We start from the raw sequence: 53,430 nt of genomic DNA, 5'->3' as shown, positions 1-53,430 counted from the left end.
CGACGGGGCACTGCAGGTTGGGCTCGGTGGCGTGCAGGGCGAACAGCCGCGCCGGCTCCACCGCCGCGTACACGTCGAGCATCGTGATGCCGGACGGCGGCCGGGCCAGGCGCCATAATGCAACAGCTTTGGTTACAGCCGCGTCCGCGTCAAGGCGCGACGGCCCGCGAGCGGGTCAGAAGCCGACGAGGACGGTCTTGCCGATCGCCGAGCCGGATTCCTGCAAGGCGTGCGCCTCGCGCAGCGTGGCGGCGTTGATGCCGTCGATGCGCCTCGTCAGCGTGGTGTGCAGGACGCCCTTGTCGACCAGGCCGGCGACCCGGTCGAGGATCTCGTGCTGGGCGGTGCTCTCCGGGTCGTACAGGGCCCGGGTGAACATCAGCTCCCAGTGCCAGGCGATGCTCTTGGACTTGAGGGCGACCAGGTCGAGGCCCTCCGGCTCGTCGATGGCGACGACGGCGCCGTACGGGCGCAGGATGCGGGCGAACGTGGCGACCATGCCGGCCGAGTGCGGGCTGAAGACGTAGTCGACGCCGTCGGGCAGCGCGTCGTGGGCCACGACCTCGTGGGCGCCGCGGTCCAGCACGTACTGCCGGGACTCGGGCCGTGAGGCGGTGCCGACGATCTCGAGCCCGGTGAGCTGCCGGGCCATCTGCACGAGGATCGAGCCGACGCCGCCCGCGGCGCCGAGCACGAGCAGGCGGCCGGTGCTGCCGGCGGTCAGGCGCAGGCGGTCGAACAGCGACTCCCACGCGGTCAGCGCGGTCAGCGGCAGCGCGGCGGCCGCGGCGAAGTCGAGCGACGCCGGCTTGCGGGCGACGATCCGCTCGTCGACCAGGTGCAGCTCGGCGTTGGTGCCGGGGCGATCGATCGACCCGGCGTACCAGACCTCGTCGCCCGGCCGGAACAGCGTCACGGCGGCGCCGACCCGCTCGACGACGCCCGCCGCGTCGTAGCCCAGGATCCGCGAGGCGCCACTGGCGCGGACCTTGACGTCGACCGGGTTGACCGAGACCGCGCGCACCCGCACGAGCAGGTCGTGCTCGCCGGGCTCGGGCACCGGCACCTCGATGTCGACCAGGGTGTTGTCGCGGGCGGTGATCGCGTGCATCAGGTTGCTCATGGCCGCGACGGTATTTCGGTGACCCTAGTTACCGTCAACGGCCATTGGTTCCCTTCGGGTACTACGGTGGCCGCGTGACATGCGACCGCAAGCACGACGTGTACGACGCCTCCTGCCCGTGCCGCCAGGTGCTGGATCTGCTGGCCAACAAGTGGAGCGCGCTCGCGCTGGGCGCGCTGGAGGACGGCCCGCGGCGCTTCGGCGCGCTGCGCGAGCGCCTCGACGGGGTCAGCCCCAAGGTGCTCACCGCCACACTGCGCCGCCTCGAGGATCAAGGGCTGGTCGACCGTACGGTCTATCCGAGCGTCCCGCTGCACGTCGAGTACGCGCTGACCGCGCTCGGCAAGGACGCCTGCGGCCCGCTCGCCGCCCTCCGCCACTGGGTCGTGGCGAACATCGACCGGTTCCCGGCGGAGGGCGGCGCGCGGTCGGCGCCGTAGCGACAGGCCCGCTGGTCGGCGGCCGCTGTCAGGCGAAGCGGGCCGCGATCCAGTTCGCCACCGTGGTGGTGCTCTGGAAGACCGCGCCGTCGTGGGTGGCGCCGTCCAGCTCGACGAACTCCACCGGCTGGCTGTACGCGCCGAGCTGGGTCAGCAGCGGGCCGGCGGTGATGACGTACGGCACCGCCTCGTCCGCGGTGCCCTGCACCAGCAGGATCGGCGCGGTCGACGGCTTCTGCGCCGGGTTCGCGTAGCGGGACAGCTTCGTGATCACCGACTGCGGCAGGGCGCCGCCGACCAGCAGCTGCTGGGCGGTCAGCGACTCGTACGCCTCGAGGATCTGGTAGAGGCAGCCGGTCTGCAGCACGCCCGTGCGCTGCCGGGCCGGCGGGGCGAGCAGCGTGACCGGGTTGACGGTCGGGTCCACGGCCTGCAGGCCGTACAGCGCCATCACCAGGTAGCCCTGCGCGGGCGTGCCGGGGATGAGCGGCGCGAACAGGTCGGCGTTGGACACCGGCGCGATGGCCGCGACGCCGCGCAGCGTGAGCGGGCCGTCGTAGGCGGCAGCCAGCTCATTGGCGAACAGCGCGCCCTGGCCGCCCTGCGAGTGGCCGTCGATCGCGTACTGGGTGCCGAGCGAGGCGTCGAGGTTGCGGGCCGCCTTCACGCTGTCGATCATGGAGCGGCCCTCGCTGGCGCCCACCAGGTACGGGTGGGGCAGCGCGGTGCCCAGGCCGGGGTAGTCGGGGGCGGTGACCGTCCAGCCGCGCGCCAGCAGCTCGGCGATCGCGGCGCGGGCCTCGGGCCAGAACACCGCCTGGCTCGTCGAGGGCGCGCACTGGTCGGCCAGCCCGGTGGTGCCGTGCCCCCACACGACGATCTTGTTGTTCTTGCCGGTCTTCGGCGTGAGGACCAGGCCCGTCGCGGTGACGACGACACCGTTCACGTTCGTCGAGACGTACGAGATCCGCTTGCCGTTCGCCAGTGGCGCCAATTCGGCCGGAAGGGCCGCCGCGGAACTGGAGAGAACCGCGCCGGACAGAAGCGCGGCGCGGGCCGGATTCCCCGACAGAAGGGCGGCGGAAAGGGCGACCACAATGGACAGCAAAGCCGCGGGAAGCTGCCTTCTCAGGGCAGGACTCATCGATTCTTCCTTTCGGGGAAGAGAAAAGGAGAGCAGGGAAAGGCGCCGGACCTGGCCAGGGCGGCCAGGTCCGGACAAGGTGGTGCTGCCGGTGGAGGGCGGTGCGTGGGGGAGGACTAGCGGGTGCAGGCCAGGTGATCGGCCACGCGGCGCAGCGCGGCGACGGTCTCGGCGTCGCGGCGCTCGTCGTCCTGGGTGGGCCAGGCGCTGCACTTCACGATGACGACCTCGGCGTCCGGGTCGACGTACAGGTACTGACCGTGCACCCCGAGCCCGGTGAAGGCGTTGAAGCACTCCGTGCCGAGCGTCCACCACTGGTTCGCGTACCCGTAGTGGGAGTACCCGCTGGGGCCGAGCGCGCCCACGGCGAGCTGCGGCCGGTCGTTGCCGCGGCTGCGGCGCACCCAGTCCTGCGGCACGATCTGCTCGCCGTTCACGACGCCGTCGTTGGCCATGAGCACGCCGATGCGGGCCATGTCGCGGGCGGTCGCGTTGAGCGAGCCGCCGCCGATCGCGGTGCGCGGGCGGCCCCGGGTGAGCCAGTAGTACGCGTCCCGGTCGCAGCCCAGCCTGCTCCAGAGCTGCTCGGAGGCGTACGTGGCCAGGGACTGCCCGGTGGCCGCCTCGAGCACCCAGCCCAGCACCTGCGTGTCGAAGGTCGAGTAGTTGAAGCGGTCGCCGGCCGGTGCGGTCCGCGTTGCCGCGCGGACCACGTCGGCGAGGTTACCGCCGCCCATGATGGTCTGTTCGAACTGCTTGATGCCGCTGTTCGGCACCTCCCACGTCTCGAGGTCGCCCACGCCGGTGGTCATGTCGAGCAGCTCGGCGATCGTGTTCTCCTCGTACGCCGTACCGAGGAAGTCCGGCCGGTAGTCGGTGATGCGGTCCTTCTCGCTGCCGATCAGCCCGGCGTCGAGCGCGATGCCGACCAGGATCGAGGTCACCGACTTGGACAGTGAGAACAGCTGCATGCGCGAGCGCGGGCCGGCGAAGGCGCCCGGGTACGCCTCGTGGACGATCACCCCGCGGTGCACCACGACGAACGCGGTCGTGAACGTGCGCCGGTGCAGCTCGGCCAGGGTGTGGTCGCGGTCCTCGAAGCGGTAGGTCAGGTCGAGCGGCTCGGGCTCGACGGGAAAGGGGAGCGAGGTGGTGCCGCGGGCGACCCGTTCGGTCGGCATCAGCCAGTTCATGTGGGTGAACGTCCACTCGTTGAACGGCCGGCGCATGATCAGGTCGCCCTGCCTGTCCCACCAGGATGGCTCCCGGTGGGCGACAGGCCTCTCGGTCGTACTCGTCATGTCGGACCCCCGTTGTCGGCCTGTCGTTCGAACATTTCACGCAGGGTGAGCCCCGAAGGTCCGTCGATCGGCTCGAGATAGGCCGCCATCAGCCCGAGAACCCCCTTGCCCACCAGGTTCTCGGTGGGCCCGTGATCGGCTATGTCCACGGTCGGATCACCCAGATGGCGGACGGCCAGACCCTCCGTGACCGCTGCCAGCAGGTTGGTGAACTCCTGGATCGTGATGCCCGGGCGCAGCTGGTAGCCGCGCGCGGCGATCGTCTCCTGATAGATCTTCATCCACGGCTCGAGCGCGCCCGCGTAGTTGTTCGCGATCGAGCTGCGGATGCCGTCGTTGCGGTGGGCCGTGGCCACCATGATCAGTTGCAGCTTGAACAGCGGCATGCGGCACAGCGCCATCAGCTCGTGGTAGCTGGACCGGTCGACCGCGTCGACGAGGCTGTCGTCGGTGGCCAGCCAGTCGCCGCGCGTCTCCACGTCGGCCCCGTACTGCGGGTCGTAGTTGATCGCGTGCAGCATGAACGCGAGCAGGTCGTTGAGGTAGTCGTCGTGGCTGGCCCACGTCGACCGGTACGGACCCGCGCCCTTCTGCCGCAGGAACGGCAGCTCGAGCTCCTCGACCTCGGCCGACAGCGCACGCTCGGTCAGGAAGCTCAGACCCGACCAGTACTGCTTGCGGCCGTCACCGGTCGCGGTCGCGGGTCGCTGGGCGCCGAGGTTGCGCTCGATGAGGTTCGCGCCGGCCTTGAGGTACGACGCCACCTTCAGCGAGTTGACCAGGGCGGCACGCGTGGACTCGCGCACCCCCTTGACCCGGGTGACGATGCCCGAGAAGTCCGCGCAGTAGGGGTAGGGCAGGTCGTTCTTGCCGTACGTCATGCAGGTGATTCTGGTCCTAATCCTCGGACCTTCAAGTGCGCACGTGCGTAGTACTCGCGGGCTACAACTTCGGGCATTAGACACGCACGCTCTGTAGTTGAATGATTGCACGGGGACGTTTCTACGGGTGAAGGGCCCTGAGGTATGCGGTGGCGAGCGTACGCCGCGTAGGCGTCCCGGTCTCGGCAAGGGCGGTCATCCGCGTGTCGAGGCGGACGCGTTCCTCCTGCGTGAGCACCATGTCGATGGCCTCGCCGTAGGTCGGCGCGAGCGGGTTGGGCGCCACGTCCTTGCGGGCGGCCCAGTCGCCGATCGGCTCGGCCGGCACGTCGAGCTGCGCCCGGTAGTCGACCTCGATCCCGTCGAACCCCGCCTCGGCCGCCCAGCGCAGCAGGTCGCGCTCGTCGAAGTCGGTCATCGGGTTCTCACCGCGCCGTGCGCCGTCGCGATAGACCGCGACCACCTTGGCGAGCAGATCGCCGACCTCCGCATCGCGCAGCCCGAAAAGGCTGTCGGCGGCGTGCTCGAGCAGAAAACGATTGATCGGCTCGAAGATGGAGAGCCGGCCGCCCGGCCTGAGAACGCGGAAGAACTCGCGAAAGGCGTCGGCTTTACGGTCGCAATAAATGAGCACCGAACGGGTCGTGACGACGTCGACGGAGGAATCCGGAACGGCCGCCAGATCCTCGGCCGGCGCGTGGACGAAAGAGCAGCGCCTGTCGTCGCCCGCGCGGGCGCGGCACACCTCGAGCCCCGCCTCGGAGACGTCGCTGAAGATGACGTGGCCGCCGGGGCCGAGCCGCTCGAGCGCTCCGAACGCGATCAGTCCGGTGCCGCATCCCACGTCGAGCACGGTGTCGGCCGGGCCCAGCAGGGCCCGGTCGAGCACCTCGTCACGGAAGACATCCAGCTCGGTGGCGTGCTGCGCCCGCAGCTCGGCGTTGCCCCCGTCGCGGCGGGTCAGCAGCCACCGCGTCCACTCGTCCGTCGCCATCGGATCACCGTAGGGCACCGGCCATCTCGATGGGCGAGACATCAACGTGTGGCAATGGAACCGTGATCCTGAGCGTCCGCGTCACTCGGCGCGCAGCGGCTTGAACGCCGTGCGATGTTCCCAACTGGGCCCGGCGAGCGTGGCCGGCGCGCCGTCCCAGTTGGTGCCCGCGACGGAGCTGTCCGCGCCCGTCGCGCCCTTGCCGGCCGTCGCCGGCCCGCCGATGCTCGCGCCGAGCAGCACGCTGCCGGCCACCGCGGTCCCGGTGCCCAGCACGATCAGCCCGCGCCGTACGAATCCGTTCATGGTGCCCCCGTTCCCTCGTGGCGCCCCGAGTCGGGCGCAGCCTCAGCTTGCGCCTGCGCCGCAACCCCGGCGGGCCATCTTGGGAGCGCCTAGGTTGGGCGTGTGACCATGCTTCAGGTGACCCCGACCGGACCGTGGGGCAAGGACGTCCACCCCCGCATGCCGGTGACGCCCGACGAGCTGCTGGACGAGCTGGGGGAGTGCTTCGCGGCCGGCGCGACGGGCGTCCACCTGCACGTCCGCGACGACTCGGGCGCGGAGACGCTCGACCCGGTGGTCGTGAACGAGACCTGCCGCCGGGTGCGCGAGCTCGCCGGCGCGGCGATCGAGATCGGACTGACGACGGGCGCCTGGATCGTGCCCGGGCTCGCGGACCGGGTGGCGATGATCCGCGAGTGGGAGGGCGTGGACGTCGCCACGGTGAACCTGTCGGAGGACGGCTTCGAGCAGGTCATGCGGGCGATGCTCGAGCGCGGGATCGGCATCGACGTCGGGCTCTGGGCGCCGGAGGAGATGCCGCGGCTGCTCGCGTCGGGCCTGCTGCCGCACGCTCGCCGGGTCAGCATCGAGCTGGACCCCGGCGAGCCTTACCACCTGCCGGGGCCGCCCGAGGCCGTGGCGCAGCGGGTCAACGGCCTGCTCGACGACGCCGGGTCCACCTGCCCGCGGCTGACGCACGGCTCGGCCGGCTGGACGTGGCCGCTGGTCCGAGACGCCTTCCGGCGCGGGCACGACACGCGGGTCGGCTTCGAGGACTCGGTGTTGCTGCCGGACGGCAGCATCGCCGCTAGCAATGCCGACCTCGTCCGGGCTGCGGTCGCCTTGCGCTCCCGCCCTTGAGCGACGGGTGTCGCGCGGCGAGTTCTCAGGTGTCGAGGCCCGCGGGGACGTAGCCGGCGTCGGGGGACGGCGGCTCGCTCAGGGCGGTGAACGCCGCCCACGGCATGCGGTCGACGGTGTCGGCGGTGCCGTCCTGCGCGATCGCCCGGTACGTCCGGGAGGCCGCCCGGACGGCGGCCAGCAACGCGGCCAGCGGATGCAGCACCAGCCGGACGCCGAGCGCGGCCAGCTCCGCGTCGCTCAGCACGGGCGCCGCCGCCCCCGCCTCCGTGCGGGACAGCACCAGCGGCACGCCGGGCAGCGCGTCCCGCAGCCGCGCCAGGTCGGCGGCCGCGTGGACGCCGGCGGGCAGCACAGCGTCGGCGCCCGCGGCCGCGTACGCCCGGCAGTCCGCCACCACGGCGTCGAGCCCGCCCACGGCGTACGCGGTGGTCCTGGCGATGACGGCCAGGTCGCCCGGCGCGTCGAACATCCGCGGCACGACGATGCCCGAGATGCCGGCGCGTTCGTAGGAAAGCGCTGTCCACACCGCTTCCCGCTCGTCGGAGAAGCCGATGCCCGCGTCGGCCAGCAGCGGCACGCCGCCCAGGACCGGCCGCAGGGTCGCCGCGCGGTCGGCGATCTGGGTGGCCGGCACGTAGTCGACGTCGGGGCGGCCCATCAGCACCGCGGACACCGCCGCCCTCGCGAGGTACACCGCCCGATGGCCGGCGTGCACGGCGAGCGTCGCGCTCAGCGGGTCGTGGACGCCCGGCACGTGGGTCACCCGGCCGGCGGACAGCAGCTCGCGGAAGGCGTTCATGCTCGCCTATCCAACCGCACCTCGATCTTCCCGGCCACCGGTGCAGCGCCACCGGGCCACGGTGTGGTCCCACCAGCAGCGCGGGCACGGGTCGTGCGCGGGCGCCGGCGGGACGCGTTCGACAAAGGCCTCCTCGCGCACCCACTCGGCGTACCGGTCGCGGCCCATCCGGCCGATCAGCGCGGCGGTCTGCGTGCGTTGCGCGGCCAGGGCGCGTACCTTGCGGCCGGTCGTCGCCGGGTCGAGCACCAGGTCGATCGTGAGCGCCCGATCGGGGACCACGACGGGATAGCCGGGGCAGAACACGCCGAGGCCCTCGTTGAGCGGCGCCCACCGGCGGGCCCACCGTTCCCCGACCGCGCTCTGCAGCAGGCGTGCTCCCGGCGGCGCGGCCCGGTCGAAGGCGGCGGCCGCCCACGCCGCGACCGTACGGTGGTCCTCGTGGCCGGTGTTGCCGTCGGGGCCGAAGGTCAGCACGGTGTCGGGCCGCACCTCGCCGATCAGCGCGGCCAGCTTGCCCACCGCCTCCCCGTACGGGACCCGCGCGCAGCCGCCGTCGCGGTAGCCCAGCCAGTGATGCTCGCCGACGCCGAGAATGCCCAGGCAGCGGGCGAGCTCCCCGGTGCGCTCCGCGGCCAGCCGGTCGGGCGGCCAGCGCTGCGGATCCGCGGTGCCGTGCTCGCCGCGGGTGGCGGTCACGCAGACCACGCGAGAGCCGTGGTCGGCGGCCATCGCCATGAGACCGCCGGAGAGGTACGCCTCGTCGTCGGGATGGGCCCAGATGCCCAGGACGGTGCCGAAGTTCTTCATGCCCGCAGGATCGGCGCCCCCGCTTGCGAAATCCTTGCCGCGCGCTTGCTCAAGTGCGGCGGGGCCCGTCCGATGGTGGGCGGGTCGGCACCATTCGTGAGGGGAACCATGCGTACTCGGAAACGGCGGCCCGCGCGGATCCTGCCCTTCGTCGCGGTCGTCGTGACGCTCGGCCTGATGCTGCTCGCCGCCTTCGAGGAAAGCGGCTTCCTGCCGTGGGCCGAGCTGGCCGTCGGCGGCGCTGCGGTCAGCGTGCTGCTGGCGGGCCGGCGCGCGCTGGAACGCGCGCGGACCGACGGGTCGACCGGCCTGGCCAACGGCGCCCGCTTCCGCGCGGCGTCGACGCGCGGGCTGCTGCGCGGCGCGCGCACCGGCCGGCTCAGCGCCGTGCTGCTGCTCGACCTGAACCTCGGCCAGGAGGCCGTCACCGGCTTCGCCCAGGTGCTGCGCTCGTGCGTGCCCGCGCAGGGGCTGGCGTGCCGGCTCGACGGCGACCGGTTCGCCGTGGTGCTCGCGGGCCTGCACTTCCCCGAGCAGGCGTACGAGGTGGCCGGCGCGCTCGCCTCGGCCCTCGCGCCCGTCGTGGCCGGCGGGCGCCTCGTGCCGCTCACCGCCGGCATCGGCGTCGCCGTCTCGGCGCCCGGCGAGCTCGGCCACGACGAGCTCGTGCACCGCGCCGAGCTGGCGATGCAGCGCGCCAAGCGCGTCGGCCCCGAGACCCGCTGGGCGGTGTGGCACGAGCCCGCCGAGCGCGAGGTCACTCCACCAATCGCGGCATGACCGTGCGGACCTCGACCGGATCGCCGGGCGCGCCGCCGGGGCGGGACCGGTACTCCGGGACGCCCACGCAGGTGAACAGCAGCGTGATCAGGTCGTCCGGCTCGCCCAGGAAGGCGGGCAGTTCGGAGTCGAGGAACGTCATGCCGGTAGCGCTCGCGCCGACGGCGTACGCGGCGAGGTGCAGCCGGCCCTCGACCAGCCCGGCGGCGAGCTGCGCGGCGCGGTAGGAGCGATCGTCCAGGCCGTCGTTGCGGACGGCCGCGATGACGACGTACGCCGCCTCCGCCGACAGCGACTGGCCCACGGAGATCCTCTCCAGCTCCGCGCGGAGGTTGCCGGTGGTAAGCGGTTTCTCGAGGTCGGGCCAGCGGTAGAGACCCGGCTCGGCGTCGTCCACGCCGTGCACCGCCACCCAGTGCGGCACGTCGATGCCGCGCAGGGCGGCCGCCAGCGGCCAGTCCAGGTGCCGGCGGGGGAGTGTCCGGTCGCGGTCCATGCGCCGCTGCGAGCCGCGCCTGCGGATGACCGCATCCAGCGTCTCCGCCTGCGCGAGTGCCGTTACCTCGTCGTCGGCCGGCTTCCAGTCGCCGGGCGCGGCCGTGTTGTTGCCGGTCGAACTCGGGTCGCCGGGCGCGGCCACCTCGTCGCCGATCGGCCAGGGGGCGCCGAGGGTGGTGCGGTCGCCGGCTCGCTGGGCGGTGGTGACCAGCGGGAACTCGACGGGCGGCAGGTCGCCGGCGGCGGCCGGGCCGGTGGGGGACACGGCCGGGACGCCGGCGCCGAAGGTCAGCAGCGCGAGCGGGAACTCGTGGACGCCGTCGGCGCCGACCAGGTCGCGGACCTCGGCGTCGGGGAAGTCGGTGCGCAGCCGCGGGTCGAGGCCCGCAGCGGCGGAGGCCGCCTCGAGCTGGGCGAGCAGGGTGCCGGCGTCCCAGTAGAGGTGGCGGAAGCCGCGCTCGGCGTAGCGCCAGCCGGTGCGCCAAGGGACGCCGGTGACGACGATCGTGGTGGCGTCACCCCGCGCCGCCGGGCCGATGTGGACGAGGGCGTGGGCGACCGGGTCGTACCAGTGGACGCCGTCCTCGACGCCGGCCACCCCGCGCGTCACCGCGTACGCCTCCAGGGGGAATCTCGCCCCCGCGGAGCCGGCGGCACGGAACAGCAGGCGGCGGCCGTTGCGCTCGGTCGTCCGGACCACGCCGGCGCCGAGGAACAACACGCGGCCGAGCTGCGCGGCGTCAAAAGGCTGAGCGGGTAAGGCCCTTCCCGACAGTACGGCCGTCGCCGGCACACCCGGATCCGGCAGCTCGCGGGGAAGCGCGACCCGGGGCAACGTGTCCGGATAGGCCTTGATCGGCGGCGGGACCGTCCCGGGGTCGTTGGGCGTCAGGTCGTGCCGCACGCGCGGGTCGTCGGGCGGCACGTCCCAGTCGCGGCCCGCGGTGTAGGACGTGAGGCGGTGCAGGAGTCCGGCGCCGGTGTCGAGGTCCATCCCGTTACTCTGCCAGGGGACTGCCCGACGACTCCACGAGGACGGCGATGGCCACCATCTTCACGCAGATCATCAACGGCGACATCCCCGGCCGGATCGTGTGGTCCGACGACCGGGTGGCCGCTTTCCTCACCATCGCGCCGCTGACCCCCGGCCACACCCTGGTCGTGCCGCGCGAGGAGATCGACGAGTGGACCGACCTGCCCGCCGATCTGCTCGGTCACGTGATGACCGTCAGCCACCGCATCGGGGCCGCCCTCAAGCAGGTGTACGGCTCCCCGCGCGTCGGCCTCGTCGTGGCCGGCTTCGAGGTGCCGCACGCCCACGTCCACGTGTTCCCCGCGTGGGAGATGGCCGACTTCGACTTCGCCCGAGCCGACGCCAACGTGGCCGCCGAGCGTCTCGACGAGGACCACAAGCGCATCCTCGCCGCCCTGGCCCACTGACCCCGCCGCCCGCCGGCTCCCTCTCACCGAGATCCCCGTTTCCTCACCCGGCGCGGTCATTCGTTGGCCGGTTCGTCGGCGCAGGGCGGCAAGCGCTTGCGGACGCGGGTTCGCCGGTGACGGCCTACTTGTCGCAGGCGATGCCGTCGCCGTCGCGGTCCAGGTCGTACGGGTCGTCGCCGATCACCCGGATCGGGCCGGACACGTACTCGGGGCCGTTGCCGTCGCCGCCGGCGCAGTCCACGTCGCTCGCGATCGGCACGCAGCCGCTGTAGTTGGGGTCGCACTCGCTCTTCGGCTCGCTCCTGGTGCCGACCGCGACCACCTTCGTGACCGGCTTGCGCGTCACCACCGTGCGGACCACCCGCCGCGCGGTGACCCGCCCGCCGGTGTAGGTCACCTCGTACGTGATGGTCCTGATTCCCGCGACGCCCTTGGTCCGCACCCGCGTCTTGCCCTCCGCCAGGCTGTCGTCCTCGACGCGCCGGGTCTTGTACGGGATCCGCGCCTGCTCGGTGAGCGTCTTCCTGACGACCGCCGCAGTTGTGGCCGCCGCGCTCGCCGGCGCCAAAGCCGCCGTGCTCTCCGGCGTCGCCTCCACCGCCGTCGGGCTGGTCGGTGCGGCCGCCGTGGTGCCGAGCGGCTCGACCTCCGCGAGGTTGTTGCCCGCGCCGGTGACCGTCTCCGTCTTGGCGTCCCCGCCCGTCACGGCGCCGATCACGGCGAGGCCACCGCAACAGGGCAGGATCAGCGCGGCCACCACCAGGCCGGCCCGCTGAACCGGCGAAAGACGCTGCCAGAACCCCGCCCGCTTCGGCGGCTGCCCCGGCCACATCGGTGTCTGATATGTCACCGAGCCAGTCTCGGCGTCCGGTTGAGCGGGGGTATCCGCTTTCCGGCCGACCACCCCTCGATCGAAAGAGCCGAATGCCGTACGCCTCTTTGCGGCGCACCGCGACGAACAGGTCGGCGACCTTTGCCGGGCTCGCCGTTGCACCTTCGTAGCGCAGCCCGACAGGGGTGGTCAGACGGGCGTCGTCGGTGGGAGGCAGGACATGGTCCAGTGGTCGCGTTCGCCGGCTTGCGGCTCCGCGACCGCAGCCCGCAGATAGGCGCGCTGGGCGGCGACCACAGGGCGCAGATACCGGCCGGCGGCGAGTTCGTCGAATCGCTGGTGCTTGAGCGGATCGTCGCGCATCGACTCCTCGTCCACGTCGAATCAGAGTAGGCGAGCCGACACGTCGAAGCGGCTGGTCGACCGAACCGGCGACCGGTGGGGCCGATGAGTCCCGTTGCGTGACATGCCCGCGTAAGGGGAGCGGCCCGGAGGGGCGGGCGCGGGCGGCGCCCGCCCCGTGGGGTGTCAGGAGCGGGCGCGGGCCAGGGACAAGGCGAAACGGCCCTCGGGGTCGGTCCACCAGTGGTCGAGGGTGAAGCCCGCCTCGGTGAGCTCCTTCTCGACTCCCTCGCGGCGGAACTTGGCGGAGATCTCGGTGCGCAACTCCTCTCCGGTGGTGAACTCGACGACCAGGTTGACGGCGGGCACGGTGACGCGCATGGGCCAGCGCGCCCGGAGGCGCATCTCGATCCACTCGTGGTCGGCGTCCCAGAGAGCCACGTGGGTGAAGCCGTCGAGGTCGAAGTCGGCGTCCAGATGCCGGTTGAGCACCCGCAGCACGTTCTTGTTGAACTCGGCGGTCACCCCGGCGGCGTCGTCGTAGGCGGGGACCAGCACGCGCGGGCTCTTCACCAGGTCGGTGCCGAGCAGCAGGTGCTCGCCGGGCTCCAGCGCGGCGCGGACGCCGGCCAGGAAGCGGGCCCGGTCGGCGGGCTCGAAGTTGCCGATCGTGCCGCCCAGGAAGGCGACCAGGCGGCCGGGGCCGCCCGGCAGGTGCCCGAGGTGCTGGGTGAAGTCGCCGACGACGGAGTCCACCCGCAGGTGCGGATGGTCCGCGGCGATGCGCTCGGCGGCGGCCTCGAGGGCGGTCGGGGACACGTCCATCGCCACGAACGACGTCAGCGGGAGCGCCTCGAGCAGCAGCCGGGTCTTGGTGGAGTAGCCCGAGCCCAGCTCGACGAGCGTGCGGGCGCCGGTGTGCCGGGCGACGTCGGCGGCGTGGGCGGTGAGCACCGCGCGTTCGGCGCGGGTCGGGTAGTACTCGGGCAGCTCGGTGATCCGCTCGAACAGCTCGCTGCCGCGGGCGTCGTAGAACCACTTGGGCGGCAGCCACTTGCGGGCGGCGGTGAGGCCGGCGACCACGTCGGCGCGCAGCGCGGCCTCCTGGGTGGCGGCGTCGAGGAGGACCTTCATGCTTCTCCCAACGGGATCTGGTGCACGGCGCCGGCCGTGGCGACCACCAGGGTGCGGTCGGCCACGGCCTGCCAGGACGGGTCGTCGTCGAGCGGCTCCGAGCTGACCAGCACGGAGCCTGGGCCGCGGCGCAGCGACAGGGCGTGGCCGTACGTGCTGGCCACGACGGACGACCCGTCGGTGAGCAGCAGGTTGAGCCGCGAGCCGGGCGCGGCGGCCGCCACCTCGGCGACCGTGCCGGCGATCGCCTCGCCCGGGCCCGTGCCGCGGCGCAGCCGGTCGCGGACCAGCGCCCACAGCAGCGCCGCGTCGGTCGGGGCGTCGAGCGTGAGCAGGTCGACCGGCGGCAGCGTGGACGCGAGCTTGGCGACCGAGCCGGGCCAGCCCGCGACCTTGCCGTTGTGGCTGAACAACCACCGGCCCTCGGCGAACGGCGCGGCGGCGCCCTCGGTGACCGGCATGCCGACGGTCGCGCTGCGCACCGCGGCCAGCACGGCGCCCGACCGGATCGTGGCGGCCAGACCCGGCAGCGTGGTGTCGCTCCACAGCGGGGTGGCCCGGCGGTACCGCACCGGGCCGTCCTCCGTGTGCCAGCCCACGCCGAACCCGTCCGCGTTGATGGTGCCGCCGCCGCGCATGTCGCGCGGCGCCCACGACTGGTGGCACAGCGAGTGCGGCGGCTCGAACAGCAGCGCCGACAGCGGCACCGGGGGCCCGAGGTAGGCCAGGTGGCGGCACATCAGGCGTCCCGCGCGCAGCGGAAGCCGCTGAAGATCTGCCGCCGGATCGGGTAGTCCCAGTTGCGGAACGTGCCCCGGATCGCCGATCGGTCGGTGCCGAACGAGCCGCCGCGCAGCACCTTGTAGTCGGGGCCGAAGAACACCTCGGAGTACTCGCGGTAGGGGAACGCGGCGAAGCCGGGATAGCCGTGGAAGTCGCTGGACGTCCACTCCCACACGTCGCCGATGAGCTGGTGGACGCCCAGCGGCGAGGCGCCGTCGGGGAACGCGCCCGCGGGCGCCGGGCGCAGGTGCTGCTGGCCGAGGTTGGCGTGCCGGGCCGAGGGTGGCTCGTCGCCCCACGGGAAGCGCCGCGAGCGCCCGGTCGCCGGGTCCCAGCGGGCGGCTTTCTCCCACTCCGCCTCGGTGGGCAGCCGCTTGCCGGCCCAGGCCGCGTAGGCCGAGGCCTCGTGGAAGCCGACGTGCACCACGGGCTCGTCGGGCACGATCGGCGCGGTGCGGCCGAACGTCGTGGCCGCCCACCCGTCGCCGTCGCGCTGCCAGTGCGCGGGCGCGGTGAGCCCGGCCGCCTGGCGGTGCTCCCACCCGGCCGCGCTCCACCAGCGGGGGTCGTCGTAGCCGCCGGCGTCGATGAACGCCGCGTACGCCGCATTCGTCACCGCGGCCCGGTCGATGTGGAAGGCCGGCACGAACACCTGGTGCGCCGGCCGCTCGTTGTCGAGCGCCCAGGCCTCGGTGTCGGTGCCCATGGTGAACGGCCCCGCGGGCACGAGCACCTCGCCGGAGACGACCGAGGCCGCCGCCGGCGGGGGCGCTGCGGACAGCACCGGCGCGCCCGCGCGCAGCTGGTGGGTCGCGAGCATCGTCTCATCGTGCTGCTGCTCGTGCTGGACGATCATGCCGAACGCGAACCCGTCGGCGACCAGGCGGCGGCCGCCGTCGATCGGGGCCCGGTCGAGCACGTCGAGGGCCTTGTCGCGGACCTGCGCCACGTAGCGCCGGGCCTCGGCCGGGGTGAGCAGCGGCAGCGCCGAGCGGTCGCGGCGGGCGTGCTTGAACGCGTCGTAGAGCTCGTCGATGTCGGGGCGCAGCGGCTCGCGGCCGCCCACGTCGCGCACCAGCCAGAGCTCCTCCTGGCTGCCGACGTGGGCGAGGTCCCACACCAGCGGCGACATGAGCGGCGAGTGCTGACGGGTCAGGTCGTCCTCGTCGACGGCCTCGGTGAGCAGGGCGGTGCGCTCGCGGGCGCGCAGCAGTTCGGCGGCCACGCGGTCGCGCAGCCGGTCGGTCTCGATGGTCATGTCGGCTCCCCGGTGGCGGCGGCGAGCCGCCGTTCGATGGTGTGGCGCAGGCCCGGCTCGGCCCGGCCGGCGGCCAGCTCGAGCACGGCGGTGGCGGTGCGGCGCAGCGCGGCATCGCCGAGCCCGGCGGTGAAGGCCGGCACCCAGCGGCCGGCGGTGGGCAGCGCCAGGTCGAGGGCGGCGCCGGTGGTGGCCGGGTCGGCCAGCAGGGTGGCGAGCACGGCGACCGGCACGATCCAGTCGGCGCCGGGCTGGGCGTCGAGGTAGCGCACCTCGAGGTAGCCGCGCGGGCGCACGGGCGGGAACAGCGTGCTCAGGTGGTAGTCGACGTCGGCCACGGTGAGCGGCAGCGGCAGCCGGCCGCGGGCCCAGTCGCCCAGCGTCGCGCCGGGCGGCGCGTCCCAGCAGCCGCCGTCGCGGCGCACGCAGGTGAGCGGGGCGGCGAGCGCGTAGCGCACCCACGCGCCGGCCGGGTCGGAGGTGACCGGGTCGCCGACGGGGTGAGTGAGCCGCGGGTCCATCGCCCACCAGGCGGCCATGCGCGCCGAGGCCAGCCCGGTGTCGCGCCCGGCGTGCCGGCGGGCGGTGGCGAACGCGGCGAGCAGCGGCGGGCCGAGCGCCGAGACGGCGGCCCAGCGGGTGGGCAGCTCGGCCGGGGTGCCCGCGTCGAGGCAGACCTGCAGCCCGGCGGTGCTGCACATCATCACGCGGCCGTCGGGCCCGCGGCTGTCGAACGACTGCTCCATGGCGTCGTAGCGGGCGGTGCGCACCAGCCGGTGGGGCGCGCGGTGCGGGTCGATGCCGTGCTCGCCGAGCACGAGCCCCGCCTCGGCGAGCAGGCCGGACAGGTGGGCCCGGTCGGTCTCGACGGCCGCGTGCAGCGCGCGCAGCGAGCGCGCCGGGGCGGAGGAGATCTCGATCTGCCCGCCGGGCTCGACGGTGACCGTGCCGCCGGCGGGGAGGGGAGCGGGCGGGTGCGGCGAGCCGAGCGTCGCCGGGGTGTGGCGGCCGAGCGCCCGCCGCAGCGTCTCGGCCCGCAGCGGCGCCGACGGCGCCGCCTGGTCGTGCAGGGTCCATTCCAGTTCCGCGCCGATCAGCGACGGCGGTCCGGTCTTGAAGCAGATGGCGCGGATCCGCGCCTCCACCTCGCTCTGGGTGCGGAGGACGTCGGCCGTGCCGAGGTCACCATCCGTCACCAAACGCATGCTTTTGGCCATGTGCCGAACCTAGAACGCGGGTCCGACACTTTCACGGTGTTCCGGCGTCCCGGTCCACCGTGGACGACTGTCGACCTGCGCGGACGCGCCGCAGTGATCTGGGTCACGCGAGCGCGGTTAACCTTCCGCTAATCTGGCAAACGTCACTGACCTGCGCAAACGCGATTACCTGGGAGGATCCTGAACCGCGCGGCGATCGACCCCGTACTGACACGCGGCAAAGCCCTTCGAGGAATGGGAGCTGCGATGGCGGGGACCGGAATCGACACCTCGATCCTGCACAAGGGAGCGCACAGCGCGTCGTACTTCGACCTGTCGCGCAGCGCCGGCGACGGGGTCGAGATCGTCGACTTCTGCATCCCCTGCAACCCGTACTTCCCGACGCCGGAGATGTTCGACGAGCTCAGCCGCGACCTCAGGAACATCCTGAAGTACTACCCGAGCGACTCGGCCAGCATCACCAAGAAGCTGTGCAGCGTGCTGGGCCTGCACCCGCAGACCGTCGCGATGGCCAACGGCTCCACCGAGCTGATCACCTGGATCGACCATCTGCTCATCAAGGAGAGCGTGGCCATCCCGATCCCCACGTTCGGCCGGTGGACCGACCAGCCGCTCGAGACCGGCAAGCGGGTCGACATGTTCCCGCTGCAGGAGCGCGACGGCTTCCGGCTCAACCTCGACGACTACGTGCGCTTCATCCGCGACCGCGGCTCGCGCGTCGCCGTGGTCTGCAACGTCAACAACCCCGACGGCTGCTACCTGCCGCGCCGCGACGTCATCCGGTTCATGGACATGCTCGGCGACCTCGACCTGGTCGTCGTCGACGAGTCGTTCATCGACTTCTCCGACCTCGAGCAGTACCCGTCGGTCGGCCCGGACGCGGTCATCCGGCCCAACGCGGTCGTGCTCAAGAGCCTGGGCAAGAACTTCGGCCTGCACGGCATCCGCTTCGGCTACCTGATGGCCAACCCGGCCATCGCCGGCAGGATAGGCAAGGCGCTGCCCAAGTGGAACCTCAACTCGCTCGCCGAGAAGGTCGTGTTCATGATCCAGGAACACGAGGAGGCGTACGAGGAGAGCCTGCGGCTGCTCAGCCGCGACCGCCGCTCGATGGCCGGCGAGCTGGCGCGCATCCCCGGGCTCACCGTCTTCCCCTCGCAGGGCAACTTCATCCTGGTCAAGCTGCCCACCGAGTGGTCGGGCGTGGCCTTGCGCGACTACCTGGTGGCCAACCACGGCGTCTACACCCGCGAGTGCGGCAACAAGCTCGGCATGACGAGCCAGTTCATGCGGCTGGTGGTGCGTCCGGCCCGCGACGTCGACCGGCTTATCGACGGCATGATGGACTACGGCCGCCAGTTCCGGGTGCGCTCCTACGAGGAGGAGCCGCCCGCCGAGAGCCGCCGAGGCTGGGGCAGCACCCTCGACGAGGCGCCGGACAACCTCATCCCGTACCCGTCCCGGCGCAGTACGGAATACACGGCCCGGCGCGCCGCCAACGCGTAGACAGCCGGTCATCTCCCGGCCACGCGGCCGTCGCGCCCTTGCCACAGGCCGCCGAAAGGGTGACCGTCGACGAGACGTCCACCTTGGAGGCGCGCCATGCTCACCCGCCGTCAGATCCTCTCCGGCGCCGCCGTGGCAGCCGGCGCTTCCGCGCTGCCCGGCACGGCCGCTGCGCACGGGACGGGGGAGCTGTTCCCGCTCGGCGTGGCCAGCGGCGACCCGCTGCCCGACGCGGTGATCCTCTGGACCCGGCTGGTCCGCGCCGGGCTGCGCCGGCCGGTCGAGGTGGATTGGCAGGTGGCCCGCGACGAGCGGTTCAAGCGGGTGGTGCGCTCGGGCCGTACGGTGGCCCGTGCTGAGCTGGCGCACTCGGTGCACGTCGACGCCCGCGGTCTGGACGACGGCCGCGAGTACTTCTACCGCTTCCGGGCGCTGGGGCAGATCAGCCCGGCCGGGCGCACCAGGACGGCCTCGCGGACCGCGCACCGGCTGCGCTTCGGCATCGTGAACTGCCAGGACTTCCAGAACGGCTACTGGCCCGCATACTGGGGGCTGGCCGCCGAGGACCTCGACGTGGTCGTGCACCTGGGCGACTACATCTACGAGTACGACCCGAGCAGCCGTTTCCCCGACCGCCGGCACACCACCCCGGCCACGCCCGGCCTCGACCAGCTGGTGACGCTCGACGACTACCGGGCCCGCCACGCCCAGTACAAGGGCGATCCCGCGCTGCAGGCCGCGCACGCCGCGTTCCCTTGGATCGTCACCTGGGACGACCACGAGACCGAGAACAACTACGCCGCGCTGACCGACGAGGTCGACGACACCGGCGCGAAGCGGCAGAGCGCCGCCGAGTTCGCCCGGCAGCGCGCCGCGGCCTACCAGGCCTACTACGAGCACATGCCGATCCGCGCGGACCTGCGCCCGGGCAGCGCCGACCTGCGCATCTTCCGCCGCTTCGACTTCGGCCGGCTGCTGCGGATGAACGTGCTCGACACCCGGCAGTACCGCACCGACCAGCCCGGCGGCTTCCCCGGCGACTTCGGCCTGATCGAGGCCGGCGTGGCCAACACCGCCGGCACGCTCACCGGCGAGGACCAGGAACGCTGGCTGCGCGCCGGCCTCGACCACTCGCCCGCCCGCTGGAACGTGGTGGCGCAGCAGGTGATGATGAGCCGGATCAAGTTCCCCAACCCCACCGGCGCCGCGGTGCCGCCGATCGTCGCGAACCTCGACCAGTGGGACGGCTACGCCCCGCAGCGCGGCCGGTTCCTGCGGCACCTCGCCGACCGCCGGGTCCGCAACCCGGTGATCCTGGCCGGCGACATCCACTCCACCTGGTTCTCCGAGCTCAAGCTCGACTTCGACCGGCCCGAGCAGCCCAGCGTCGCCGTCGAGTTCACCGCCACCTCGGTCAGCTCGGACTTCCCGGCCGCCTTCGACGCCCCGCTCAAGCAGGTCAACCCCACGCTCAACCCGCACGTGCGCTACTTCGACGGCTCGCGGCGCGGCTACCTGCGCTGCTCGGTCACCCCCTCGGCGTGGCACACCGACGTGCGCACGGTCGACACCATCGAGGTGCGCGAGGCGCCGGTGACCACGAGCGCGTCGTGGGTCGTCGAGGAGGGGACCTCCACGCTCACCCGATAGGGTCGCAGGGATGCGCACGAAGGAGCAGCTGACCGCGGCCGTCCACGAGCGGCGCCGCGCCGCGCTGGTGGTCAACACGCACTCGCGGCGCGGCCGGCTGCTCTACGAGGGCGCCCGGTCGCGGCTGCGCGAGGCCGGCTTCACGCTGCTCGACGACCGGCCGGTCGACCGGCCCCGCGAGCTGCCGCGCATCCTCGGCGAGGCCCTCGCCACGGGCCCCGACCTGCTGGTCGCCGGCGGCGGGGACGGCACGATCAGCACGGCCGCGCGGCTGCTCGCGCACCGCGACGTCGCGCTCGGGCTGCTGCCGCTGGGCACCACCAACAACTTCGCGCGCACCGCCCACATCCCGCTCGACCTCGGCGAGGCGGTCGAGGTGCTCGTCAAGGGCAAGGTGATCGACCTCGACCTCGGGCTGGCCGGGGACGAGCCCTTCACCAACCACGTCGGCGTGGGGCTCAGCGCCGAGGTGATGCTCCGGGCGCCGCGGCCGCTCAAGCGCGTGCTCGGCCGGCTCGCCTATCCGCTCACGGCGCTCGGCCTGCTCGGGCGGCACCGGCCGCTGCGCGTCACCGTCCGCGCGGACGGGCACAGCCACGAGTTCGCGACCCACCAGGTCTACGTGGCCAACGGCGGGCACCACGCCGGGCGGCCCATCGCCGGTGACGCCGACGCCGACGACCGGCTCCTGGTGGCGTACCCGGTCGGGGGTCCGAAACGGCGTGAGCTGCTGACCGAGACCGCCCGCAACGCGGCCAAGGGGCCCTCCCGCACGCTGCGCGAGGAGCCGTTCCTGGCGGCGGGCGAGCTGTGGCTCGAGACCGACCGCCCGGCCCGCGTGGAGGTCGACGGGGAACCGGGTGGCCGCACCCCGCTGCGGATCGGCCTGGCGGCGAACGCCCTCCGCGTGATGGCCCCGCCGGACGCCCCCGACCGCTGAGCCCGGCATGCGGCCGGCGGCGGGGCGTTAGGCTACCGCCCGTACCGGCCGGAAATATCCGGGGATCCGGGTGCACAGACTCCGTGCGGGGTGCGTCGTAGTGGATGTGACCTTCGAGCAATTCGCGATGGCCCGGCTGCCCAGCCTCCTGCGATACGCGGTCGTCCTCACCGGCGACCGGGAACTCGCCCAGGACATAGTCCAGGAGGTGCTGGCCCGGGCGCAGGTCCGATGGCGGCGGATCAGCGAGGCGGAAGTCCCCGAGGCGTACGTGCGGCGCATGGTGCTCAACGAGTACCTGTCGTGGCGGCGCAGCTGGGCGGTCCGCCACGTGCACGCGGTCGGGGAGAGGCTCGTCGACCTCGACGATGCCCGGGGTGGTGTGCGCGACCACGCCGACGGCATCGCGGTGGCCGACGACCTGTGGCGCCGTCTGGCGACTCTGGGGCGCAAGCAGCGAGCCGTGCTCGTGCTGCGCTACTACGAGCAGCTGGAGGACGACCAGATCGCCGACCTGCTGGGGTGCTCCCCGGCGACGGTGCGCAGCCACGCTTCGAGGGCGCTCAAGACGCTCCGGCTCTCACCGGAGTTCGCACACCGCATTCCCGCCGAGGAGAAGTCGTGACTGAGCAGCCGCACCACGATCAGCTGCGCGAGGCTTTCGAGACCCACGAACACAACACCCCCGACCCCGCCGCGGTCTACGCCCGCGTGCAGGAGCTGTCCCAGAAGTACAAGCGGCGCCGGCGGGGCGCGCAGATCGCCGCCGGCGGCGTCCTCGGCGCCGGCCTGATCGCCGGGGGCATCAACCTGCCCGCGTTCCTTCCGGCGAGCAACTCGACCGCCACCCCGGCGGCCGTGCAGCCGGCCGGGCCCCTGCCCTCGGCCACCCCCAGCGCCGACCCCGTCGCCCTGCTCGAGCAGCGGGTCGACGCCTACTACGACGCCGGTTACGGCTACGACGACGCCGGGCGCCTCGCCAAGCTGTGGAAGCTCAGCGACGACGACCGGGTCGCGGTCAAGGCCGAGGCCGGGCGCCGCCTGCTGCTCGGCGAGACCCTGCCGATCAAGCCGCAGCCCGACGCACCGGCCGTGGAGGAGACGATCTCCCCGACCGACCAGAAGCGCTACGACGCGTTCTTCGGCGCCGGTTACACCTGGACCGAGGCCGAGAAGCTGGCCAGGATCTGGCACCTCAGCGACCCGTCGAAGGCCAAGCTCGAGGCGGGCAAGCGGATCCTGGCCCGCGAGGAGCTGCCGGTCAAGCCCAAGCCCGCCAACGTCAAGGAGGCGCTGGAGAGCAAGCGGGCCGACGCCTTCTTCAACGCCGGCTACGACGTCTCCGACGCGGTGAAGCTCGCCGACCTGTGGAACCTCAAGGACGCGTGGGGCGCCAAGGTCGAGGGCGGCAAGCGGATCCTCGCCGGCGAGTCCCTGCCGATCCAGCCGTGACCGAGGGGTTGCGCCGGCGCATCGGCTTCGAGATCGAGCTGATGGCGCCCCCGGGCGTCAGCCGGCGCAGCCTCGCCGACGACCTGGCCGCCCGCTGCGGCGGCCGGGTCCGCCCGGTCTGGCACCGCGACAGCGAACCGTCGCTGGTGCCCGGCCTGGGCCGCTTCCTCAACCTCACCCAGGGCTTCGCGGTCGACCGGCCGGACGGCAGCCCGCTGTGCACGCTGGTCGACGACATCACCCTGATCGACGGCCTCGACCCGCGCGCCCCCGCCCTGCCCGGCTGGTTCCGCGTGCTCAGCGACGACGCGCGGCTGCTCTCGCTGCTCGCGGAGCAGTGTGATCCGGCCGGTCCGCTGGACACCGTGCTCGACGCGGCCGCCGCGCTGTGGGGTGTCAAGCCCGAGCCGATCGGCGACGTGGTCCGCCTCGACGACCCCGGCGGCGGCACGATCGCGCTGGCCGCCCCCGCCGGCGGCGAGCGCGAACGCCCCTGCGAGATCGTCACCCCGCCGCTGGCCGCCGGACACGCCGAGGCGCTCGAGGAGCTGCTCGGCCCGGCCCGTCAGCTGGGCTTCACCGTGCCCAGCGAGGCCGCGGTGCACCTGCACCTCGACGGCGGCCCGTTCCGCCGGCCGCAGGCCCTGGCCAACGTCGTGCGCCTGTTCGCGCACTGGCGCGAGCCGTTGCGGGCGCTGCTGCAGACCAACCCGGCCTGCCGCCGCCTCGCCCCGCTGCCCGGGCCGCTGGTGGCCGCCACCGCCGGCCGGCCCGGGTGGGACGAGCTGCGCCGCGCGGCCGACGAGGGCGGGCTCACCAAGTTCTTCGACGTCAACCTGACCCAGCTGTTCGCCGACCGGCCGATCCGCGACACCGTCGAGGTCCGCATCCTGCCGGGAGCGCTCGACGCGGACGCCATCGTCGCCCGGGCGGCGCTGGTCGAGCTGCTGCTCGAGCGCTGCCTGGTCTCCTCGCCGCTGCCCGCCGCCGACCCCGACCCGGCCGGCGCCGCCGAGCAGCTGCTGCACCTCGCCGCGGAGGCCCTGGCCCGCCGCTGACCGCTCCGGCTCGCGCCGGAGCGAGCCCGTTCACGCCCCAGAAGCTCTCAGATTCCCCGCGCGGCTGCCGATCACCTTACGTAGCCGGATTTCGAGGCCCGTGTACCCAGCGACCGGCTCGAACCGGAGTGCGGGAGTGTGGGAGATGCGCAGGGGACCGGGACGCCTCCGGGGCGACGAGGGCTTCACCGTCATCGAGGTGATGCTCGCCCTCACCCTGCTCGCCACCACCATGGCCGCGATGGGCCCCTTCTTCGTCAGCAGTTTCCAGTTCATCGCCCGGCAGAGCGCCGACCAGGCGGCGATCCAGCTCGCCAACAGCGCCATCGAGCAGGTCCGCGCGCTCAAGGGCAGCTCGCTGCTGAGCGGCCGCTCCGAGGCCAAAAGCACCGAGCAGTGGCGTGACGCCTTCGAGAACGGGCCCGAGGCGATGAAGGCGTACCTCGCCGTGCCGGGCCTGGCGAGCCCGGCCGGCGTCAACCGCAAGCTCACCATGCGGCTCGCCTGGGACACCACGATCAGCGACGTCGACGCCGGCGAGGACGCGGCGATCTCGATCCTGCCGCAGGAGATGGCGCGGGACACGACCGTCTACACCCGCAGCATCTTCGTCGGCGAGTGCAACGTCTACCTGATGAATCTGCCGGGATACCCGCGGAGCTCCGGCGACTGCGTCAACCCGGACGTCGTGCCGCCGCCGAGCGCCGACGACCCCCGGGTCCTGCAGTTCTTCCGCGCCGTCGTGCTGGTGACCTGGACGGACAAGAAGTGCCCGGCGAACCGGTGCAGCCAGATCGCCTCCACGCTGATCTCCCGCGCGTCCGAGCCGACGTTCGACTTCAACCGTCCGGCGCCCCAGCTCTTCCCCCAGACGGCGACCTTCTACGTCGGCAAGGCGGGCGAGTACGTGCTCCAGGCCTCGGGCGGTCAGCTGCCGAACACCTACCGGATCGCCGCCAACCTGCTGCCGCCGGGTCTCACCCTGGACGGACGGAGCGGCAAGATCAGCGGTACGCCGACGACCGCCCGCACGTACTCGAACATTGCCGTGACGGTCACCGACGACCTGGGCCGCAGCGATCCCGACCGGCCCGTGCTGACCATCGTCGTGCTGGCGCCGCCGAGCGTGATGGTGCCGGCCGACCCGCGCAACATCGTCGGCGACACGGTGAGACAGACGGTGAGCATCATGGGCGGTGTCAGGCCGTACATCGCCAAGGTGACCAACCTGCCCCCGGGCCTGACCACGGACCTGGGCCCCGGCGGCGCCACCGACGGCACGATCACGATCTCGGGTGTCCCGGCCTCGCCCGGGCGGTACACGGTGACGGTCGACGTCACCGACTCCGAGGGCGGGACGGCCACGGGCTCCTACACCCACATCATCTTCTCGCCGGTCCAGTTGATCCCCCTGCCGGACCGGACGATCACGCTGGGCTCGACCTTCAGCGCGACCGCGACCGGGGTGGGCGGCGACAGCACGTACACCTACAAGGCCACCGGTCTGCCGGTCGGCGTGACGATCGACTCCCGGACGGGCGCCATGTCCGGGCTGGCGACCGTCCCGGGCAGCTACCTGGTCACCGTCACGGTCACGGACGGCCTGGGCAGCACGTTCAGCCAGCCCTTCACGCTGACCGTGACCACCTCGACCGCGCTCTACCTCACCTCGCCCGGCAACCAGACCTCGGCGGTCGGCGATAACGTGAAACTGGATCTGCAGAGCAACTCCGGTCTGCTGGGCCTGAAGCCGACGTACTCGGTGACCGGCCTGCCCGACGGCCTCAGGCTGAACCAGACGCAGGGCAGCATCTCGGGCCGGGCCACGACCGCCGGGACGTACGTGGTCACGGTGACCGGCACCAATCTGGTGCCGCCGCAGAGCAGCAGCGTGACCTTCCTCTGGACAGTCACGTGAGGGCGCGCCTGCGGCACGGCGCACGACGCGCCGGTGACGAGGGCTACAGCCTCATCGAGCTGATGGTGGCCATGGGCATCATGTCGATCGTGATGGCCGTCGTCTTCGGGGCGATCATGCAGATCTACTCGGCGACCAACGAGGCCGAGGGCACCTCGTACGCCCGTGACCAGCTCGACAACGCCTTCCGCCGGCTCGACAAGGAGTTGCGCTACGCCACCTGGGTCAACACCCCGGGACAGGTGGGCGACCGCTGGTACCTGGAGTACGCCGTGGCCGACGGGTGCCGTCAGCTCAGGCTCGCCAACGGTGTGCTGAGCCTGGCGAGCTGGACACCGCCGGCGACGACCCCCGGCCCTCCGGCGACGATCGCCGGTGAGCTGGCCGCGCCCGCCGACAACAAGCCCTTCAAGCTGTACAACCCCGGCGACCAGCCGTACGCGACGGCCAGCCCGGGCACCGGCGGCATGGGCAAGCTGTACGCCCCCGAGTACAGCCAGATCCGGCTGCAACTGACCGCCACGGTGGGCAAGGTGACCCTGCCCTTCGACACGGTCTTCACCGCCCAGAACACCAGCCGCAACACCTATCAACGGCCCAACGACTGCAGCAAGGGGAGGCCCAGCACATGAGCCTGACGCGCGTGCGCTCGAACGATCGCGGTTCCCTGCCCCTGGTGCTGCTGGTGATCACCATCGGGCTGGGCATGTCGGCGCTGCTGGCCCCGCTCGTCGTGCGCCAGGTGCAGTCCACCCGCGTCACCGAGGATCGGAACACCGCGCTGAACGCCGCCCAGGCCGGTCTCGACAGCGTGATGGCGCGGGTCCGGGCCGCGTCGGCCTTCTCGGCCACCAGCGCGACCCTCGAGGGGTTGCTGGAGAACCTGCCGCCCTGCTCGTTCGAGGGCGACGCCGGAGTCAGCGGCGTCGGCGAGAGCATGAAATACACGGTGAAGATCGTCTATCGGGACCGCGACGACAACCCGCTGGCGTGCGACCCGAGCCGGCCGGACTACGGCCCCACGAAGGTGCCCACCCGGGCCGATCTGACGGTCACCGGGGTGAGCCGGCAGATCGTCCGCAGGCTGACCGCCACGTACGTCTTCACCACCAGCAACACCAACATCCCCGGCGGCCAGATCCGGAACAGCGTGCAGGTCAACGGCGTCGACATGTGCCTCGACGCGGGCCCGGCCAAGAGCCCCGCGGCCGGCACCGCGGTCACCATGCAGCCCTGCAACGGCACCAGCCGTCAGCAGTTCGGCTACACCTCGGACCTCTACCTCAAGCTGGTCAACTCGGAGTCCGCCCAGGCCGAGTACGGGATGTGCCTGACCGCCGCCGACCCGCACTCCACCGCGACCAGCGTCGTGGTCTTCCAGCCGTGCCCGAACACCACCAAGCCCACGTCCATCTTCCAGTGGAGCCTCGACGGCAGCAGCAGGTTCAAGGCGACCAGCGCCGCCGGCAAGACCGAGACCATGTGCATGACCGTGACGACGAGGAACCTCGTCGGCAGCAAGGTGGGGCTCGGTGACTGCAAGAGCACCAACCCCGACATCTGGCGCTCCGCGGCCGGTGTCGGCGGCGGCATGTCCGGTGACACCACCAACCAGATGGTCAACTTCGCCCAGTTCAGCCGCTGCCTCGACGTCACCGACCAGGACGTCAACAAGTCGTACATGATCGCCTGGTTCTGCAAGCAGAGCCCGAACGGCGTGGTCGACTGGAACCAGCGGTGGTACCACCCCGTACCGGTCCTGCCGGAGGTCTTCAAGACCGGGAACATCACCATCACGAAGGACACGAACCCGACCAGCACCTCGGTCTGGTACTGCCTGAAGTCGCCGTTGAGCACCGCGGCCAACGCGTACCCCACGCTGGTCCTCTGCAAGGGCAACGAGACCATGCCGGCGACGCAGTGGACCGTCTACCACGACACGGGCGACTACGCCACGAGCTACCGCGTCACGGACAGCAAGGGCTACTGCCTGACGCCGACCGACCTCAACGCCACCCCGAAGGACGTGCACACCGACGGCACGAGCAAGATCAAAGTTGCCGTGTGCAGCAACTCCGAGCTGCAGAAGTGGAACGCTCCGCCCAACCTGAACAAGCCGACGCCGTTGACCGACCTGAACGAGCAGTGATCCGGGCGGCCGGGCAGAATGTCCCGCGTGGCACGAGCTCTCGACGACGCGCAACCGCCGGCGGACACCGTCTCGCTGGACTACTTCACCGGGCTCTACCTGGCGAAGGACGACCCCTGGGACCTGGCGACCAAGTGGCACGACCAGCGCAAGTACGCGGTGACGGTGGCCAGCCTGCCGCGGCGGCACTACCGCAGCTGCTACGAGCCGGGCGCCTCGATCGGGTTGCTCACCCGCCTGCTGGCGCCGCGCTGTGACGAGGTGCTCGCGGTCGACTCGGTGCAGTCCGCGGTCGAGCAGGCCCGCGAGGTCGTCAAGGAGTTCCCGCACGTGCGGGTGGAGCTCGCCGATCTGCCCGCCGATCTGCCCGGCGCCACGTTCGACCTGATCGTCGTCGGGGACCTGCTCTACTACTTCTCCGCGGCCGACCTGCACGCGACGCTCGACGGCCTCGTGCAGCGCCTCGAGCCCGGCGGCGACATCGTCGGCGTGCACTTCCGCGACCGGCAGAACGGCGGCAACTACGACGGGTTCCAGGTGCACGCCGCGCTCGCCGAGCGGCCCGAGCTCGAGCAGGTCGTGCACCACGAGGACGAGTGGTTCCTGCTGGACGTGTTCCGGCGCACAGTGCCGGTGTAAGGACCGCCGGAGTACGTTTCTGGTCATGGCCAGCCTGACGATTCCGCTCTCCGTCCTCGACCTCGCGCCGATCAGCAGCGGGCAGACGGCCCGTGACAGCTTCGAGGCCAGCGTCGCCCTGGCGCGCGCGGCGGAGCGCGCGGGATACGAGCGGGTCTGGTACGCCGAGCACCACAACATGGCCACGATCGCGTCGTCGGCCACCAGCGTGGTCATCGGCTACGTCGCCGCGCACACCGAGCGCATCCGGCTCGGCTCCGGCGGCGTCATGCTGCCCAACCACTCGCCGCTGGTGATCGCCGAGCAGTTCGGCACGCTGGGCACGCTGTTCCCCGGCCGCATCGACCTCGGGCTGGGCCGCGCGCCCGGCAGCGACCAGCAGACCATGCTCGCGCTGCGCCGCGACCACCAGTCGGCCGACTCGTTCCCGCAGGACGTGCTCGAGCTGGACGGCTACCTCACCGGCCGCTCGCGCATCCCGGGCGTGCAGGCCGTACCGCGGCCCGAGGAGCCCGTGCCGCTCTACATCCTGGGCTCCTCGCTGTTCGGCGCCCAGCTCGCCGCGCGGCTCGGGCTGCCGTACGCGTTCGCCTCGCACTTCGCCCCCGACGCGCTGCACCAGGCCGTCACCGTCTACCGCGAGACGTTCCAGCCGTCCGAGCAGCTCGCCGAGCCGTACGTGATCGCCGGCGTCAACGTCTTCGCCGCCGACGACCACGACACCGCCGAGGACCAGCGCGTCCGGGCCTACCGTGCGCGCACCCGTGCCTTCATCAGCCGCGGCGCGCGCGGCGGCAACTTCACCGACGCCGAGATCGACGCGTTCCTGGCCTCGCCGGCCGGCGCGAGCCTGGCGAACATGACCCGCTACACCGCCGTCGGCACCCCCGACGAGGTGCGGGAGTACCTGCTCAAGTTCGCGGGCGAGGCGGGCGCCGACGAGCTGATCACCGCGCACCACGCGTCCGCTGTGGACGACCGGGTGCGCTCGGTCGAGCTCACCGGCGCGGCCCTGCGCGACGCCGGATAGGTGTTCCTTCTCACCGGCAACAAATGTGTTTCGGCGCTCGAAACAGTGCGTGACCGACGCCGGGCGCATGTGACGCCGGTCGCCGTGCAAATCGGGCGATCATCGGCTTTATCCGGCCGTGCGCCGGACCGCTGAGCTGCCCTTCTGTACCGACAGTTGCGGGGCGGGCGACCGGCACTCCGTTTTCGGCCTTAAGATCCTTCGCATTCGGAAACCGCATGTCCGGCCGAGAATGCTTGAGGGGTGGAGCGAAGCCATGGTCGACCGACCGATCCGTGAGTGGAACGGCCTGACCATTCCCGATCCGGGTGTGTACACCTTGGACGAGGCGCACAAGCGGCTCGGCTTCCTCGCCCAGCACATGATGGTCAGCCCGGTCCGCGGCGAGTTCGCGCGCGGCAGCGCCACGATCGTCGTCGCCGAGGACCCGATGCGCTCGACCGTGCGGGCCACCATCGACACGACCAGCATCACCACGCACAACGCGGACCGGGACAAGCACCTGTCGAGCCCCGACTTCCTCGACGTGCAGCGCTATCCGACCATCGAGTTCCGCAGCACGGGCGTCCAGTGGCAGCAGAACAACGACGCCATCTTCATGTGGGCGCGGCTGCGCAACAACCCGCTGTCCCGGCGCGCCACCGACCTGCCCGCCGCCAAGCCCAGCGGCAAGTTCACCGTCGACGGCCTGCTCACCATCAAGGACGTGACCCGGTCGGTCGCGCTCAACGTGGAGTACGGCGGCGCGCGGCGCGACCCGTACGGCCGCGACATCTTCGGGTTCAGCGCGTGGGCCGAGTTCGAGCGCGAGGACTTCGGGCTGGTGTGGAACGTGCTGCTGGACAGCGGCGGCTTCCTGGTCGGCAAGACCGTCCGCATCGAGATCGCCGGCGAGGCCATCCTCGAGACGCCCGAACGCGCCTGAGGGTCAGCCGGCGACCAGCCGCAGCGGTGAGATGCCTCGCAGCGCCGCGGCGGTGGCCTCGTCGGCCGGGAGCTGGACGATCAGCCGCAACCCGTCGGCGGGCAGCGCCATGATCTCGTACGTCAGCCGCAGCGGCCCGGCCTCGGGGTGCTCCAGCCGCAGCAGCCCGTGCGACCGCGGCAGCCCCGGCACCCGCTGCGCGCGCTCGGTGAACTCGTCGCCGGCCAGCGCGGTCATCTCGGCAGCGAAATCGGGCCGCGGCGGGCCGTCCTTGAGCGCCGCGACCTGCTCGTCCGCCACGTGCTCCCGATCCGGGTACGCCTCGCGCGCGCGGGGGTCGGCCAGGACGTACCGCAGCAGGTTGGGCGGATCGCCGTCCAGCAAGCCGATCGGGCCGGCCAGCAGGCGGTAGCCTCCCGTGCACGCCAGCACGTCGCCCACCTGGTTGACGAGCACGGCGGCGGCCGGCTCCAGCCGGTCGAGCACCGCCCGCAGGCCCGGCCGCACGCTGTCGGGCGGGTCGGCGGCGAGCCCGGTGCAGGTGGCGCCGGAGGTCTTGCTCAGCCGGTGCAGGTGGGCGCGTTCCGCGGCGGTCAGCCGCAGCGGCCCGGCCAGCGCCGCCAGCACCTGCAGCGACGGGTGCCGGTCGCGGCCCTGCTCGAGGCGGATGAGGTATTCCACGCTGACCCCGGCGAGCATCGCCACCTCGGCGCGGCGCAGGCCGGGCGTGCGCCGGCGGCTGCCCGGCGGCAACCCGACCTCGCCCGGCGTCACCTCGGCCCGCCGCGCGCGCAGGAACCTGCCCAGCTCGTTGTCGCTCATCGCCCGACTGTAGCGACGCCGCGGCCCGCCAAGGTGCCCCTGCCGCTACCACCCTGAGCGCGGCCTGGATGCCGGCCGCCCGGCGCAGCAGGGTCGGGCCATGACTTCGAAAGTGGTAGTGGTGGGCGGCGGCTACGGCGGTGTCGTGGCGGCCCGGGCCCTGGACGACGTCGCCGACGTGACGCTGGTGGAACCGCGGGAGACGTTCGTGCACCACGTCGCCCAGCTGCGCGCGGCGGCCGACCCCGCCTGGATCGACAAGCTCTTCATCCCGTACGACGGACTGCTCGCCCGCGGCCGGGTGCGGCGCGACACCGCGGTCGAGGTGCGGCCCGGCGCCGTCGAGCTGGCGTCCGGTGTCCGGCTCGACGCCGACTACGTCGTGCTGGCCACCGGCACGACCGGGGACTTCCCGACCCGCATCGACGCTCCCGGCCGCGACGCGGCGGCGCGGCGGCTGCGCGACCTGCACGAGTCGCTCGACCGGGCGACCGGGGTGCTGCTGCTCGGCGCGGGCGCGATCGGCCTCGAGTTCGCCGGCGAGATCGCGGCGGCCTGGCCGGGCAAGCCGGTGACGCTGGTCGACCCGGCGGCCGAGCTGCTCGGCGGGCGCTTCCCGGACGAGCTCGGCAGCGCGCTGACCCGCCAGCTCGACGACCTCGGCGTGCGGCTGCTGCTCGGCGCCAAGCTCGACGCGCCGCCGGACATCCCGGCGGGCGCCGTCCGCCCGTTCACGGTGACCACCGGTGAGGGCGAGGTGCTGACGGCCGACCTGTGGTTCGCCTGCTACGGCGGCACGACGCCGAGCGCGTACCTGGGCGAGGAGCTGGCGGCGGCGCGGCGCCCCGACGGCCGGCTGGCGGTCACCTCACAGCTGCGGGTGGCCGGGCACGAGCGGGTCTTCGCCGTCGGCGACCTCAACGACAGCCCCGAGCTGAAGACGGGCCGCGCCGCCGGGCGTCAGGCCGAGGTGGCCGCCGCGAACATCCGCGCGCTGATCGAGGGCGGGCCGCTCACCGCGTACGAACCCTTCCCGGACGGCATCATCCTGACGCTGGGCCCGTCCGGCGGCGCCGGGTACGCCCCCGAGTTCGGCTTCTTCGACGCCGAGGCGACGGCCCGCTTCAAAGGCACGTTCCTGCTCGACCACTTCCGCGGTCAGCTGGGCGCCGGGTGAGCGCGGAAGCTGCGGCGGTAGCTGTGCGGGCTGGCGCCGACCACGCGCTTGAAGCGGTCGCGGAACGCGGTGGGGGAGCCGAACCCGACCTGCGCGCCGATCCGGTCCACCGGGTCGGCCGTCGTCTCGAGCAGGTGCTGCGCGCGGCGGATGCGCGCCAGGTGCAGCCACTGCAGCGGCGTGGTGCCGGTCTGCTCCCGGAAGCGGCGGTTCAGCGTACGGGTACTCATGCCGGCGCGCGCGGCGATGTCGGCGAGGGTGAGGTCGCGCCCGGCGCTCTCCTCCAGCCAGCGCAGCAACGGCTCGAGCTGTGAGCCGCGCGGGGCGGGCGGCCGCTCCGCGACGATGAACTGGGCCTGCCCGCCCTCGCGCTCCAGCGGCATCACCGAGAGGCGGGCGGCCTGGGCGGCGACGGCCGAGCCGTGGTCGCGGCGCACCAGGTGCAGGCAGAGGTCCAGACCGGCGGCGGCGCCGGCCGAGGTCAGGAACTGGCCCTCGTCGACGTAGAGGACGCCCGGGTCGAGCTCGACGGCGGGGAACAGCTCGGCGAACAGCGCGGCGCCGGCCCAGTGCGTGGTGGCGCGGCGCCCGTCGAGCAGACCGGTGGCGGCCAGGACGAAGGCGCCGGCGCAGACGGAGGCGATCCGGGTGCCGCGGGCCGCGGCCGAGCGCAGCGCGGCCACCACGGCGGCGGGCACGGGCCGGGTGACGTCGTGACAGCCCGGCAGGATGATCGTGTCCGCGTCGTCCAGCGCCTCGAGCCCGTGCGCGGCCACGACGGTGAAGGCGCGGGCGTCGACCGACGGCTGCGGGGCGCACACCCGTACGTCGTAGGGCCGGGAACCGTCGGGCAGCCGGACCCGGTCGAAGACCTCCAGCGGCGTGGACAGGTCGAAGGCGACGACCCCGTCGAGCGCGAGAACGGCGATGCGGTGCATGCGCGCCAGCATATGGCCAGAATCCGTTGAGCTGTGGCATTCGAGCCACTTCCGGCCGGGGGCGCCCGCCCATACGGTCGGTGATCGTGACAAAAGTGCTGCTCTCCTTGCATGTCCTGGCCGCGATCGTGGCCATCGGGCCGGTCACCGTGGCGGCGAGCATGTTCCCGGCGGCGGTGCGCCGCGGCGACGTGGCGCAGATGCGGACGCTGCACCGGATCTGCCGCGTCTACGCCCTGCTCGGGCTGACCGTCCCGGTGTTCGGGCTGGCCACCGCCGCCTCGCTCGACGTGCTGACCGACGCCTGGCTGCTGGTGTCGATCGCGCTGACCGCGGTGGCCGCCGTGGTGCTCGCGTACGCGATCCTGCCCGCCCAGGCGGCCGCGATCGGCGACCGCGGGCCGGCCGTCGCGGGGCGGCTCGGGATGGTGTCGGGGGTCTTCAACCTGCTGTGGGCCACGGTCGTCGTGCTGATGATCGTGCGGCCCGGCTCGACGACGGGGGCGTGATGCAGCTCCTCCGCGTCGCCGCCGGGATCGAGCTGATCTCCCTGCTCGTCCTGCTGGGCAACCTCGCCACCGTGCACGCCGCCTGGGTCGCCACGCTGCTCGGCCCGCTGCACGGCTGCGCCTACCTGGTCGTCGTCGGGGCGACCCTCGCCGCCACCCGCCGGGCGGGCCCGCGCCTGCTGGCGGTCGTGCCCGGCGTCGGCGGCCTGCTGGCGCTGCGCCGTCTCGGGTGACGCGGCGTGCACGCGAGGCGGCCGCCGCTCAGTGCTTTTCGTCGAGCCAGACGTTGTCGTGCTTGAGGTAGAACTCGGCGCGCTCCTCGTCGCTCATCTGCGCCACCCGCACCAGGCCCTCGAAGTAGGCCTCGCGCGGCGCGCCGGGGGAGAAGTGCAGCAGCATCGACGCCGGCGCGCCGGACTCGTTCTTGAACGCGTGGATGCCGCCGATCGGGACGTGCACGTAGTCGCCCGGCTCGGTGTCGATCCACTCCTTGCCGGTGTAGATGCGCATGCTGCCGCTGAGGATGTAGAACGACTCGGCGATCGAGCGGTGGAAGTGCGGGTCGGGGCCGGTGACGCCGGGGCCGCACTCCCAGCGGTAGAGGCCGAACAGCCCGCCCGTCGAGTCGCCGGACGACAGGTAGGACACCTTCGTGCCGTTGGTCGGATAGACCAGCTCGGGAGCCGTGTCGTTGGGGCGGTAGGTGGCAGTGACTTCTCCGGTGATGCCGTGATAGCGCGCTGGAGGGTAGGTCATGGCCCTCATCTTGCCCGTTGACCGATCTCCGCGGGGCCCGCCTGTCGCCCGCCCGCCGCCTGCTCAAGATCGTGCGGTGGGCTCGCCCGCCGCCCACTCGCTCAAGATCGCGCGGTGGGCCACCGCCTCCCCCGCCCACCCAAGGGACGTGGCGGCCAGCCTACGCTCGCGCCCAGCTCGCGGACAGGTTGTCCACAGGCTGCGCTTCGGTCGGCTTTCGGTCGGAATTGCTGTCATCGACGCATGACAGAAGACGCGATCGACCGCCGGCTCGAGCGGACCCTGTTCGAGGTCAAAAAGGTGATCGTCGGGCAGGACCGGCTCGTCGAGCGGCTCCTCACCGCGCTGCTGGCGGGCGGCCACTGCCTGCTGGAGGGCGTGCCCGGGGTCGCCAAGACGCTCGCGGCCGAGACCCTCGCCGTCGCGGTGGGCGGCAGCTTCCACCGCATCCAGTTCACCCCCGACCTGGTGCCCTCGGACATCCTCGGCACCCGCATCTACCGCGCCGGCAAGGAGAGTTTCGATGTCGAGCTCGGCCCGATCATGGCGCACGTCGTGCTCGCCGACGAGATCAACCGGGCGCCGGCCAAGGTGCAGTCCGCGCTGCTCGAGGTGATGGCCGAGGGGCACGTGTCGATCGGCGGGCGCACCTACCCCGTGCCTCGTCCGTTCCTGGTCCTGGCCACGCAGAACCCGATCGAGAGCGAGGGCGTCTACCAGCTCCCCGAGGCGCAGCGCGACCGGTTCCTCATGCGGGTGGTCGTCGGCTACCCGAGCGAGCAGGAGGAGCTGGGCATCCTCTACCGCATGGGCGGCGCCCGCCCGGCCGCCCAGCCGGTGCTCGACCCGATGACGCTGCACGAGCTGCAGGGCCGGGCCCGCGAGGTGTTCGTGCACCACGCGCTCGCCGAGTACGTGGTGCGGCTGGTGCTGGCCACGCGGGAGCCGGAGCGCGCGGGGCTTCCCGACGTCGCGAACCAGCTGGCGTACGGGGCCAGCCCGCGCGCCACCCTGGGCCTGGTCGCCGCGGGGCGGGCCCTGGCGCTGCTGCGCGGCCGCGACTACGTGCTGCCGGCCGATCTGCTGGAGATCGCGCCGGACGTGCTCGCGCACCGGCTGGTGCTCTCGTTCGACGCGGTGGCCGACGGCGTGCAGCCCGAGCAGGTCGTGCGCCGCATCCTCGACGCCGTGCCGCTGCCGCTGATCTCGCCCGCGCAGGAGGACGGCGGCCCGGGTCTGGGGGTGGCGGCGTGAACCAGGGTGGCTTCCATCCGGAGCTGCTCCCGGAGCGCCGGCTGCGGCGGCTCGAGCTGCTGATCACGCGGCGGCTCGACGGGCTGCTGCACGGCTCGTACCTCGGCCTGCTGCCCGGCGTGGGCAGCGAGCCCGCCGGCAGCCGGGAGTACCGGCCCGGCGAGGACGAGGTGCGCCGCATGGACTGGGCCGTCACGGCGCGCACCACCGTGCCGCACGTGCGCACGGTCGACGCGGACCGCGAGCTGGCCACCCACGTGCTGGTCGACGCGAGCGCCAGCATGGACTTCGGCACCGCCGAGCTCGAGAAGCGGGAGCTGGCCCTGGCTGCGGTCGCGGCCGTCGGCTTCCTCACGCTCGGCAACGGCAACCGGCTCGGCGCCCACCTGCTGACCGGCGAGGGCGTACGCCGGTTCCCCGCCCGCGGCGGGCGCCAGGCGCTGCTGTCGCTGCTGCGCGCGGTGCTGCTCACGCCCCGCGCCGAGCACCCGGTGCCGCTGGCCGCCGGCATCGAGGCGCTGCACCGGCAGACCCCGCGCACCGGGCTGGTCGTGGTCGTCTCCGACTTCCTCGACGGGCTCGACGAGGACGGCCTGGGCCCGGGCGCGCCCGCCTGGGAGGAACCGCTGCGCCGGCTCGCCGTCCGCCACCAGGTGCTCGCCGTGCAGGTGGGCGACCCGCGCGAGCAGGAACTGCCGGACGTCGGCCTGCTCACGCTCGTCGACCCCGAGACCGGCCGGCGGCGTGAGGTGCCCACCGCCGGCCGCCGCCTGCGCGAACGCTACGCGGCCGCCGCCGTCGAGCAGCAGGCCACCATCGCCGCGGCCGTGAAACGGTCCGGCGCCGCCCACCTTCCGCTGCGCACCGACCGGGACTGGATCGCCGACATCGTGCGCCACGTGCACGCCCGGCGGCGCCTGAGCCGGGCCGCCGTCCGACCGCGAAGGACCCCGAGATGACCTGGCTCTCCCTGGAACGCCTGTGGCTGCTGCTCGCCGTGGCCGCGCTCGCCGTCGCGTACGTCGTGGCGCAGCGCCGCCGCAGCCGGTACGCCGTGCGGTTCACCAACCTCAAGCTGCTCGACCGGGTGGCGCCGCGCCGCCCCGGCTGGCGCCGGCACCTGCCCGCCGGCCTGTTCCTCGCCATGCTCGCGCTGCTGGTCGCCGGCTTCGCCCAGCCGCAGGCCGAGGTGCGCGTGCCGCGCGAGCGGGCGACCGTGCTGGTCGCCGTCGACGTGTCCCGCTCGATGCTGGCCGCCGACGTCGCGCCCGACCGGCTCACCGCCGCCAAGGACGCGGCCCGCGGGTTCGTCGGCGACCTGCCCGGGAAGTTCAACGTCGGGCTGGTCGGGTTCGCCGGGCAGGCCTCGGTGTTCGTGCCGCCGGGCACCGACCGCGCGCAGCTCGCGGGCGGCATCGACCGGCTCGCGGACGGCTCGGCCGGGCAGGCCGGCACGGCGATCGGCGACGCGATCGCGTCGGCGCTCGAGCAGATCCGCTCGGTGGACGCCGCCGCCGAGCAGGACGTGCCGCCGGCCCGGGTGGTCGTGCTCTCCGACGGCGCCAACACCGCGGGCCGGGACCCGGCCGAGGCCGCCCGGATGGCGAGCGAGCTCGGCGTCCCGGTCGACACCATCTCGTTCGGCACGGCGTCGGGCACGATCGGCGACGGCCAGCAGGTGCCGGTCGACGGCGAGACGCTGCGCTCGGTCGCCGACGCCACCGGCGGGCGCTACTTCGAGGCCGCCAGCACCGACGAACTGCGCGACGCGTACGCCGACATCGGCTCGTCGGTCGGCTACCGGACCGAGGTGCGCGACGTGTCCGCCCGCTTCATCGGCATCGGGCTGGGGCTGGCCCTCGCGGCCGCGCTCGCCTCGATGTTCTGGTTCGCCCGTCTGCCCTGAGAGGATCGCCATGTCCGGACTGGGAACTCCCCGAGGACCCGAGTTCCGCTCGCCCGACTGGTCCGCCGCCCCGGACCCCGCCGCGGCCGTCGCCGCCCCGGCCGCCCGGGGCCGCCGGCTTCCCGCCGCCGCCCTCGCAGCCCTGGCCGTCGTCGGGCTCTCCGCCGGCACGGGCGGGGTCGCCGGATACGTCGCGGGCCGCGACGAACCCGTCGCCACTGCGGCGCCGTCGCAGGGCGGTGTGCCCTCCGACCTGGTCGGCGCGGCCGCCCGCGTGCTGCCCGGCGTCGTGTCGGTGCAGGTGCGCACCGGCCAGGGCGGTGCGTCCGGCTCCGGGTTCGTCTTCGACGACCGCGGCCACATCGTCACCAACAACCACGTCGTCGCGGCCGGCGGCGTCCGCGGGGGAGCGGTCACCGTCGTGGGCTCGGACGGCCGCCGGCTCACCGCCGAGGTCGTCGGCACCGACCCGAGCAACGACATCGCCGTGCTGCGCGTGGACGACGGCTCGGCGCTCGACCGGCTGGCGCTCGCGGACCCGAACGGCACCCGGGTCGGCGAGCCGGTGCTGGCCGTCGGCTCGCCGCTGGGCCTCAGCGGGACCGTGACCGCCGGCATCGTCAGCGCGCTGGACCGGCCCGTACGGCTGGGTGGCTCGTCCCGGCAGACGGCGGTGCAGACGGACGCGTCGATCAACCCGGGCAACTCGGGCGGCCCGCTCGTCAACGCCCGCGGCGAGGTGATCGGGGTGAACACGGCCATCGCGACCCTGGAGGGCGGCGGCTCGATCGGGATCGGGTTCGCGGTGCCGATCGAGCGGGCCCGGCAGGTCGCCGATTCCCTGATCGCGCGGGGATAGTCGAAGCATGCGGTTGCTGGTGGTGGAGGACGAAGAGGATCTGGCGGAGGGCCTGCGCGTCGGGCTCGCCCGCACCGGCTACGCGGTCGACGTCGCGCTCGACGCCGCGCAGGCCTACGACCGGCTGACCGTCAACGAGTACGACCTGATGCTGCTCGACGTGAACCTGCCCGACGGCGACGGGTTCGACCTGTGCCGCTCGGTGCGCTCCGGCGAGACGCCCACGCCCGGCGGCGGCGACCTGCGGGTGCTGATGCTGACCGCCCGCGGCGGCCTGGACGACCGGGTGCGCGGCCTCGACGACGGCGCCGACGACTACCTGGTCAAGCCGTTCCACCTGGCCGAGCTGCTGGCCCGCGTCCGGGCCCTGCTGCGCCGCGACATCGGGGCCGGGTCGTCGCGGCTGACCGTCGGCGACATCGAGCTGGACACGGCCCGGCACACGGCGAGCGTCGCGGACCGGCCGCTGACGCTCACGCCCAAGGAGTTCGGCGTGCTGGAATACCTCATGACCCGGCCGGGGCACGTGGTCTCCAGCGAGGAGCTGCTCGAGCACGTCTGGGACGCCAACGCCGACCCGTTCACCCAGACGGTCCGGGTCACCGTGGGCACGCTGCGGCGCAAGCTGGGCGAGGGCTCGATCGAGACGGTCGTCGGCCGGGGCTACCGGCTGCGGGAGGGACGGACCCCGTGAGAAGCCCCGAGGTGTTCCGGTCGATCCGGTTCCGGCTGACCGTCATCTACTCGATGGTGCTGTTCTCGCTGGCCGGCCTGACCCTCGGGGTGATCTACGTGGCCATCGAGCGGACCACGTCGCCGCGCACGGTCACCGCGCGGCTCGCGAAGGTCTACAGCGAGGACGGCGACTTCCAGCGGCTCGCCAACGTCGCGGAGATCGGCGAGATCGAGGCCGCGGTCAACTACAACACGCTGCAGACGCTCCGGACGTACAGCCTCATCGCCCTGGGGGTGCTGTTCGTGGCCAGCCTGGGCGTCGGCTGGGTGCTGTCGGGCCGGGCGCTGCGGCCGGTCGGCGCGATCACCCGCGCGGCCCGCGAGATCCAGGCCACCGACCTGTCCCGGCGCATCCGGCTCGACGGGCCGCAGGACGAGCTGCGCGACCTCGCCGACACCGTCGACTCCATGCTGGACCGCCTCGACCGCGCGTTCCAGGCGCAGCGCCAGCTCATCGACGACGCCTCACACGAGCTGCGCAGCCCGCTGGCGATCATCCGGACGAGCCTGGACGCGTCGCTGACGGCGCCCGAGGCCACCGCGGAGGAACGCTCCCGGGCGGTGGCCGTGATCGACCGGGCCACCACGCGGATGTCCCGGCTCGTCGAGGACCTGCTGGCCACCGCGCGCCGGGACGCCGCCGCGGTCCCCGACGCCGACGTCGACCTGTCCGCGGTCGCGCGCGAGGCGGGGGAGGAGTCGTTCGTCACCGACCGGCCGCTGCGGCTGCGCTACGAGACGGCGGCCGGCCTGCACCTGATCGGCGACGCCGACGCCCTGCGCCGGGCGGTCGGCAACCTGCTGTCCAACGCCGTACGGCTGGCGCCCGCGCCCTCCACGGTCACGGTGGCGACGGGCCGGTCCGGGTCGTGGCTGTGGGTGGCGGTGGCCGACGAGGGGCCCGGCATCCCGGCGGGCGACGTGCCCCGGGTCTTCGACCGGTTCTGGCGGGGGTCCCCCGCGACGGCCGAGGGCGTACGCCGGGAGCGCCGCACCGGCCTGGGCCTGGCGATCGTCCGGCAGATCGTCGAGTCGCACGGCGGCCGGGTGGCGGCCTTCTCCACGCCGGGCGACGGCAGCACGTTCGTGCTCTGGCTGCCGTCCGCCGAGCGCGCCGACGACCAGCCGCCGCCCGCCGGCCCGCCCTGGCCGTGACCGCTCAGCCGCCGGCCGCCGGCCCTGACCGCTCAGCCGCGGGCCAGCGGCCCCCACGCCTCGGCCGGTTGAGCCTCCACGAGGGCCTCCGCCTCGTCCAGCGCCCCGCCGGCGATCCAGGCCACCGGGCGCAGGCAGCGCACCAGCGGCTCGTTGTCGGGGCCGCGGCCCCGCGCCACCCCGGCGAGCACCCACGGCCGTACGCCCGGCTTGTGCAGGTGCCGGTAGTCGTACAGGCGCCGCGCCGCCCACAGCCGCGGCGACCGGTCGCCCCACCACGCCTCGACGGCGAGAGGGTTCGCCGACAGCCCCGGCAGCGCGATGCCGGTGAGCGTGTCGCGGCTCGACCCGCCGCAGCGCCCGGGAACGTCGACGGCCGGCCCCTGCGACCAGCGCACGTACAGCTCCTCGCCGGGCGGCGGCTGCGTCACCAGCCGGGTCAGGTCGTCCAGGGTCTCGATGGTCGGCAGGTCGTCGGGCACGGGGCCGAGCATGCCCACCGGAATCCGGTTCATCCGTCCGATCCCGGGCCCCCCGGCGGCTGACCGTGGCCGGTTAAGCTCTTGTCCCCCGTTCGAGGAGGCTCGCATGCTCACCCTGACCGGTCTCGACGAGCTCAGGACCCTGCCCGGCCGCGACCTCGGGCACAGCTCGTGGCTCGAGGTCACCCAGGACCGGGTCGACGCGTTCGCCGAGGCCACCGGCGACCACCAGTGGATCCACGTCGACGCCGACCGCGCCGCGCGGGGCCCGTTCGGCGGCACGATCGCCCACGGCTACCTGACGCTCGCGCTCGTCATCCCGTTCTTCGCCGAGCTGCTGCGGGTGGAGGGCCTCACGATGGGCGTCAACTACGGGCTCGACCGGCTGCGGTTCGCCAGCCCGGTGCGGGTCGGCTCCCGCATCCGGCTGGCCGCCACCGCCGTCGCCGCCGAGGAGGTCAGCCGGCGCTGCGTCCAGGTGACGTTCGACTTCACCGTGCAGATCGACGGGGTGGACAAGCCGGCCTGCGTCGCGCGGCCGATCTACCGCTACTACGCCTGAGCCGCCCACCGGAAAGTTGGCACGGGGTCGCCTGTGGACAACGCCTTCCGGCCGCCCGGGGACGGTAGGGTCGGCCCGTCCGTCCCTGGGTGGGCGGGGGAGGCGGAGGCACGCCGGAAAAAACGCGATGATCAGCGGACCCGTTCGATGACGGCTCGGCGGATCAGGAACTTGCCGGGCTCGCGGACCTGTTCGAAGGCGGCGTTGTTGAGCAGGACGCAGCTGCCCGAGGTGGTCTCGACCCGGACGGTGATGCTCTTGTTGTTGTCGAGGTTGGTGACCTTGAGGACGGTGCCGAGGGGGAACGTGCCGCTCGAGGCGAACGGGGCGCCGGCCTCGCCGGAGAGCGTGACGGTCGAGCCCTTGCAGACGACCTCGCCGGATCCGGAGCCGGAGCCGGCGCCGGCCGCGGGGGGAGCGGCGGGCGGCTTGGTGGCGGCGGACGGCTTGGCGGCGGGAGGCTGGGCGGGCTTGGCCGCGCCGCCGGGCTGAGCGCCGCCGGGCTGAGTAGGTGCGCCACCGGGTCGGGGGGCGCCGCCGGGCCCGGCGGCTGCGCCGGGGACCTCGGCTGCCACGTCGGCGGTGCAACCGGCCACCGCGCGGCGCTGGTTGATCAGGTCGACCACGGCCTGGCGGTTGGCGATGCGGGCGCCGGACTGGGCGTCGGGGGTGGCCCGCTGGCCGGCGATGAACTGCAGGTTCTGCCGCAGCGCCTGGTCGAGCCCGGCGCAGTTCTCGCCCGCGCTGCTCATTCCGGTGCTGATGGCGAACGCGCCGCCCGCCAGGGCCACCGCGGACGCTCCGAGCACCACCTTGCGGGTCGTCGAGGACATCGTGCGCCGCCGGGTCCGATACATGCATCGCTCCTTGGGTGTCGGGCTGCCTCGGTGCAGCACCGACAACTACGACCCCGGCCGCGGCGGCGGATCAGGAGCGAACCTTAAACATCCTTAAATGCGCGCGGGTGCCGGTGTACGGGCATGACGACGGTCGCCTCGGGGTCGTGGTCGCGGATCACCGGTAGCACCACGGTGGCGTCGGCGTCGTCGGCCGGCAGGCCCACGCGGCGGGCGCGCAGGCGCTGGTACACGAAGGTGCCGACGCCGATGACGACGCCCGCGACGACGAGCTTCTGGAAGACGCCGGCGTAGCCCTCCACGCGGTGCCAGTTCTCGCCGAGCACGAAGCCGGCGGTGACGAACAGCGTGTTCCAGACGAGGCTGCCCAGCGCCGTGAGCACGCTGAACTTCCAGAAGCTCATGCGCTCGACGCCGGCGGGCAGCGAGATGAAGCTGCGGAACAGCGGCACCATGCGGCCGAAGAACACCGCCTTGGTGCCGTGCCTGCCGAACCACTGCTCGCAACGGTCGAAGTCGGTCACCTTGACCAGCGGGATCAGCGCCACCAGCCGGCGGGTGCGCTGCCGCCCGAGCAGCGCGCCGGCCCAGTAGACGACGATCGCGCCGAGCAGCGAGCCCAGCGTCGTCCAGAACAGCGCCTCGGGCAGGCTGAACACGCCCCGGCTGGCGGAGAACCCGGCCAGCGGCAGCACCAGCTCGCTGGGGATCGGCGGGAACAGGTTGTCCAGGCCCACGATCAGCGCGGCGCCCACGCCGCCGAGCGACTCCATGAGACCGACCGCCCAGCCGGTCAGTCCTCCGGCCTCGTCGGGGGCGGCGGCCTCGGCGAGCACGGTCACGAAAGCTCCTCAGGGTGGCGGGGGGACGGGAAACGGCGACCCCGGAAGTATCGGCGGCCTGCCTGAACGTTCCCTGCGAGCCGCCGGCCGTCCGCACCGTTCTTGATCGAGTGATGCCGGTCGCGGCGGGGCCGGCCTGCGGGTTCGCCCGGATACGCTGGAAGGACCATGACTGCTGCTGCCGCGCTGCTCGACATCCGCCGCATCTACGTCGAGCCCGCCGCGGCCGAGCTGCCGCGGGGCAAGGAGATCCTCGCGCGCTTCCCGCAGGCGCAGCTGGTCGAGGTCGAGAGCCACAACCGCATCGACGAGCTGTACGGCGACGAGACGAACGTCAACCGGTGGGTGCGCATCAAGCGCGAGGCGCTGGTGCTGGGCGTGAAGAAGTCGCTGACGGCGCGGCCGAACGGCCGCTCGGCGGACTTCATCGCCCCGTCCACGGCCAACGGGTGCGCGATGGCGTGCGCGTACTGCTACGTGCCGCGGCACAAGGGCTACAGCAACCCGATCACGGTGTTCGCGAACATCGACAGGATCACCGGCTATCTGGGGCGGCACGCGGGCCGGCAGGGGGTCAAGCCGGCGCCCAACGAGTGCGACCCGCACGCGTGGGTCTACGACATCGGCGAGAACTCCGACTGCAGCGTCGACGCGCGGATCAGCGACAACGTCCGCGACCTGGTGACGCTGTTCCGCGACCTGCCGAACGCGAAGGCCTCGTTCGCGACCAAGCACGTGAACCGCGACCTGCTCGACTGGGACCCCCGGGGGCGTACCCGGGTCCGCTTCTCGCTGATGCCCGCGCGCGACTCGAAGCTGCTCGACATCCGCACCTCGCCGATCGCCGAGCGGATGGCCGCGATCGACGACTTCGTGGCGGCCGGCTACGAGGTGCACGTCAACTTCAGCCCGGTCGTCGTGCGCGACGGGTGGCTGGAGGACTGGGCCGAGCTGCTCGACCAGCTGGACGCCTCGATCGGTCCGGCGGCCAAGCAGCAGCTCGCGGCCGAGGTCATCTTCCTGACCCACAACCGCGACCTGCACGAGGTGAACGTCGGCTGGCACCCCAAGGCCGAGGAGCTGATCTGGCGGCCGGACCTGCAGCAGGGCAAACGGTCGCAGAACGGCTCGTGGAACGTGCGCTACCGCACCGGGTCGAAGGGCCGGTACGTCGCCGCGCTCGTCGACCTGATCGGCTCGCGGACCCCTTACTGCCGGGTGCGGTACGCGTTCTGACGTGCACACCGTCGAGCTGCTCCCGGACGAGGAGCTGACCCGGGGCGTACGGGACCTGTGGGCTCTGCTGCGCGACGCCGGCCTGCCCAGCCTCGCCACGCACCAGCACCCGACGAACCGCCCGCACCTCACCGTGATCACCGCCGCGTCGCTGGACGGCCTGCCCCCGCTGCCGTTGCCGCTCAAGGCGACGCTCGGGCCCGTACGGATGCTGGGCCGCGCGCTGGTCCGCCCGGTGACCCTCACCACAGAGCTGCGGGAGCTGCACACCGCCGTGTGGTCCTCGCTGTCCGGCGCGGACGCGTGGCCGCCGCCCGAGGAGTTCGTGCCGCACGTCAGCCTGGCGCTGCGCGTCCCCGAGCAGCACCGGCCCGCGGCGCTGCACCTGCTGGCCGGGCTCGCCCCGGCTGCCGGGTCGTTCGTGGCCGCCCGCACCTACGACTCGGCGACGCGGACCGTGCGCCCTCTTCCCGGCTGACACGCCCGAATCCGTGTAGCCCGCCAAGGGTGGGGTAGCCCTCGACGACGCACTCGATTACGGAGGACCCCTTGGCGAAAGACACCTTGTCCCGCTCCCTGCACGACGTCGGCCTGGCCGCGTGGTTCGGCGGGACCCTGGCGAACGCCGTCGCGCTGAACCCGGCTGCGGCGGAGGCGGACACGGCGAACGGAACCGGCCGGGTGGCGAACACCGGCTGGAACAAGTGGACGCCGGTCAACGCGGCCGCGATCGGCGCGCACCTGGCCGGCAGCGTCGGCGAGCTCGTCGGCAACCGGGCGCGCCTGGCCGGGCAGCGCGGAGCCGGATCCACCGCGCTGGTGAAGACCGGCCTGACCGCGGCCGCGCTGGCCGTGACCGGATACAGCCGCGTGCTCGGCCGCAAGGTGGCCGATGACGAGTCGGTGCCGGCGCTCGCCGGGACCGAGCCGGCCTCGAGCACGCCGGGCGACGTGGCGAAGGCTCAGAAGCAGCTGTCGCTGCTGCAGTGGGTCGTGCCCGCGCTGACGGGCGCGCTCATCGTGGTCAGCTCGCTGGCCGGCGAGCAGCAGCGGGCGAGCGAGGTGAAGAAGGGCTTCCTGGCCCGCTTCACCGGCTGATGCCCGGCCGCGGTCCCTCGCACCGGGTGCTGCGATGGCGCCCGGTGCGGGGAGCGAGCAGGTCGGACAGGTCCCGCATCGCGTGGTAGAGCCGCGCCTTCGCCGCGTGGTGGGTCAGGCCGAGCTGTCGTGCCGCCTCGCGTGTCGTCCGGCCGCGGAAGTACGTCGCCACGATGATCTCCCGGTGGTGGGCCGGCAGGGCACGCAGGAGCTGGTCGGTCTCGGGTCGCCGGGTCTCGCGCCCGCTGCTCGGGCCGGCAGGTCTGGTCGGCATCCTTGACACTCTGCTGACCGGCGGAGCCGGACTCCAGTGAGCACTCGCGGCGTAGTCGGCCGGTCACCGGCACAGGGTTCCACAACCGCCATATAGCCTCAAGGCATGGAAAATAGTACAAAAAGGTCCGCGGTGGTCGTTCTTGCGACGGCGGTCGTGCTCTCGTCGCCGGTGGGAGGCCGTCCGGCGATCGCCAAGGGCGCGGAGTCGGTCCCGGCCGGTGTGGCGACGGCCCGGTCCGCCGGCGAGGAGCGGGACACCGTGCTGGTCAGCGGCCGCGGCGAGGTGGCCGCCGAGCCCGACACGCTCCGGGCGAGCCTGGCGGCGGAGGTCAGCGCGTCCACGGTGGGCGAAGCCGTCAAGCGTTCCGGTACGGCGGTCACCCGCATGCGCGACGCGCTCGTCCGCGCCGGGATGGCCCGGAGCGACCTGCAGACGTCCACCGTGAGCATCACCCCGGCACGCAAGGACGACGGAGTCATCACCGGCTACACCGCGACCCAGGGCCTCACCGCCGAGGTCCGCGACCTGCCGCGGGCCGGTGCGCTGCTGTCGGCGGCCGTCGCGGCGGGTGGGGACGCGGCCCGGGTCGACGGTGTGTCGTTCGCGATCCGCGACGACTCCGCGCTGCTCGCCGAGGCGCGGCGCAAGGCGTTCGCCGACGCCCGGACGAGGGCCGGCCTGTACGCCCGGGAGGCCGGCCGGCCGCTCGGCCGGGTCCTCAAGGTGCACGAGGAGGACCCCGGCCGCTGGGCGGCGGACGGGCAGAACCGGTTCGCCGCCGCGGACTCGACGGTCGTGGTCGAGCCGGGCCGGCTGCACCTGGCCGTGACCGTCACGGTGGAGTGGGCGCTCGACCAGCCGCCCGGACGCTCCAGGAAGAACACTCCAGCGGCCTGACGAGCCGGCGCCGCTGCCCGGCCTCCCGGCGGGGGAGGCCGGGTCGGCGGGGCGGTGTCCGGGCGCGGCACGCGGACAGGGCATCGACAGCGGGCGAGCGGTCGTCCACGATGTCCTGATGACGGAGCGGACCTTTGATGTGATCGTGGTGGGGGCGCGCTGCGCCGGGGCGCCGACGGCGATGTTGCTGGCGCGGCGGGGGTACCGGACCCTGCTGGTCGACCGGGCCACGTTCCCGAGCGACACGGTGTCCACGCACGTCATCCACCCGCCGGGCGCGGCGGCCCTGCAGCGGTGGGGGCTGCTCGAGCAGGTGGCGGCCACCGGGTGCCCGCCGGTGGGGCGGTACTCGTTCGACTTCGGGCCGGTGACGCTGGCGGGGGCGCCGGGCACCGAGGAGTCGCCGTACGCCTACGCGCCGCGGCGCACGCTGCTCGACAAGATCCTGGTGGACGCGGCCGCGGCGGCGGGGGCCGAGGTGCGCGAGGGCTTCGGCGTCGAGGAGGTGCTGGTCGAGGACGGCCGGGTGGTGGGCATCCGCGGCGGCGACGGCGTGGTGGAGCGGGCCCGGGTCGTCGTGGGCGCGGACGGGCGCAACTCCGTGGTCGCCAAGACGGTGCGGCCGGAGGTCTACGAGGAGCACCCGCCGCTCGCGGTGGCGTACTACTCGTACTACAGCAATCTGCCCACGAGCTCGTTCGAGGCGTACATCAGGCCGGGGCGCAGCTGGGCGGTCTGCCCCACCAACGACGGCCTCACGATGGTGATCGGCGGGTGGCCGTACGCGGAGCTCGCGGCGCACCGCAACGACGTCGAGGGCGAGCTGATGGCGGCGTTCGCGCAGGCGCCCGCGTTCGCCGAGCGGATCCGCGACGCCAAGCGGGAGGAGCGGTTCGCGGGCACGGCGGTGCCCAACTACTTCCGGACGCCGTACGGGCCGGGGTGGGCGCTGGTCGGCGACGCCGGCTACAACCGCGACTTCATCACCGCGCAGGGCATCACCGACGCGTTCCTCGACGCCGAGGGGCTGGCGGACGCGCTCGACGCCACGCTGGGCGGCGGGGAGGCGTACGGGACAGCCCTTGCCTCCTACCAGTCGCGCCGCGACACGCGCGCGATGCCCGCGTACCACATGACGCTGCAGATCGCCTCGCTGCAGCCGCCGGACGAGCAGACCGTGGGGCTGGTGTCCGCGATCGCCGGGAACCAGCCGGCCATGGACGCGTACGCCCGGCTCACCTCGGGCGTCACCTCGCCGGCCGAGTTCTTCCGGCCCGAGAACCTGAGCGCGCTCACGGCTTAGCTCAACCCGGCGGGCGGCCTGCCGATGCGGAGGGGGACGCAAACCCCCTCCCGCGGAAGGCCATGGATGACCACCGATACGCAGGCGCGCCAGGCGCCGCCGATCGCTGCCGCGCCGGCGCCCACCGGACGATGGTGGGCGCTGGTCGTGCTCGCGATGGCCCAGCTCATGGTGGTCCTCGACGCGACGATCGTGAACATCGCGCTGCCCACGGCGCAGGCCGATCTGGCGTTCTCGGACGCGGACCGGCAGTGGGTCGTCACCGCGTACGCCCTGGCCTTCGGCAGCCTGCTGCTGCTCGGCGGCCGCCTGTCGGACTTCTTCGGCCGCAAGCGCATGTTCCTCATCGGCCTCGTCGGTTTCGCCCTCGCCTCCGCGCTGGGCGGCGCCGCCGGCGGCCTCGAGATGCTCATCGTCGCCCGCGCGCTGCAGGGCGCCTTCGGTGCGGCGCTCGCGCCCGCCGCCCTGTCGCTGCTGTCCACGACCTTCACCGAGCCCGCCGAGCGCGGCAAGGCGTTCGGCATCTTCGGCGCCATCTCGGGCGCCGGCGGTGCGGTGGGCCTGCTGCTCGGCGGGGTCCTGACCGAGTACGCCTCCTGGCGCTGGTGCCTCTACGTCAACCTCGTCATCGCCGCGGTCGCGGTGGCCGGCGCGCTGCTGCGCCTGGCCGACGAGCCGGTCACCTCGCGCGCCCGCATCGACGTGCCGGGCACGGTCACCGCCGTGGCCGGCCTCGTCGCGCTCGTCTTCGGGCTGGGCAAGGCCGAGACCGACGGCTGGTCGTCCGCGGTCACGCTCGTGCCGATCGTCGTGGGCGTCGTCGTGCTCCTCGCCTTCGTGGTGATCGAGAAGCGGGCCGCGCACCCGCTGCTGCCCATGCGCGTCGTGCTCGACCGCAACCGCGGCGGCTCGTACGCGGCGATCGGCATCGCCGGCGCGGGCATGTTCGGCATCTTCCTGTTCCTGACGTACTTCCTGGTCGGCAACCTGGGCTTCACCCCGGTGCAGACGGGCCTGGCGTTCCTGCCGATGCTCGGCGCCATCATGCTCTCGGCCACCACGGCCGGCTCGATGCTCACGCCGCGGATCGGCCCGCGCCCGCTGGTCCCGCTCGGCGCGCTGGTCGCCGCCGGCGGCATGGCGTTCCTGACCCGGCTGGACGTGGACTCGACGTACGCCGCGGGCGTCCTGCCCGGCCTGCTGATCATCGGCCTCGGCCTGGGCCTCGTGTTCGCCCCCACCCAGAACGCCGCCACCAGCGGCGTCGAGCACCGCGACGCCGGCGTCGCCTCGGCGATGATCAACACCGTGCAGCAGATCGGCGGCTCGATCGGCACGGCGCTGCTCAGCTCGTTCGCCGCCACCGCCGCGACCGACTACGCCACGTCGCACGCCCGCTCGCCGCAGGTCGCCCTCGAGGCCTCGCTCGCCGGCTACCACACGGTGTTCTGGTGGTCGTGCGGACTGTTCGTGGCGTGCGCCGTCGTCTCGGCTCTGCTGTTCCGCACCGGGCCGCTCGACGTCGACCCGGACGCTCCGCCCGCGATGGCGCACTGACGCGCCGACGCACCGCTCCGGCGTTCCGGCCACCCCGCGGTGGCCGGGACGCCGCGTGCATTTGTGCCACTTGCGCAATGATCGCGTGGCGGCGTGAGTACTCTCAGCGAGGCGTGGTAATAATGTCCGTCGATGAACGGGGATGCGGAGTGGCGGCGGTGGCGGCGGGAGATCTTCGGCGAGGAGCACCGCGTCCGGCGCGAAGAGCCCCAGTTCACGGGCTTGATCGAGGCCGCGCGCCGGCAGCCGCGCACCGTCGAGCGGATGCTGCGCGCGGGGCTGGCGTCGGCTGACACGATCGCCGCGCAGGCGTTCACCGCGCTCGCCGCGGCCGGGCTCGCGCCGGCCGACGCCGTCAGCATCCTGCGCACCGCACTGAGCCGCGCCGACGGCGAGTTCCGCATCCGGGTCGCCGAGGCGCTGTACGCCCTGACCCGCGACCCGGCCTGGGCCCTGCCCATCGCCGGCGTGCTCACCGGTGCGCCCTCGGAACTCGTCCGCCTCGACGCCGCCGTGGCCCTGGCCGGCTTCCCGCCCAGCACCACGCTGGTGCGGGCGCTCGCCACCGCGGTGCGCGACCCCGAGTACCTCGTCCGCTACCGGGCCGCGGACACGCTGCTGCGCTGGGCGGGCGACCGCGGCGGGGTCGACGGGGCGCCCGCGCTCCACGAGAAGATCACCGGCCCGGCCGAGGACGCCTGGCACGCCGCGGCCGACGAGCTGACGGCCCGCCTCTGCCGCTGACGGGGCGGTCCCCGTACGGGTGAACGCCCGTCGATCGGCGCCGCCGCGCTCGTTGGACGGTTGTGGATGACGAGGAGTGGGAGCACACGATCGGGCCGGGCACGACGTTCGCGCTGATCGCCGGGCTCATCTTTTTCTACGGTCTGTTCATCGTCGTGGCGCTCGCGCGCGGCTGACGCCGTCGCCGCGGACAGGACACTGGGGACGATCGGCAGCCGGCGCCGACCTTGCATCAGCGCCTGTGGATGCGAAACGCCGCCCCGCGTGGTACTCCGGGAGGAGCACTGATCACGAGGAGGCCGCCATGTCCGTGTCACCGCAACGGTTCGGCAGCGGGTCCGGGATCTTCCGCCGCAAACCGATCGACGACGTGTCCGACGAGCACGACACCGAGATGTCGCGGACGCTGGGGCTCTGGCAGCTCACCGCGATCGGCGTCGGCGGCATCATCGGGGCCGGGATCTTCGCGCTCGCCGGTGCGGTGGCGAACGAGACGGCCGGGCCGGCGGTGCTGTTCTCGTTCCTCATCGCCGGGATCGCGAGCGCCGCGGCCGCGCTGAGCTACGCCGAGTTCGCCGGCATGATCCCGAAGGCCGGGTCGGCGTACACGTACGGCTATGTCGTCCTCGGCGAGGTGGTCGCCTGGTTCATCGGCTGGGACCTGTTGCTGGAGTACACCGCGATCGTCTCGGTCGTGGCGATCGGCATCTCCGGGTACTTCTCGTTCCTCATGGCCGACATCGGGCTGGACCTGCCCGCCTGGATGCTCGGCGCGCCCGGCACCGGCGACGGGCACGTCGTGGACCTGTTCGCCGTGCTGCTGTGCCTGCTCATCGCGTACCTGCTGAACCGGGGCATCAAGGCTGCGGCCCGGGCCGAGACCGCCGTCGTGGTCCTCAAGGTGGTGATCGTCCTGATCGTCATCGTGGTGGGCGCGTTCCACATCACCCGCTCCAACTACGACCCGTTCTTCCCCTTCGGCTGGAGCGGCGCGATCACCGGTGCGGCCACCGTCTTCTTCGCGGTGTTCGGCTACGACGCGATGAGCACCGCGGCCGAGGAGGCCAAGGACGGCCGCCGGCACCTGCCCAAGGCCATCATCTACTCGCTGATCATTTCGATGGTCCTGTACGTGCTGGCGACGCTCGTCCTGACCGGCATGCAGAACTACCGCGACGTCGACCCGGAGAGCGGATTCTCGTCCGCGTTCGCCGCCGTCGGCCTGTCCGGGCTGGCCGACGTCATCGCGGTCGGCGCCATCGTCGGCATCCTCACCGTGATGTTCACCTTCATGCTCGGCGTGACCCGCGTCTGGTACTCGATGAGCCGCGACGGGCTGCTGCCCGCCTGGTTCGGCAAGCTGCACCCGGAACGGCGGGTGCCCACCCGGGTCACCTGGATCGCCGGCATCGCGTCCGCCGTCATCGCCGGCTTCCTGCCCATCCGCGAGGCAGCCGAGCTCACCAACATCGGCATCCTGCTGGCGTTCGTCGTCGTGTGCGTCGCGGTGGTCGTGCTGCGCTACCGCCGGCCGGAGATCCCGCGGACGTTCCGCCTGCCCGGCATGCCGGTCATCCCCGTGGTCGGCGTCGCGTTCTCGATCTGGCTGATCACCTTCCTCGACCCGGTGACCTGGCTGCGGTTCGCGGTCTGGTTCGTGCTGGGCCTGATCCTGTACATGTTCTACGGCCGGCACCGGTCCAAGCTCAACGACCCCGCCCGCCGCAACTGAGTCCTCCGCTCCACAGTGGCCGCTGTGGCGCGGCTGAGAACGCATCAGGCCCGTCACAGCGCCCGGCCCGCAGCATCACGTCATGAACAAGCGTGCGTCGGCCGTCCTGGCCGTTCTGGCCGCCGAGGCGGCGCTGCGTCTGGTGTGGCTCGCCGGCGGCCGATGGGGCTACACCGCCTGCGACCGCCGCGACCTGCCCCCCGACCCGGCCGGCGGCTGCGGCGCCGACGCCGTCGCCACGGTGCCGTTCCGGGCCGGCTGGGGCGCCCTGGCCGTCATCGCGGTGCTGGCAGCGCTCGTCGTCTGGGCCCGGCTGCGGCCCGGCCGGGCGGCCGCGGCGGGGCTGTGGACCGCGGCGGCGGTGGTGGCTGTCGCCGCCTTCCCGCTGCACCTGCTGTTCGAGGTGCCCGCGGCGGTGGCCGGGCGTCCCTCGGACTGGCGTGACCTGACCGCCCGGACGGTCCTGGTGGTGCTCGCCGTCCTGCTCGCGGCCCTGGCCGTCGCCGTCGGCCCGCAAACGGCCCGGGGCAGGGCCGCCTACCACCCGGTGGCGGGCTGGGCGCGGCGCTGCGGGCACGTGGCGGTGGTGCTGCCGATCGTCGGGTGGGCGGTTCCCCACCTGCTGTGGCTGCTCGACGTGGGATTCGGCATGTCCGAGGTCGAGCTCGCCGAACTCCAGCGGGACCTGTCCGTGCCCGCCGCCGTGGCCATCACCGTCGTGCCGCCGCTGGCCGGCCTGCTCACGCTGGGCCTCGTGCAGCGCTGGGGCCAACAATTCCCCGGCTGGATGCCCGTGGTCGGCGGTCGCGGCGTGCCCCGGCTGCTGGCGCTCGTCCCGGCCACGACGGTGGCGCTCGCGCTGGTCGTCTACGGCGGATTGAGCTTCGCCGAGCTGGCCGGCGGGACCGCGACGTGGGGCGAGGCCGCGGACAACTGGGCGGTGACCGGCACGCTTCTCGTCTTCGTCGGCTGGGGCGTCACGCTCGCCGCGACCACGGCCGGGTACTACCTCGCCACGCGCCCCGAGCCCGTGGCGGACGTCAGGGAGCGGGCTGCCAGGTGACCCGCAGCGCCTCCGTCGAGGCGGCGAAACGCTCGAGATGACCGCCGACCACCTGCTCGACGCGGGCCAGCGACTCGGCGTCCGCGGCGGTCGCCTCGAGGTGCAGGGCGGCGTCGTCGTACGTCAGCAGGCAGGAGCCCGCGGAGAGCAGCAGGGTGGTGCCGGCGTCCTCCTCCAGCACGGTCGCCTTGCGGCCGAAGTGCGACGCCAGCTGCTTGCGCCACCGCTCGCCCCGCGGGGTCGGGACGTCGGCGCGGGACCGTAGGGTCGAGTCATGCGTGGTCATGAGGATCTCCGTGGGGTGGATGCGCCGGCCCTCGCCAGGCAGATGACGGTGTTCGCGGTGCTGGGGCGGGTGTTGCGCAAGGCGGTGCGCCGCCGCGCCGTGGTGGCGCCGCTGCCGTACGCCCAGGTCGAGGTGCTGCGCACGGTGGAGGCGCACCCGGGTCTGGGCACGCGGGCGGTGGCGGAGCG

General features: G+C 73.2%; 59 protein-coding genes (1 of these 59 only partly in view). 36 read left to right on the top strand and 23 right to left on the bottom strand.

The window, feature by feature from the left end; all coding sequences use genetic code 11:
* Positions 1–175: 175 nt before the first annotated feature.
* Positions 176–1,123 carry a zinc-binding alcohol dehydrogenase family protein gene (locus tag ACSNN8_RS26810; RefSeq protein ID WP_436652332.1) on the bottom strand — a complete coding sequence of 316 codons (948 nt, stop codon included), beginning with the start codon at positions 1,121–1,123 and terminating at the stop codon, positions 176–178.
* Positions 1,124–1,197: 74 nt separating this feature from the next.
* Here ACSNN8_RS26810 and ACSNN8_RS26805 point away from each other — a divergent pair, with 74 nt between their 5' ends.
* Positions 1,198–1,563 carry a winged helix-turn-helix transcriptional regulator gene (locus tag ACSNN8_RS26805; RefSeq protein WP_436652331.1) on the top strand — a complete coding sequence of 122 codons (366 nt, stop codon included), beginning with the start codon at positions 1,198–1,200 and terminating at the stop codon, positions 1,561–1,563.
* A gap of 28 nt (positions 1,564–1,591) precedes the next feature.
* Here ACSNN8_RS26805 and ACSNN8_RS26800 read toward each other — a convergent pair whose 3' ends face one another.
* The 5 genes from ACSNN8_RS26800 to ACSNN8_RS26780 form a co-directional block, all read right to left on the bottom strand.
* On the bottom strand, positions 1,592–2,707 hold the full coding sequence (locus ACSNN8_RS26800; RefSeq protein WP_436652330.1) for an alpha/beta fold hydrolase: 1,116 nt from the start codon (positions 2,705–2,707) through the stop codon (positions 1,592–1,594).
* Positions 2,708–2,823: 116 nt separating this feature from the next.
* Complete coding sequence (locus tag ACSNN8_RS26795) at positions 2,824–4,008, bottom strand: serine hydrolase domain-containing protein (RefSeq protein WP_436652329.1); 1,185 nt, start codon at positions 4,006–4,008, stop codon at positions 2,824–2,826.
* Entirely contained in the window at positions 4,005–4,889 is an 885-nt protein-coding gene (locus ACSNN8_RS26790; protein WP_436652328.1) for a hypothetical protein, read from the bottom strand. The genes ACSNN8_RS26795 and ACSNN8_RS26790 overlap by 4 nt, the downstream gene beginning before the upstream one ends.
* Positions 4,890–5,010: 121 nt before the next feature.
* On the bottom strand, positions 5,011–5,883 hold the full coding sequence (locus tag ACSNN8_RS26785; RefSeq protein WP_436652327.1) for a class I SAM-dependent methyltransferase: 873 nt from the start codon (positions 5,881–5,883) through the stop codon (positions 5,011–5,013).
* An 81-nt stretch (positions 5,884–5,964) separates the two neighbouring features.
* Positions 5,965–6,189: a hypothetical protein gene (locus tag ACSNN8_RS26780; RefSeq protein WP_436652326.1), complete on the bottom strand. Its 225-nt coding sequence runs from the start codon at positions 6,187–6,189 to the stop codon at positions 5,965–5,967.
* A gap of 108 nt (positions 6,190–6,297) precedes the next feature.
* Between ACSNN8_RS26780 and ACSNN8_RS26775 the strand changes: the two genes are divergently transcribed.
* Positions 6,298–7,029 carry a 3-keto-5-aminohexanoate cleavage protein gene (locus ACSNN8_RS26775; protein WP_436655428.1) on the top strand — a complete coding sequence of 244 codons (732 nt, stop codon included), beginning with the start codon at positions 6,298–6,300 and terminating at the stop codon, positions 7,027–7,029.
* A gap of 25 nt (positions 7,030–7,054) precedes the next feature.
* Here ACSNN8_RS26775 and ACSNN8_RS26770 read toward each other — a convergent pair whose 3' ends face one another.
* Both ACSNN8_RS26770 and ACSNN8_RS26765 read right to left on the bottom strand, forming a co-directional pair.
* Positions 7,055–7,831, bottom strand: a complete 777-nt coding sequence (locus tag ACSNN8_RS26770; RefSeq protein ID WP_436652325.1) for an isocitrate lyase/phosphoenolpyruvate mutase family protein — start codon at positions 7,829–7,831, stop codon at positions 7,055–7,057.
* A gap of 6 nt (positions 7,832–7,837) precedes the next feature.
* Positions 7,838–8,641: a PIG-L deacetylase family protein gene (locus ACSNN8_RS26765; protein ID WP_436652324.1), complete on the bottom strand. Its 804-nt coding sequence runs from the start codon at positions 8,639–8,641 to the stop codon at positions 7,838–7,840.
* A 108-nt stretch (positions 8,642–8,749) separates the two neighbouring features.
* Here ACSNN8_RS26765 and ACSNN8_RS26760 point away from each other — a divergent pair, with 108 nt between their 5' ends.
* Positions 8,750–9,421 (top strand): GGDEF domain-containing protein, encoded by a 672-nt coding sequence (locus ACSNN8_RS26760; RefSeq protein ID WP_436652323.1) that lies wholly within the window; start codon positions 8,750–8,752, stop codon positions 9,419–9,421.
* Here ACSNN8_RS26760 and ACSNN8_RS26755 read toward each other — a convergent pair.
* Positions 9,399–10,913: a hypothetical protein gene (locus ACSNN8_RS26755; RefSeq protein ID WP_436652322.1), complete on the bottom strand. Its 1,515-nt coding sequence runs from the start codon at positions 10,911–10,913 to the stop codon at positions 9,399–9,401. The genes ACSNN8_RS26760 and ACSNN8_RS26755 overlap by 23 nt on opposite strands.
* Positions 10,914–10,960: 47 nt before the next feature.
* Here ACSNN8_RS26755 and ACSNN8_RS26750 point away from each other — a divergent pair, with 47 nt between their 5' ends.
* A complete protein-coding gene (locus ACSNN8_RS26750; protein WP_436652321.1) occupies positions 10,961–11,359 on the top strand; it encodes an HIT family protein in 399 nt (132 codons plus the stop codon).
* Between the two features lie 124 nt (positions 11,360–11,483).
* Here ACSNN8_RS26750 and ACSNN8_RS26745 read toward each other — a convergent pair whose 3' ends face one another.
* The 6 genes from ACSNN8_RS26745 to egtA all read right to left on the bottom strand — a co-directional run bounded on the left by ACSNN8_RS26745 (position 11,484) and on the right by egtA (position 16,916).
* Entirely contained in the window at positions 11,484–12,212 is a 729-nt protein-coding gene (locus tag ACSNN8_RS26745; protein ID WP_436652320.1) for a G5 domain-containing protein, read from the bottom strand.
* Between the two features lie 171 nt (positions 12,213–12,383).
* A complete protein-coding gene (locus ACSNN8_RS26740) occupies positions 12,384–12,572 on the bottom strand; it encodes a hypothetical protein (protein ID WP_436652319.1) in 189 nt (62 codons plus the stop codon).
* A gap of 150 nt (positions 12,573–12,722) precedes the next feature.
* Positions 12,723–13,670, bottom strand: a complete 948-nt coding sequence (gene egtD / locus ACSNN8_RS26735) for an L-histidine N(alpha)-methyltransferase (RefSeq protein ID WP_436652318.1) — start codon at positions 13,668–13,670, stop codon at positions 12,723–12,725.
* Positions 13,667–14,410, bottom strand: a complete 744-nt coding sequence (egtC, locus tag ACSNN8_RS26730; RefSeq protein ID WP_436652317.1) for an ergothioneine biosynthesis protein EgtC — start codon at positions 14,408–14,410, stop codon at positions 13,667–13,669. Before egtC ends, egtD begins: the two co-directional genes overlap by 4 nt.
* Positions 14,410–15,711 carry an ergothioneine biosynthesis protein EgtB gene (egtB, locus tag ACSNN8_RS26725; protein WP_436652316.1) on the bottom strand — a complete coding sequence of 434 codons (1,302 nt, stop codon included), beginning with the start codon at positions 15,709–15,711 and terminating at the stop codon, positions 14,410–14,412. The genes egtC and egtB overlap by 1 nt, the downstream gene beginning before the upstream one ends.
* Positions 15,708–16,916 (bottom strand): ergothioneine biosynthesis glutamate--cysteine ligase EgtA, encoded by a 1,209-nt coding sequence (egtA, locus tag ACSNN8_RS26720; RefSeq protein WP_436655427.1) that lies wholly within the window; start codon positions 16,914–16,916, stop codon positions 15,708–15,710. The genes egtB and egtA overlap by 4 nt, the downstream gene beginning before the upstream one ends.
* A 258-nt stretch (positions 16,917–17,174) precedes the next feature.
* Here egtA and ACSNN8_RS26715 point away from each other — a divergent pair, with 258 nt between their 5' ends.
* From ACSNN8_RS26715 to ACSNN8_RS26660, 12 genes are all read left to right on the top strand, one after another.
* A complete protein-coding gene (locus ACSNN8_RS26715; protein ID WP_436652315.1) occupies positions 17,175–18,434 on the top strand; it encodes a pyridoxal phosphate-dependent aminotransferase in 1,260 nt (419 codons plus the stop codon).
* A 96-nt stretch (positions 18,435–18,530) separates the two neighbouring features.
* Positions 18,531–20,084 carry an alkaline phosphatase D family protein gene (locus tag ACSNN8_RS26710; RefSeq protein ID WP_436652314.1) on the top strand — a complete coding sequence of 518 codons (1,554 nt, stop codon included), beginning with the start codon at positions 18,531–18,533 and terminating at the stop codon, positions 20,082–20,084.
* Positions 20,085–20,094: 10 nt separating this feature from the next.
* Positions 20,095–21,024 carry a diacylglycerol/lipid kinase family protein gene (locus ACSNN8_RS26705; RefSeq protein ID WP_436652313.1) on the top strand — a complete coding sequence of 310 codons (930 nt, stop codon included), beginning with the start codon at positions 20,095–20,097 and terminating at the stop codon, positions 21,022–21,024.
* A gap of 106 nt (positions 21,025–21,130) precedes the next feature.
* Positions 21,131–21,649: a SigE family RNA polymerase sigma factor gene (locus ACSNN8_RS26700; RefSeq protein WP_436652312.1), complete on the top strand. Its 519-nt coding sequence runs from the start codon at positions 21,131–21,133 to the stop codon at positions 21,647–21,649.
* The gene (locus tag ACSNN8_RS26695; protein ID WP_436652311.1) at positions 21,646–22,476 is read left to right on the top strand and encodes a hypothetical protein; all 831 of its coding nucleotides are present in this window, start codon (positions 21,646–21,648) and stop codon (positions 22,474–22,476) included. The genes ACSNN8_RS26700 and ACSNN8_RS26695 overlap by 4 nt, the downstream gene beginning before the upstream one ends.
* On the top strand, positions 22,473–23,534 hold the full coding sequence (locus tag ACSNN8_RS26690; protein WP_436652310.1) for an amidoligase family protein: 1,062 nt from the start codon (positions 22,473–22,475) through the stop codon (positions 23,532–23,534). The genes ACSNN8_RS26695 and ACSNN8_RS26690 overlap by 4 nt, the downstream gene beginning before the upstream one ends.
* 145 nt (positions 23,535–23,679) lie before the next feature.
* A complete protein-coding gene (locus ACSNN8_RS26685) occupies positions 23,680–25,452 on the top strand; it encodes a putative Ig domain-containing protein (protein WP_436652309.1) in 1,773 nt (590 codons plus the stop codon).
* Positions 25,449–26,084: a PilW family protein gene (locus ACSNN8_RS26680; protein ID WP_436652308.1), complete on the top strand. Its 636-nt coding sequence runs from the start codon at positions 25,449–25,451 to the stop codon at positions 26,082–26,084. The genes ACSNN8_RS26685 and ACSNN8_RS26680 overlap by 4 nt, the downstream gene beginning before the upstream one ends.
* Positions 26,081–27,601 (top strand): ricin-type beta-trefoil lectin domain protein, encoded by a 1,521-nt coding sequence (locus tag ACSNN8_RS26675; protein ID WP_436652307.1) that lies wholly within the window; start codon positions 26,081–26,083, stop codon positions 27,599–27,601. Before ACSNN8_RS26680 ends, ACSNN8_RS26675 begins: the two co-directional genes overlap by 4 nt.
* A 27-nt stretch (positions 27,602–27,628) precedes the next feature.
* Positions 27,629–28,240 (top strand): SAM-dependent methyltransferase, encoded by a 612-nt coding sequence (locus ACSNN8_RS26670; protein WP_436652306.1) that lies wholly within the window; start codon positions 27,629–27,631, stop codon positions 28,238–28,240.
* A 25-nt stretch (positions 28,241–28,265) separates the two neighbouring features.
* Entirely contained in the window at positions 28,266–29,270 is a 1,005-nt protein-coding gene (locus tag ACSNN8_RS26665; protein ID WP_436652305.1) for an LLM class flavin-dependent oxidoreductase, read from the top strand.
* A gap of 256 nt (positions 29,271–29,526) precedes the next feature.
* Positions 29,527–30,195 carry a YceI family protein gene (locus ACSNN8_RS26660; protein ID WP_436652304.1) on the top strand — a complete coding sequence of 223 codons (669 nt, stop codon included), beginning with the start codon at positions 29,527–29,529 and terminating at the stop codon, positions 30,193–30,195.
* 3 nt (positions 30,196–30,198) lie between these two features.
* Here ACSNN8_RS26660 and ACSNN8_RS26655 read toward each other — a convergent pair whose 3' ends face one another.
* Positions 30,199–31,017, bottom strand: coding sequence for a helix-turn-helix domain-containing protein (locus ACSNN8_RS26655; protein WP_436652303.1), 819 nt, complete (start codon positions 31,015–31,017; stop codon positions 30,199–30,201).
* Between the two features lie 100 nt (positions 31,018–31,117).
* Here ACSNN8_RS26655 and ACSNN8_RS26650 point away from each other — a divergent pair, with 100 nt between their 5' ends.
* Positions 31,118–32,194 carry an NAD(P)/FAD-dependent oxidoreductase gene (locus ACSNN8_RS26650; RefSeq protein WP_436652302.1) on the top strand — a complete coding sequence of 359 codons (1,077 nt, stop codon included), beginning with the start codon at positions 31,118–31,120 and terminating at the stop codon, positions 32,192–32,194.
* Here ACSNN8_RS26650 and ACSNN8_RS26645 read toward each other — a convergent pair.
* Entirely contained in the window at positions 32,176–33,132 is a 957-nt protein-coding gene (locus ACSNN8_RS26645; RefSeq protein ID WP_436652301.1) for a GlxA family transcriptional regulator, read from the bottom strand. The two genes, ACSNN8_RS26650 and ACSNN8_RS26645, sit on opposite strands and share 19 nt — an antisense overlap.
* Positions 33,133–33,218: 86 nt before the next feature.
* On the opposite strand from ACSNN8_RS26645, the gene ACSNN8_RS26640 reads away from it, so the two are divergent.
* Both ACSNN8_RS26640 and ACSNN8_RS26635 read left to right on the top strand, forming a co-directional pair.
* Positions 33,219–33,641 carry a hypothetical protein gene (locus tag ACSNN8_RS26640; RefSeq protein WP_436652300.1) on the top strand — a complete coding sequence of 141 codons (423 nt, stop codon included), beginning with the start codon at positions 33,219–33,221 and terminating at the stop codon, positions 33,639–33,641.
* A complete protein-coding gene (locus tag ACSNN8_RS26635) occupies positions 33,641–33,874 on the top strand; it encodes a DUF3817 domain-containing protein (RefSeq protein ID WP_436652299.1) in 234 nt (77 codons plus the stop codon). The genes ACSNN8_RS26640 and ACSNN8_RS26635 overlap by 1 nt, the downstream gene beginning before the upstream one ends.
* A gap of 28 nt (positions 33,875–33,902) precedes the next feature.
* Here the strand turns inward: ACSNN8_RS26635 and ACSNN8_RS26630 are convergent, their stop codons facing one another.
* Complete coding sequence (locus tag ACSNN8_RS26630; protein ID WP_436652298.1) at positions 33,903–34,397, bottom strand: cupin domain-containing protein; 495 nt, start codon at positions 34,395–34,397, stop codon at positions 33,903–33,905.
* A 243-nt stretch (positions 34,398–34,640) separates the two neighbouring features.
* On the opposite strand from ACSNN8_RS26630, the gene ACSNN8_RS26625 reads away from it, so the two are divergent.
* The 6 genes from ACSNN8_RS26625 to ACSNN8_RS26600 are packed head-to-tail and all read left to right on the top strand — an operon-like array spanning position 34,641 to position 40,306.
* Positions 34,641–35,651 (top strand): AAA family ATPase, encoded by a 1,011-nt coding sequence (locus tag ACSNN8_RS26625; RefSeq protein ID WP_436652297.1) that lies wholly within the window; start codon positions 34,641–34,643, stop codon positions 35,649–35,651.
* Positions 35,648–36,610 (top strand): DUF58 domain-containing protein, encoded by a 963-nt coding sequence (locus ACSNN8_RS26620; RefSeq protein WP_436652296.1) that lies wholly within the window; start codon positions 35,648–35,650, stop codon positions 36,608–36,610. The genes ACSNN8_RS26625 and ACSNN8_RS26620 overlap by 4 nt, the downstream gene beginning before the upstream one ends.
* Positions 36,607–37,557 (top strand): VWA domain-containing protein, encoded by a 951-nt coding sequence (locus ACSNN8_RS26615; protein ID WP_436652295.1) that lies wholly within the window; start codon positions 36,607–36,609, stop codon positions 37,555–37,557. The genes ACSNN8_RS26620 and ACSNN8_RS26615 overlap by 4 nt, the downstream gene beginning before the upstream one ends.
* A gap of 10 nt (positions 37,558–37,567) precedes the next feature.
* Complete coding sequence (locus tag ACSNN8_RS26610) at positions 37,568–38,416, top strand: S1C family serine protease (RefSeq protein ID WP_436652294.1); 849 nt, start codon at positions 37,568–37,570, stop codon at positions 38,414–38,416.
* Positions 38,417–38,423: 7 nt separating this feature from the next.
* Positions 38,424–39,110 (top strand): response regulator transcription factor, encoded by a 687-nt coding sequence (locus ACSNN8_RS26605; protein ID WP_436652293.1) that lies wholly within the window; start codon positions 38,424–38,426, stop codon positions 39,108–39,110.
* Positions 39,107–40,306, top strand: coding sequence for a sensor histidine kinase (locus tag ACSNN8_RS26600; protein ID WP_436652292.1), 1,200 nt, complete (start codon positions 39,107–39,109; stop codon positions 40,304–40,306). Before ACSNN8_RS26605 ends, ACSNN8_RS26600 begins: the two co-directional genes overlap by 4 nt.
* A gap of 32 nt (positions 40,307–40,338) precedes the next feature.
* Here the strand turns inward: ACSNN8_RS26600 and ACSNN8_RS26595 are convergent, their stop codons facing one another.
* The gene (locus tag ACSNN8_RS26595) at positions 40,339–40,821 is read right to left on the bottom strand and encodes a DUF6098 family protein (protein WP_436652291.1); all 483 of its coding nucleotides are present in this window, start codon (positions 40,819–40,821) and stop codon (positions 40,339–40,341) included.
* 73 nt (positions 40,822–40,894) lie between these two features.
* Between ACSNN8_RS26595 and ACSNN8_RS26590 the strand changes: the two genes are divergently transcribed.
* On the top strand, positions 40,895–41,350 hold the full coding sequence (locus tag ACSNN8_RS26590) for a MaoC family dehydratase (protein WP_436652290.1): 456 nt from the start codon (positions 40,895–40,897) through the stop codon (positions 41,348–41,350).
* 131 nt (positions 41,351–41,481) lie between these two features.
* Here ACSNN8_RS26590 and ACSNN8_RS26585 read toward each other — a convergent pair whose 3' ends face one another.
* On the bottom strand, positions 41,482–42,207 hold the full coding sequence (locus tag ACSNN8_RS26585) for a hypothetical protein (protein WP_436652289.1): 726 nt from the start codon (positions 42,205–42,207) through the stop codon (positions 41,482–41,484).
* Between the two features lie 83 nt (positions 42,208–42,290).
* Positions 42,291–43,049, bottom strand: a complete 759-nt coding sequence (locus ACSNN8_RS26580; protein ID WP_436652288.1) for a DedA family protein — start codon at positions 43,047–43,049, stop codon at positions 42,291–42,293.
* Positions 43,050–43,217: 168 nt separating this feature from the next.
* Here ACSNN8_RS26580 and ACSNN8_RS26575 point away from each other — a divergent pair, with 168 nt between their 5' ends.
* The 3 genes from ACSNN8_RS26575 to ACSNN8_RS26565 all read left to right on the top strand — a co-directional run bounded on the left by ACSNN8_RS26575 (position 43,218) and on the right by ACSNN8_RS26565 (position 45,383).
* Positions 43,218–44,285, top strand: coding sequence for a spore photoproduct lyase family protein (locus ACSNN8_RS26575; RefSeq protein ID WP_436652287.1), 1,068 nt, complete (start codon positions 43,218–43,220; stop codon positions 44,283–44,285).
* Position 44,286: 1 nt separating this feature from the next.
* On the top strand, positions 44,287–44,763 hold the full coding sequence (locus ACSNN8_RS26570) for a 2'-5' RNA ligase family protein (RefSeq protein WP_436652286.1): 477 nt from the start codon (positions 44,287–44,289) through the stop codon (positions 44,761–44,763).
* Between the two features lie 71 nt (positions 44,764–44,834).
* Positions 44,835–45,383 carry a hypothetical protein gene (locus tag ACSNN8_RS26565; protein ID WP_436652285.1) on the top strand — a complete coding sequence of 183 codons (549 nt, stop codon included), beginning with the start codon at positions 44,835–44,837 and terminating at the stop codon, positions 45,381–45,383.
* Here the strand turns inward: ACSNN8_RS26565 and ACSNN8_RS26560 are convergent.
* Entirely contained in the window at positions 45,373–45,657 is a 285-nt protein-coding gene (locus ACSNN8_RS26560; RefSeq protein ID WP_436652284.1) for a sigma factor-like helix-turn-helix DNA-binding protein, read from the bottom strand. The two genes, ACSNN8_RS26565 and ACSNN8_RS26560, sit on opposite strands and share 11 nt — an antisense overlap.
* 105 nt (positions 45,658–45,762) lie before the next feature.
* Between ACSNN8_RS26560 and ACSNN8_RS26555 the strand changes: the two genes are divergently transcribed.
* From ACSNN8_RS26555 to ACSNN8_RS26530, 6 genes are all read left to right on the top strand, one after another.
* Positions 45,763–46,557 (top strand): SIMPL domain-containing protein, encoded by a 795-nt coding sequence (locus ACSNN8_RS26555; RefSeq protein WP_436652283.1) that lies wholly within the window; start codon positions 45,763–45,765, stop codon positions 46,555–46,557.
* Positions 46,558–46,675: 118 nt separating this feature from the next.
* Positions 46,676–47,860: an NAD(P)/FAD-dependent oxidoreductase gene (locus tag ACSNN8_RS26550; protein ID WP_436652282.1), complete on the top strand. Its 1,185-nt coding sequence runs from the start codon at positions 46,676–46,678 to the stop codon at positions 47,858–47,860.
* Positions 47,861–47,926: 66 nt separating this feature from the next.
* A complete protein-coding gene (locus tag ACSNN8_RS26545; protein WP_436652281.1) occupies positions 47,927–49,417 on the top strand; it encodes an MFS transporter in 1,491 nt (496 codons plus the stop codon).
* A gap of 132 nt (positions 49,418–49,549) precedes the next feature.
* Positions 49,550–50,161 carry a hypothetical protein gene (locus tag ACSNN8_RS26540; protein WP_436652280.1) on the top strand — a complete coding sequence of 204 codons (612 nt, stop codon included), beginning with the start codon at positions 49,550–49,552 and terminating at the stop codon, positions 50,159–50,161.
* Between the two features lie 304 nt (positions 50,162–50,465).
* The gene (locus ACSNN8_RS26535; protein ID WP_436652279.1) at positions 50,466–51,893 is read left to right on the top strand and encodes an amino acid permease; all 1,428 of its coding nucleotides are present in this window, start codon (positions 50,466–50,468) and stop codon (positions 51,891–51,893) included.
* An 82-nt stretch (positions 51,894–51,975) separates the two neighbouring features.
* Positions 51,976–52,956, top strand: a complete 981-nt coding sequence (locus tag ACSNN8_RS26530) for a hypothetical protein (protein WP_436652278.1) — start codon at positions 51,976–51,978, stop codon at positions 52,954–52,956.
* On the opposite strand, the gene ACSNN8_RS26525 is transcribed toward ACSNN8_RS26530, so the two are convergent.
* Entirely contained in the window at positions 52,934–53,242 is a 309-nt protein-coding gene (locus tag ACSNN8_RS26525; RefSeq protein WP_436652277.1) for a DUF2218 domain-containing protein, read from the bottom strand. The two genes, ACSNN8_RS26530 and ACSNN8_RS26525, sit on opposite strands and share 23 nt — an antisense overlap.
* On the opposite strand from ACSNN8_RS26525, the gene ACSNN8_RS26520 reads away from it, so the two are divergent.
* On the top strand, positions 53,231–53,430 hold the 5' portion of the coding sequence (locus ACSNN8_RS26520) for a MarR family winged helix-turn-helix transcriptional regulator (protein ID WP_436652276.1). The gene runs 277 nt beyond the window's last position; 200 of the gene's 477 nt are visible here — the first part of the coding sequence; the start codon lies at positions 53,231–53,233; the stop codon falls past the right edge of the window. The genes ACSNN8_RS26525 and ACSNN8_RS26520 overlap by 12 nt on opposite strands.

Source organism: Actinoplanes sp. URMC 104 (genome assembly GCF_051386375.1).
Taxonomy (GTDB): domain Bacteria; phylum Actinomycetota; class Actinomycetes; order Mycobacteriales; family Micromonosporaceae; genus Actinoplanes.
The sequence above is the reverse complement of the archived record's forward strand: the minus strand, read 5'-3'. Positions and strand labels throughout refer to the sequence as shown.

Excerpts from the sequence above, each read along its gene's own strand:
- ACSNN8_RS26810 (WP_436652332.1), bottom strand. The coding sequence starts at position 1,123 with ATGAGCAACCTGATGCACGCGATCACCGCCCGCGACAACACCCTGGTC.
- ACSNN8_RS26800 (WP_436652330.1), bottom strand. The coding sequence starts at position 2,707 with ATGAGTCCTGCCCTGAGAAGGCAGCTTCCCGCGGCTTTGCTGTCCATT.
- ACSNN8_RS26795 (WP_436652329.1), bottom strand. The coding sequence starts at position 4,008 with ATGACGAGTACGACCGAGAGGCCTGTCGCCCACCGGGAGCCATCCTGG.
- ACSNN8_RS26790 (WP_436652328.1), bottom strand. The coding sequence starts at position 4,889 with ATGACGTACGGCAAGAACGACCTGCCCTACCCCTACTGCGCGGACTTC.
- ACSNN8_RS26785 (WP_436652327.1), bottom strand. The coding sequence starts at position 5,883 with ATGGCGACGGACGAGTGGACGCGGTGGCTGCTGACCCGCCGCGACGGG.
- ACSNN8_RS26780 (WP_436652326.1), bottom strand. The coding sequence starts at position 6,189 with ATGAACGGATTCGTACGGCGCGGGCTGATCGTGCTGGGCACCGGGACC.
- ACSNN8_RS26775 (WP_436655428.1), top strand. The coding sequence starts at position 6,298 with ATGCTTCAGGTGACCCCGACCGGACCGTGGGGCAAGGACGTCCACCCC.
- ACSNN8_RS26770 (WP_436652325.1), bottom strand. The coding sequence starts at position 7,831 with ATGAACGCCTTCCGCGAGCTGCTGTCCGCCGGCCGGGTGACCCACGTG.
- ACSNN8_RS26765 (WP_436652324.1), bottom strand. The coding sequence starts at position 8,641 with ATGAAGAACTTCGGCACCGTCCTGGGCATCTGGGCCCATCCCGACGAC.
- ACSNN8_RS26760 (WP_436652323.1), top strand. The coding sequence starts at position 8,750 with ATGCGTACTCGGAAACGGCGGCCCGCGCGGATCCTGCCCTTCGTCGCG.
- ACSNN8_RS26755 (WP_436652322.1), bottom strand. The coding sequence starts at position 10,913 with ATGGACCTCGACACCGGCGCCGGACTCCTGCACCGCCTCACGTCCTAC.
- ACSNN8_RS26750 (WP_436652321.1), top strand. The coding sequence starts at position 10,961 with ATGGCCACCATCTTCACGCAGATCATCAACGGCGACATCCCCGGCCGG.
- egtD (WP_436652318.1), bottom strand. The coding sequence starts at position 13,670 with ATGAAGGTCCTCCTCGACGCCGCCACCCAGGAGGCCGCGCTGCGCGCC.
- egtC (WP_436652317.1), bottom strand. The coding sequence starts at position 14,410 with ATGTGCCGCCACCTGGCCTACCTCGGGCCCCCGGTGCCGCTGTCGGCG.
- egtB (WP_436652316.1), bottom strand. The coding sequence starts at position 15,711 with ATGACCATCGAGACCGACCGGCTGCGCGACCGCGTGGCCGCCGAACTG.
- egtA (WP_436655427.1), bottom strand. The coding sequence starts at position 16,916 with ATGCGTTTGGTGACGGATGGTGACCTCGGCACGGCCGACGTCCTCCGC.
- ACSNN8_RS26715 (WP_436652315.1), top strand. The coding sequence starts at position 17,175 with ATGGCGGGGACCGGAATCGACACCTCGATCCTGCACAAGGGAGCGCAC.
- ACSNN8_RS26710 (WP_436652314.1), top strand. The coding sequence starts at position 18,531 with ATGCTCACCCGCCGTCAGATCCTCTCCGGCGCCGCCGTGGCAGCCGGC.
- ACSNN8_RS26705 (WP_436652313.1), top strand. The coding sequence starts at position 20,095 with ATGCGCACGAAGGAGCAGCTGACCGCGGCCGTCCACGAGCGGCGCCGC.
- ACSNN8_RS26685 (WP_436652309.1), top strand. The coding sequence starts at position 23,680 with ATGCGCAGGGGACCGGGACGCCTCCGGGGCGACGAGGGCTTCACCGTC.
- ACSNN8_RS26675 (WP_436652307.1), top strand. The coding sequence starts at position 26,081 with ATGAGCCTGACGCGCGTGCGCTCGAACGATCGCGGTTCCCTGCCCCTG.
- ACSNN8_RS26665 (WP_436652305.1), top strand. The coding sequence starts at position 28,266 with ATGGCCAGCCTGACGATTCCGCTCTCCGTCCTCGACCTCGCGCCGATC.
- ACSNN8_RS26660 (WP_436652304.1), top strand. The coding sequence starts at position 29,527 with ATGGTCGACCGACCGATCCGTGAGTGGAACGGCCTGACCATTCCCGAT.
- ACSNN8_RS26655 (WP_436652303.1), bottom strand. The coding sequence starts at position 31,017 with ATGAGCGACAACGAGCTGGGCAGGTTCCTGCGCGCGCGGCGGGCCGAG.
- ACSNN8_RS26650 (WP_436652302.1), top strand. The coding sequence starts at position 31,118 with ATGACTTCGAAAGTGGTAGTGGTGGGCGGCGGCTACGGCGGTGTCGTG.
- ACSNN8_RS26645 (WP_436652301.1), bottom strand. The coding sequence starts at position 33,132 with ATGCACCGCATCGCCGTTCTCGCGCTCGACGGGGTCGTCGCCTTCGAC.
- ACSNN8_RS26635 (WP_436652299.1), top strand. The coding sequence starts at position 33,641 with ATGCAGCTCCTCCGCGTCGCCGCCGGGATCGAGCTGATCTCCCTGCTC.
- ACSNN8_RS26630 (WP_436652298.1), bottom strand. The coding sequence starts at position 34,397 with ATGACCTACCCTCCAGCGCGCTATCACGGCATCACCGGAGAAGTCACT.
- ACSNN8_RS26625 (WP_436652297.1), top strand. The coding sequence starts at position 34,641 with ATGACAGAAGACGCGATCGACCGCCGGCTCGAGCGGACCCTGTTCGAG.
- ACSNN8_RS26615 (WP_436652295.1), top strand. The coding sequence starts at position 36,607 with ATGACCTGGCTCTCCCTGGAACGCCTGTGGCTGCTGCTCGCCGTGGCC.
- ACSNN8_RS26610 (WP_436652294.1), top strand. The coding sequence starts at position 37,568 with ATGTCCGGACTGGGAACTCCCCGAGGACCCGAGTTCCGCTCGCCCGAC.
- ACSNN8_RS26605 (WP_436652293.1), top strand. The coding sequence starts at position 38,424 with ATGCGGTTGCTGGTGGTGGAGGACGAAGAGGATCTGGCGGAGGGCCTG.
- ACSNN8_RS26595 (WP_436652291.1), bottom strand. The coding sequence starts at position 40,821 with ATGAACCGGATTCCGGTGGGCATGCTCGGCCCCGTGCCCGACGACCTG.
- ACSNN8_RS26590 (WP_436652290.1), top strand. The coding sequence starts at position 40,895 with ATGCTCACCCTGACCGGTCTCGACGAGCTCAGGACCCTGCCCGGCCGC.
- ACSNN8_RS26585 (WP_436652289.1), bottom strand. The coding sequence starts at position 42,207 with ATGTATCGGACCCGGCGGCGCACGATGTCCTCGACGACCCGCAAGGTG.
- ACSNN8_RS26575 (WP_436652287.1), top strand. The coding sequence starts at position 43,218 with ATGACTGCTGCTGCCGCGCTGCTCGACATCCGCCGCATCTACGTCGAG.
- ACSNN8_RS26560 (WP_436652284.1), bottom strand. The coding sequence starts at position 45,657 with ATGCCGACCAGACCTGCCGGCCCGAGCAGCGGGCGCGAGACCCGGCGA.
- ACSNN8_RS26555 (WP_436652283.1), top strand. The coding sequence starts at position 45,763 with ATGGAAAATAGTACAAAAAGGTCCGCGGTGGTCGTTCTTGCGACGGCG.
- ACSNN8_RS26550 (WP_436652282.1), top strand. The coding sequence starts at position 46,676 with ATGACGGAGCGGACCTTTGATGTGATCGTGGTGGGGGCGCGCTGCGCC.
- ACSNN8_RS26545 (WP_436652281.1), top strand. The coding sequence starts at position 47,927 with ATGACCACCGATACGCAGGCGCGCCAGGCGCCGCCGATCGCTGCCGCG.
- ACSNN8_RS26540 (WP_436652280.1), top strand. The coding sequence starts at position 49,550 with ATGAACGGGGATGCGGAGTGGCGGCGGTGGCGGCGGGAGATCTTCGGC.
- ACSNN8_RS26535 (WP_436652279.1), top strand. The coding sequence starts at position 50,466 with ATGTCCGTGTCACCGCAACGGTTCGGCAGCGGGTCCGGGATCTTCCGC.
- ACSNN8_RS26530 (WP_436652278.1), top strand. The coding sequence starts at position 51,976 with ATGAACAAGCGTGCGTCGGCCGTCCTGGCCGTTCTGGCCGCCGAGGCG.
- ACSNN8_RS26525 (WP_436652277.1), bottom strand. The coding sequence starts at position 53,242 with ATGACCACGCATGACTCGACCCTACGGTCCCGCGCCGACGTCCCGACC.